This window comes from Enterobacter sp. YSU, from assembly GCF_016082135.1.
GTDB classification, from domain to species: domain Bacteria; phylum Pseudomonadota; class Gammaproteobacteria; order Enterobacterales; family Enterobacteriaceae; genus Enterobacter; species Enterobacter hormaechei_C.
In genome coordinates, this window is the sequence record NZ_CP059487.1 from 666,988 (window position 1) to 717,958 (window position 50,971).

The following is a 50,971-nucleotide window of genomic DNA, read 5'->3' on the forward strand; positions in this document are numbered from 1 at the left end:
GCCATCTGCACGCTGCCATGTTTCTGTGGTAGCATTCCACCATACAGGAAGTCCTAGGTTGGTATCGTAATACTGCTGCCCTGCTTTTGGAGATGATGGCCTTTGCGATGTTCCACCACCGCTAACAATTACAGTATCGGGAACTCCTTGACATGCCAGAACCCTGTATTTACTTTGATCTCCGCCAATATTAACCTCGCTATTTCCATCAAAAACAGAAGACAACACCGCAATCCCTCCGCTAGTGTCCTCAATGTTAATACCTCGTTTTTGAGTTGGGCCGTCATTAGCAATTCCTCCCTCGCCAAAAAGACATCCAGCGAATGCAACATATTGCGTATCACCACCAATTCTAATCCCACCTTCTCCATTATTTGTAAACCTGGTGTTAGTGAATGATGATTTTTTACACGCATTCATGTATACACCGAAGTCTTTACTGTAATGGAATTCTGTATTTACACAGTTTACCGAGAAACAATCTTTAAGCGTTAGCCCATGCCCCTCAAAGGCACCCATATGGCCATTTACAATAAAAACAAAAAGGTTGCAATTGTTGAGTTCTGTAACGCCTTCAATTGTTACGTCAGTTAGTTCGCACGTTCCATGACTTGGCTTTGCCCAATCGTCATATCCCAATAACAGGCATGGAGTAGATGTCGGATTTGCGCAATAGGTATTTCGCATTTGAAATCCTACAGAGTTACGAACTTCAACACGGGAAGAGTAAGCAATAAAACTGTCTGAGATAACCAATGCGTCAGCCCAATCAACACCATTTGGTTGAGTCCTGTTTGAATAGAACATTGAACCTATTCCACGAATTTTCCTAAAGGTGACATATCTGTAGTCTATAAGCTCAAATGTTAATCGGTAGAATGTGCATCCGAATATCTCCATTTGCTGCTGTTGATGGCAACGTATGGCTATAGGGTACTCTCCATCTGAAGCTGATGGGCATGAAAAGGTGAGGTTTTCTATTCTCGCACCATTAATAATGTAAGTAGATGGCTGGTCAGGATCTCCAAAGTAGAACATCTCATCACCGGCAGAAACAGGTTGTATTTCTACACCGATATTTTCTCCAAAGAGCAATGGCTTTTTGATATATACATTTTTTACTTTGTAAATACAGCCAGAACCATTACCTGACACATCAGGGATAAACACTTTCTTACCGGTAGCTGAGGCTTTTTTAAAGGCTACTGAATCATCTGTTACGCCATCGCCTTTTGCGCCAAAGTCCAGCACACTAACGAAATCTCCAAGTTTATCTTCTACCGTTCTTGGCACACTGCCATCCACAGGATACTGATATCCAATGAGCGAAGATCCGGTTGGTTTTGCTAAGTCTCCTCGCAGTACTGATTCTCCAACAGGAATCCATGCACCAACACCAGTCCCACCTGTAGAGTCAGGATTGGAAGCGGCTGGAACTTCTTTTGGCAATACTCCTGACCAGTAATACCAGGATTTCGTTTCTTCATCCCAGATAAAATCAGAGCGTGACGCTAACGACCCGCCAGAGCTAAATGTATAAGACCCGTCAATAAATCCTGATAACTTGTTATTTACTTCCTCTACAGACGGAACATCTAAATTTGCTCGTGCCTGTGCAAAATCCTCTAGTTCTGAAAGGTTGTTCTTTGCACGCAACAGATGTGTAATAGCAAGCTTCTGGTCGGTACTGTTCTGATTGACCAAGAGCTGCGCTGTATCAAGTGTATCGGTCGCGGTTGGCAACTCAGTAAGTTTTACTTTTTGTTCGGCCATTATGCAGTCCTGTACCATCCAGCTAATTTAATATATTGGTTTGTAGTATCTATTGGGGTTGCAGAACCGGTTGAACCTGTGTCACCCGATATTCGGTGAGAATGCGCACCTATTGATATTGAATGCGCATGATTATCTGATGATGTTGTAGTTGACTGTGAAGAAATAATGTCATCGCTACTCCTATCCTGAGCGCCACCTGTTAATGTTCCAACGCTTTTAAGCCCAACCGTGTGTGAATGAGAATATGTGCTGGTTGTTTTGCTCCCATAATCGAAAGAATCTGAGTTGACATCAATCGGATGTGTATGTGGTGCAAGATTGGATGCTGTAATCGTAATGCTGTCGCTACCCCCTATTTGCAAGGTGTCGCTTCCTGAGTTATTGGCAAGCCTGATTGTCCTTCCTGCGCCTGGTATTCTGGCCCATGTAGTTCCTGGCCATATGACATTTGGATTTGTTGTATTAGTAAAAAAATGAGCGCTTCCGATTGGATATACACCATCAACAATTGCTTTGAGCAGAGTTGAAACGGTAAGAGACCTGTCATTTCCTGACTGATTTACATGCAACAAATCAGTCAACGCTGCCGAAGCGGCTGCTGGCAAATCTGTTAAATATTTTAGAGTGATATCTGCCATTAAGCCCCCTCAAGCACTGTCACGCGTGCTTTCAGGTCAGCTATTTGCGCGTATAAGTCGTTAAGTAGTGTATTGAGGTGATTGGCTGCGAGCTTGCTACCTGCTGAGATTGATCCATCTGGCATGCGAACGGGAGGCACAAACCCGCTGGCAAGAATTTCATCTGGAATTGGTTCTTTGTTTTTCTGACCGTCCGCATAAGTGACGTCAGTATCTGCAAATGATGTTATAGCCATTTAATTTCTCACTTAGGCATAGCGCCACAGAGCATCGTCCCGGTGACGCCATAGTCACGGGAGAAAATAAGAAGATAATCGTCGTCAGCGACGCCGAGATATGAGCCGTTTACTTCGAGTACACCTGACACGGACCCAGCCGCGTCAAGATATGAGCCAGCAATGAATACAGACCCACGGTTAAGTCCAAGCGCCGTGTCGGTGTCTACCTGCATTGCTGTGTTATCGCCGACCTGTAACGCTTGGCCTGAATTGGTGTCTATTCCCGCCAGGGAGAAACCGTTGAGCCCATAATCATGTGTTGAATATGCTCTGACACCCGCCACAGATGCGCGGTCGACGATGGTGTTGATGTTTGTGGGGACATAAGGTCCGGTTGCGTGAACGCTGAATGCGGCAGGATAGAGCTCAACCAGTTCGACATCAGTACTTGAAGTAGTGGTTGCCGTTACGACCATGACGTTATCTGGTGTTCCGCTGAACGCAGTCGCCAGTTTCGCCTGCATGATTTCCCGGCGATAATCATCGTCAGACATTCCATCACGACCGACATCAACGTACTGTCCGAATCTGTCCAGCTCTATGCCGTGGGCGTTGTATATGCTTTGCGTCAGGTAGATGTATTTGGCGCGCGCTTCAATTTCAGGATGAAGTACGCCAACAGCAGCAAAGAGATCTGGAACCTGTCCTCCTTTTTTAAGCCAGTCAGTAGGCCTTTGTCGTATCAGCGCAAGGAAATCGATATCAATCCATTCATCAGACACCTGTGACCTCCACATTGGCAGCGGAGAACGAAGCAAATGAGTTTTCAGCAACGGAAATGTTACTTTCTGCAAACGTAGTTCCGTCAGTGCTGACGGTGATGGTCATTTTCCCGATGCCGGTGGTATTTGCGTATATATAGCCATAAATGCGCTGGGTAATAACGTCATCACCAAGTCCAAGGGTGGCACCGTAAGCCACAACACCTTGCTTTATAGCGTCCACAACAGCAGCTGGTAACGGCTCCTCAGTATCCAGAAGAACAACGTCAACTTTGACATAAATATCCACTTCTGTAGGTCTTGAGAAGTTCACGATATGTGGTCTCTCGTACCGGTCATACACAGTGATCGCAATTGAGCCGTATGTCGCTATACCTGCACCTTTGTACTTCCAGATTGCGTCAGCAATGTCCTGCTCAAGACCGCCAGAAACGATAGTGTGGATGGCTTTTGGAGGAATGCTGTCGACTGTCGTCATGGTGTCGTTTTCAATGACTTTGGCTAAGGTTACGCCGCTGACTTCCGTAATCAGGCGAGTCTCAATTGCTGGGATGGTTGCCGCACCGCCAGATGATGCCCTGCTCTGGTATAAACGTTGGCGGTAATCTGTGTCTGATTCGCGATCTGAACCGGTGGCCCCCTGAACGAGGTTATTAACTCCTGTCCATCCGGTGATCGCACTTACAGGATTGTTTAATCCACCAACAGGAACGACAATCGGACCTGCTTCAGTAGCCTCAAAGATTGCCGGTGAACCAATTAACTGCCACGCCAGCCCAGCGCTAAGCGACACTGCGTAACCTTCAATAAGGTTTTCAGAGGTGAGTCTGATTACTGAGCCGTTTGCTGTGGCTGAATACTGGCTTGTTGAGTCCACTACTGCGGCAAGGCCTGTAGCAATGGTGTTTACCGTGTCTCCTGCAACTTTCGTGTAGGTATGATCAACGCCAGCAATCCGTACCGTGTAACTGGTTTGTGTGTTGTTAGATACCCTCACCTCTCCATCCAGAAGCGTCGAGCGTGAGATGGTATAATCTGCCGTCAGTCTGAATTGGTAATTACCGAAAGAAGCTAAAGAACCAGAAGGAACAAGTCGTGATTCAGAGCCATAAATAACGGCGTTCACTTTTGTCGTGGTTTTGCCATGCCGGGTAATCCCACCCATCCAGTCGCCAAGAGCATCAAGAGCGAATCCCTCAGCAGAAGCAAGAAACCGGCTAGCCCACAACTCCTCTTCAGTTTCGAAGTGAATTGCGTTTTGCTCAGCTTCAATTCCGATCCACTGTCCGGTGGTCGAATCAGCCTCTCTGTTAATCGGCCCGACGACCGTTTCCATTGCATCACCGATTTCCTGAACCATCTCCGGTAATGTCGGCTTGTCAAAGCCTGTCGCAGTAATGTAATCAGCCATATGCACCTTATTTCAGGCATAAAAAAGCCCCGCACATTGGCGAGGCATATTGAAGGGATTATTTATCAGGGGTACTGCACCAACCCGTACTCAGTGTTGGCTGTAAACTCTATGCTCAGCTTTCGCTCTGCCCGGTCAAAGTTGTAGGTAAACTCAACTATGCCGGTAACACCTTCTACAGCGAGGATTTCTGTACGGATGGCTGATAGCGCACCATTAAGTGTTACCTGCTTACCGAGAATATCTTGTAAGTACGGCGTTCCGAATTGACTATCAAGGAACCACTCTCCGCGCCACAGGTTAAGCCTGAATTCTACCTGCTGCCTGACGCGCTCAGCTCCATCTACGTACTGAAGAAGGCCGTTAGTGAACACGACTTTGTTATCTGTAAGTCTGAAATCAATCATTAGTTCTCCGGGCCTCCTGTAGTGCCACCGCTATCACCCTGGTGACGGTGAGTGCCTATTCTGATGCCATTGATAACCACATCACCAATCACCTGCATCGTGCCGGTTATGGTAGCTACCGATGTTTCACCGCCCGAGCCAGTCATGCCGCCCTGGTAAGTGAACAACTGCTCAACGGTCATGCTTCCTTTAACGGTATGCAACGGTGTTGTTTCTTCCACCCCACCTGGAGCATTAATGGTCATTTTCCCGTTGGCATCGATAGCAATGAAGGCATCGCCAAAATACATTCTCACGTCATCGTTGCCAGGGACTGCATCACTATAACCAGCACCAGGGATAACGTATGAGTCGATGATGTCGAATCGCCTTGTGTCGTCGCTGCCATCGGTTGCCTGCTGGCAGACCACCAAAAGGCATTTATCACCAGCCTGGACGGGGCCTTTCAATCCGGCCTGACCGTTTGCAAACTGCGGCCACACCATACGCAAATCGGTCAGTACCGGATAGGCATTGGTATCGCCATCTGCGTATATTTTCTCGCCATCTGGCTTTACCGTTACCTTGCCGCCTGAGTAACTAACCACAGTGCATGGAAGTGCTGTGTTTACCGTGTCCATTTCGGAGCTTACAAGCCGCCTAAGCGCTTCTACTACATCACTGTTATCAGCCATCAGATAAACCTCAATAGCGCTTCCACGCTCCATTCCTGCCCGTGCGTATCTCCGGTGTAATGTGCTTCTTCAACACGGAAGAATTCCCCATCAATTCCGCGAGATTTAAGCTGAACATAAGCACCAGGATAAATGGCAGGATTGAGCAGTGATTTCACCCGGTAGCCCTGCACCTCAAGAGTGACCCGGTCTTTTAGCTTAGCCGTTGGGTCTTCTACATCCACAACCGTCCTGACGATCCCTTTCTGACCGTATTTGATGCCCTGCTTGGCTGCCGTCTTCTCGGTCATGGTTTTTGCTTCACGGCGGGGATATCCGATCATGCCAGTGTCTTTCGACAGCACGACAGCCGTGTCTGCATAGACGCCACCCTTTTTGATAATCTGTATTTCGCTATCCTGAGCGCTCCACTCCAGCCCAAGATAATTACAGACCCTGTCCATAGCATCACGCACCCTACCGTTATAGGCATACCCGCCGACGTACTGCTTATCCTGAACCTTGCTGATGCTCTTCTTGATTGGCAGTCCGAAGTTCTTCGCCACCCCATCCAGTACGGTCATTGCTGACGTATTTGGAGGGAAGGAAACGCTTATCTTGGCGTCGCGTAAAGGTATGACGCTGTCCCTTAACTCCATCTCCGTGATGATGTCAGGACCGTCCTGATACGTCAGGCTACGGCATGTGGTGCCAGTGAAGATGGTGATAGCGCCGATATCATTGACGTAACCAGCCTTGATGATGACCACGTTATTTACTGTCTCCATCAAAGTGATAGTTGTGGGCGCGGCGTTGTAGATTTTGAGTGATGCTTCGTTGGCGGTTTTGCTGGCTGTTTTGGTGATATCGAACTCAAATCGCAGGTCTTTAATGCTTACTGCCTCACCCTGAGGCTGACCTACGATGATTTCACCCGTTCGCAGAAACAAACTCATCTATTTCTTCCTCAGTGGCATACACCAACAGGTGATCGCCTCCAATCGAATCGATATCAGGGCGTACCTTTTCACCATACGTACGGATGAAGTAGATATCTCCTGAGAAGTTATCGAAACTGAAGTTCTTTAAAAGCGGGTAATTCTGTACAAGCTTAACTCCGGTTATGATCGGCAATGACTCACGGTCATAGATACCAAGCGACCAGAAGCCAAAGCGTTCATTCCATCGCAGGCGAAGCGTAACCGGTGTATCGTCGAAAACAGCCTGCAATGTCTGGTCAGTAAATCCAGCCTGAAAATTTAGTGGGGTCATGGGGTGACATTACCTATGATGTTGCCGAGATATTCCTGAAGTTTACCGCCCGAGCCAGATAACCCATCCAAAGCCTGACTCAGGATTGAACCCGTATTCTTGCCAACGTTTTTGGTTGGCGTAGCCCGGTTAGCCGTAGCTGGGTCTGCTGAGTTTGATGTTCCGGCTTTAGCAGTAGCGCCATTACTGGTCGTATCCGTTTTCCTGACGCCTACACCAGGAGGAACCTCTGTCGTAGCCGTGCTCACGATAAGTGCCTGCACTGCATCTATCGTAAAATTGACCGCATCACCATCATCCACCCTTCTGGGAATGTTAATTCCCTGAATGAGCATATTCTCATAGGTGTAATTTTTGGTGTATATGGTTACCAGTTCGTTTGAAATATAGAGCGAGTCAAGCAGCTTGATCGCTGTGTTAACCCTGTCTTCCCCGTCGAAGCCGCTATCCAGAGCGTTTGCTGCCTGAGTTAACACCCCTGTCACTGGTGCATTACTTATCATGCCTGCAACGGTAATCTTTTTCGGCTGACGGATGATGTGATCTGATATTGGCGACCCGTTTTCTACGGGATTCATTGTCACATCGCGTGTCCACTCATGGGTCTCCTGGTCCAGCGTGTCAAACTCAAGATTGCCGACGCCAGGGTCATTAAGCCTGAAGGTGCTATCGCCTGACGAGTTCCAGAGGAAGCCAAGCACATCAGTTGCCATGCTAACCTCCAGTGTTGAAGTTTAATGTGTTACCCAGCGCATTCCATCCGTAGTCACTGAATGCTGATTTGGCGCTATCCTGAAGGAATTTAACCTGCTCGTCAGACGTTCCGGCAGGCACTGAGATATTGCCGATGTTGACGTCTATCTTAGGACCAGACGCTGCTGATGGCGGTGGCAATGCAAGAGATTGATAGCTGGGGAGTAGAGTATTTCCACCTTTTGCGTCCTGGTTGAAGCCTCGCACGCCAGCAAGCGTATCTGACCACATTCTGGGGATATCAAATGCACCGTTTGTTTGTGCATTTCCCCATGACGCCCACTTGCCTAAATCTTCAACAAGCCATCCTGCCTTTTCCTTCAGCCATGGTGCAAATTTTGTAGTCCCAATCTTATCTCCAAAATCCTGAACCTTGTCCTGACTGGAGTTAAAGAAGTTGGCGAGACTGTTGAGAACATTCAGCGCCCATACAGCCATATCTTTCATGTCGGTAAGCGCGACTTTTAGAGAGTTAATCGAATCGGTGTACTCAGATACAGGCCCGATCATGTCTCCAAGAAGCGACTTGTTGCCATTAAGCCAGGAGTTAACGTCCTCACCAACAAGAAACAGAGCTGCAAGTGCAGCTATCACCAAAAATACAGGGCTTGTGAGTGCGGTAAATGCTGCGGATAAGAGATAAACAGAACCTACAAGGCCTGCTGCGCCAAGAGCTACTCCAAGCAGTTTTACGGCATTCTCTGCGCCACCAAGAGCATCGATAACTGAGTCCAGTGCATACTCGATTTTATCAGCCATCCAAAGGAACTTATTTGCCACCCATGTCACCGCTCCGCTGCTGCGGTTAAGTCTGTTGATAAACATCGACCATCTGTTGTTTACCAGTACGAGCGCCTGACCAATGGTCATTGGCATTTGTTTAAACTGGTCGACGAATTGCGGGAGGACTTTAATCAACCCTTCAGCAAGCATTTTACCCGTTACCTTGCCGGTGGAGATGAAAGCCTTAAGGTTGTTGTTAGCCCCTGGGATGGCTTTACCGAGCGCCCTGAAAAGGTCAGGAGCTACATCGATAAGCGTATTCATCTCTTCCATCTGGACAGCTGGAGATCCAATTGCCTGACCAAGCTGGAAGAAAGCCTGCCCCTGCGCAACGGCTGTTGAGCCAGAAGCGGCAAGCGCTATGGATACTGCATCGGTGAGCTGTAAAACCTGCTCCTGGTCTTTATAGAAGTCCTGAGTGGCGTTACCAGCCTTAATGTAAAATGATGCGTACTCTTCAATGCCCTGCCTTGCTGCACTTGCCCTTTGAGCCACAGTGTCGAATGCTTCTGCGCCGGTAGTGATAGTCTGTGGCAGCATTCCAATTCGAGCCTCCAGAGACTGCATCTCGTCAGCAGTTTTGGCAATGTTTGAGATGGTTACAGCACCGAATACCGTAGCAAGAACACCGCCAAGCGCATTGAATGACTGAATGGTTTTATCGACCCTTCCGTCTACCCTGTCCAGCCCTCGACCCACACTATCTGAGCCAGTGAGCCCAAGGCGGATCAGAAATTCTCGAATAACCATTTACTTCTCCATTGGCGTGTTCAGATAGTCGGTCATCTCTATGAGGGCGTTAAGCTTGAGCAGGTCTTCGCATGTGATTAATCCTGACTTCACCTCTGCAACCGTACACATATTTCTCATTATTGGACGCCACACCCATAGCTCTGTTTCAACGTCTTCCCTTAGCTTTCCTGGGTCGCGCTTTTCGCCAGTGACTGAACCCGATTTGCCAGCTCTTCTGGGCTTAACCCAAACAGGGTGAGAACTTTCGTAAAAAAAGGGGTGAAATTGAGCTTCAGTACTTCCCAGCACAGCTCGAAGAAGTCGAACAGCGTGTCTACGGTGAACACAAGGTTCATTGCGTTAGGGCTGTCAATTTTCTTCTCGTCAGTAACGCTGAATGTTGATGAGTCGCGCAGGATAGGGATGATTACTTCCTCCAACGTTTTCTCATCGATGCCGGCCAGTAATTGAATGGCGTTTGCATCACCGCCTGAAGCCAGGCCTTTATCAAGCAGCGTTTTTAGTTTTACTAAGTGCTTTGCCGCAGCGAAGGCGTTCATTTTGGCGGCTTTAAACTCTTTGTCACCGATATGGAAGGTAGCGAATTCCTGAGACATATGGACCTCAAAAAAAACCGCCCGAAGGCGGCATTGTTAAACGTTGTTACCACCGAGGGAGAATTTCAGGTCAGCACACTCAAAGGTGTAAATGCGTTCACCAACCTCGTTAGTTGAGAAGGCCACGTCGCCAAGCTGATAAAGCCACGCCTGGCCTGCTGCGATAACAGTGCGACCAGAGAAGTCAGTTACTGATACCGGATACACTGCCTTGCCGTCCTGCGTTAATGAATCAAGGTTCATCAGTGCAGATAGTTCGTCGTTTGCCGCGGATGTCTGCAAAAGATGAAGCTCGATCTGCCCGCGCTTATCCGTTACGCGCGCGCGACCTACTGAGCCATCGAGACCTGCGCGTGATTCATAGAAGTTGGCGTTCTTACGAGCAGTAATTGAGTCTCCATCACTGAAGCCGGTTAATAGAAGCGGGCCGATAGTGACAAATACTTCTGAGCCGTCATAAGAGCCAGTTAATTCAGCAGCCATAATTAGCCCTCGTAGCTATAGGTGAGTGAGCCTTTGATTTCGACCACCTGGATTGCGCCAGCCAGAAGCGCCACAAACTCGATATAGAGAGTTCGGGTAGCTTTGATATCAGCAGAAACGTCGGCTGCATTTGGATAAGTGATACGGAACCCAGGGATTGTGTTGCCTTCGCTGTCACGCTCATCAGGAGCGATTCCACCTGCCTGCTGCCCCTGAATAAGTGAACCGTTCAGGTTGTTGACGATGAGGGCAATACCGCCGTTGGTGTAAGGCACCTTCTTCTGGCGGATCACCAGAGAAGCCATATTCTTCTGAATGGTGTCTACAAGCCAGTCACGGAATCGCACAACATCAATCCATTCGCCAGATGCAACCTTGCCTTTGTTTATCAGGTAGGTATTTTCGGCGTACTGCTCGTAAGCATTGGCGTTCTTCTGGAAGATGTAGCTCTGCTCTGTGTCGCTGAACTTGCTAGGCGTGATGGATGCCAGTGTTTTAAGCGCCCACGTTTCGCCACCGGGCGCGATGGTGAAGCATCGACCCATCCATGCCATTTCAGGATACTCAGTCGCTGCTGCCTTGTGAGCAATCAGAGCTGTACGCAGATATTGCAGGTCCTGCAACTGAGATGCGATATCGTCATTAGCAGATGTCCAGATATCAGCAGTATTGCTGCACGCGAAGAACAGTTTGGTCTGCGTCTCAGCCCATGCCGCCGCATCCTGAATTAGTGCGTCACCACGCTCTACCAGAGCAAAGCCGTACCAGCCCGGGTCTTCCTGCTGAATGGCGTTAAGGTCCGCTTCTAATCCGTCTGCTGAGCCTGCGGTTGCGATTGACAGGTTGGTCACTGGCTTAACGATGGTTGCTGTCTCAGGAACTTTCACTACCAGGTGCAGCCCTTCAGCATCAGCGGTGCTGGTAAACAACGCATCAACTACAGATTGTGCCGCCAGCGCTGTTTTCAGACCGGTATATACGTCAGAAGCATCATCGCCGCTCGCTGCGGTGTACGTTACGGTGGTGCCATTCACGCTGAATGCGAAAATGTTGCCCATTGTGATCGTCGCGTTGGTTACTGTCAGATCAACAGAAACGGCGTTTCGGCGACCTACCCATGCCTGATTTGGGCGCGGGGTCTGACTAAATACTGCTGAGAGCGCTTTGAGCGTCTGCGGGTCAAGTCCGTCCTGCTGTGCCGCACTGTAGCTTGAATATTTCCGGATTCGCTCACTGAATGCCGTTGTAGGCGAAACTGCAAGTGGAATGCCGAATGACGCCTTCGCGATACTCGCTGTGTCCAGCGAAATAGTCACGTTGGCAATTTGACTTAATGAGGCCATTAAACCACCTTTAACTCGTTTAAAATTGCAAATTCGCCGTGTAAAGCTATAGCGAAGAGGTTATAAACCCACGCAGCTATTGCGGCATCCTGATAACTACCTAGTGATTTGTATTTTCCATCCACGCCAATTCGAGCTTCATACTGTTTGTTTGGGCGGTCATTTCGTTTGTAAACGCCTTTGAAATCAGTGGTCTTTTTGCTTGCGCTTATAGCTCTGTGTCGCGTGTTTTCTTCACGGCTTGCAGGCCTCAAATTGCACCATCTGTTATCTGTTATCACGCCATTCACATGGTCAACCTGATCAGGAGGCCAACTTCCAGTCATGTACAGGAAAGCGAGGCGATGAGCCAAATAGAGCTTCCGCTTAACCGTCATGGTAAGGTAGCCATTAGTGTCTGCGCATAGGCTTACCTGGTCTCCACTTCGAATGCCATTACCGGCGTCTGAGCAGTGCTTCCATTGGCCTGTTTCCGGATCGTAGGTGCGCAAACTCCTCAGCTCTTCAGCGCTGATTGACTCAAGTGCCATTGATGAAACTCCGTGTTGATTAGTCGGATGTGACGGCGATAGTGAGGTGTGTTTCTATTCCGCCGATGTCGCCTGTCGCATCAACGGTTTCTATGAGCCCTACGTTATCCGTGTACTTGCCGGTGTAGCGGAATGTAAGGTCTACATTCGCCATCGCTTCGAAGTTTGCTTCATCTCGCAGACCTGTAAGGTCGTTAACCTGGGCGCTGTTTGCGATAACGAATTTTTCTCTGCGCATCAGGTAGCGTGATGTGGTTTTACGGATGTTATTAATCAGATCGTCGCAATGCTCTCGTGCGCTTCCGCCGTACACATTAACCATCACCGTTCCTTCTCTAACGCCGTGTGACGGCATTACACCCTCATCATCTACTTCGCCATGCTCATCCCTGCCAATGGTCGTACGCGTTGATACACGAAGCGTGGCATAAGGCAGAGGAAGCCGGGAGTTATTCTGATTGGCGTAAGCGAGAGGTACGGGTAATAGCTGGGACAAAACACGGTAAGCGGCAGACTCTACAGCATCAGGAACGAAGGTTGATACTGTGGTTTCAGCCATCGCGTTTCCTTACCACATAATATTTATAGTGGGGTATGATTCCGTTTTGCCATGGTTCACGGTGCTTAACTTCGTAGTTAAAGCCATCAATAACGACAAGTGAAGGCTGAGCCATGGGGAAATCATCAGTAATCTGAAGCTTTGTGTCGCTGTACAGCCGGCGATAATCAGTTAACCTCCTCCCTCCTTCCAGACTCTCAATCTCCTGCGTATCTTTAATACTTTGCACGCTGAAGTAAGCGGTTGACTCCGTCATTACCCCATCAACAATGACGCCGTTAACCAAAGCCGAAGGCGATGGAGTATATACCTGATAAGGCCTGCGAAACGGATTGCTCATTGTGACCTTCCGTAATCATGAATGGCGAAGGTGACTGAATTAAGCATTACGCCAGTGTCTATAAGCGGCTTTGATGAACCCTTCAGAGCTATCGTCACCGGAGAGTTTGGAGTCCAGGTGCCACCAGAAATACTCTTCTTGACCCCATCCACCATAAATACGCCAGCCGCATTCAGAAACTGAGAAAAGGTAGCTCTACCGAGCAGAATTTGCGTTACTCCATTTGTAGCGAACCTTTCCAGCCGAGAGACCGATGCGTCGAAGTATGTGCGCATGAATGGGCGTGCTGGAATTGTTCTAGTGCCGAATTCGTTCCATGCCGCGTATTCAGCGACAAGAACTCCATCATTAACCTCGCCCTTCTGAATGCCTACAACTACCTCTTTGCTTCCGGTTGCCTTGATCTCCCGCCTGAACCTTTCCCATTGCCGCTTGTTGTCTGTGATTTTTACGGACACAAGCATCCCCCCACGACTCCGCGAGTCATAATAGAAAATCCTGCCCCCCTCTTCTTGCGGAGAAGTTGCAGCAGGTTTCCGTATGTAGTCCCGCTGAGGTAATCGGTATCACTTGATACGTTTCCATAAGTGATTGCCAGATCACCCTCCTTGCGTGAGAGGATGCGACCAGATGATGTGGAACCGTTATCAGAGTAACCGCCAGGCGATGCCATGATATGGGCAGCCATTAGAGCCAGAGCCACGTTATATGCGTCTCCGTACTCGTCTTCGCAAACAAAAAGTGATGCCAGGTCGATGTAACCCTGAACAACCTCATCAGGAACAGCCGCAAATTCAGGCGCTAGCTTGCGGAAGATTTCCAGAGGCGTAAGACCTTCAAATGCGGCAATGTTCATTACTTCTTGTCCTTCTCTTTTTTCTCTACCTGACTGGCGGTTACGGCTTCATCTTTATTAGCGAGTCGCAGCTCACCTTTGGTGATGGATGCCTGCACCGTTTTATTGTCCTTCCAGGAATCATCTACTTCGGCAGTCTGACCCGGAGCCAGTTTCTGGCCTGCGATGTAATACAGTCGTGCTGATGCGTTAGTAATTTTCATTGGTAATCCTTAAGAAAAGAGGCCGAAGCCTCTTAAATGCCTTTGATGAGATGCATGGTCAGCGGCAGGTAAACCTGAACGCCGGTAGCGCGGCTGTGGCATGGAATCTTGAACGCCAGGTTGTTAGCCTGCGGCGGCAACTGCTCAAACGGCTGCGGGATTTCCATGGAGGCGTTGTCAGCACTACGCTCCATCACCAGCGCTGCTTTAGTGCCGGTGCCGTCGATGTCTTCCAGCTCGTTAACACGAACCCACTGCATGCCCGGATACTGGGTATTGAAGTAGGTCATGTAAGATGTGTTGGTGTTAGGCATCGGCTTGGACAGTACTTTAAAGGCGCTTGGCGGCAGTGCGATAACGTTCGCCGCGTGCAGGCCTTTGGTCACCGTTTCGATAGCGGATACCGCATCTTCCAGTTCGCCTGAAGCGATTGCGCCAGTTGTCCAGCCAGCAGAGGTGGTTACCGGGATGTTTGGGTGATCGAGCACGCCGACAATCTGATAATCGGTATCGCCATAGAAAGCCAGGTCATTAACTTTGACGTCATGAGCGCGGCGGGCAGCGTTGGCCAGTCGAGTAGGAAGGTTTTTCCCGGTCGCCTGAGAAGCGCGAATTTCCATCAGGCTGTACTCGTAGAAGTTGCCCAGACTGAATACCTTGCCAGTTTCTTCTCGGTAGTTAACGCCCACGTTTGGCAGGTCATCTGCATAATCTGCGATGATCCGCGCCATGCCCACTGCATCCCATACGCCGTACGTGAAGGTCTTGGCGTACGATGGGATTTCAGATGTGACCGGGAACAGCGTGGTCGCGGTCAGTGCGGGATATTCTTTTTCGTAAACCTTGGACTTAACGTAGTCCAGCTCACGAGCCAGGAAGATGGATTCACCTTCATCCAGTCGAATTCCGTTGGCCGCCGCCCCATGTTCAATAGCGGTAAGATCCGCTTCGTCGTAATTCATATTTTCCATTGTTATTCCTTATGCCTCAGAAGAGGCTGGCTCTGAGGTCTGGTTGCGGATTTGTACTTCAGCCAGATTCACAGCGGAACCAGTGTTGTCGGTGAATGTGGTGAATTTGCCGGTAAGCACCCAGCCCAAGGCGGGAGAGCCGCCGGTGGCCGCCACTTTGCCAGCGTCATCGCCGGAGGTAATCACGTTTACCAGCGCACCCATAGTTGGTGCGGCTGTCAGAGTGGTTACTGCCCAGATTCGACCCCAAGTCATCACGTTAACCGCATCACCTGCTTCGTATTGACCCTTAACGCAGCCATAGTGACTGAAGCGGCAAATGCCCATCAGGTTGGCGGCGTCACCAGCTGCAGAAACCTGCTTAACAACGCGCTTATCATTGGCATTAGATACCCGTGCAACGACGTAGCCAGGCTTGATTGCGCCCTGAGCGGCGTTGCAGCCATCGGTGATCTGGTGGGTGGAGTCTGAACGCATACCCGGCATTGCGATCTGCATGTCGTTGTCGTAGGAAGTTTGAACAGGCATTATGCTGTCTCCTTTTTGCCGCTCATGCGGTCGAGCATTTTCTGGCGAGCTGCTTTAGCGGCTGGCCCGTTTTCACCGTCATTGCGCGATTCGGCCTTGTCTTGGTTGACGATCTTACGCTGCTGCTCCATTGGCGCCGCCTCGATAGCCATATCGAAAGCAACATTGACATAGGTGTCATCTTTACCGTCGAGCTTCATCGCAGGCTTCAGCTTGGCAATTACGGCCTTTTTGACTGCAATGTCATCCATGCCGTCATGCTTGATGCCGTGTTTATCTGCCTTCGCCTCGAGGTCGGCGCGAGCCTTGATGGTGGCGGCGGCGTCTTCTCGAGCCTGCTTCAGCTTATCTTCGAAGCCAGCCGCGTCAGCTTTCAGAGTGTCGCGTTCGGCGGTGATCGTTGAAATAGTGGTTTGCGCTTCGGACAGCTTGGTATTAGCGTCCTCTGCATCCTGTTTAAGGGCGTTGAACGCCACGACGACTTCAGGTGAAGCGTCGTACTCAAGCCCGTTGTCGAGTCGCAATTTCTGCATTGTTTTACCTTCTGGTTGGTTGTCGTCATCGTCTAAAGTGATTTCTTCGTCACCGTCGAGATTCAGGGTTGCTACATCACCAGCCCGAGCTTTCGATACAAGGGCAAGATGATTGATGCGGATGTTTCGTTGAACGGCGTCATACGGCTGCCCATTCCACTCTCCCGGCGTCTCGTCGAGGTCAAGCCGGTAACCGAGGGATAGTTGCTTTGTTTTGCCGCTAGTAGCCGATGTGATTGCGCTTTCGTCGTAGACCATGACAGGAACTTTGACGTTGTCGCCGTCCTGTCTGCCCGGCTCAAGCATGGTGCCAACCATGTGTTTTTTGGCGTTTCGGGAGTTAACCGCGCCAGGGTGGCCGATGGTGATCGGCTTGCCCTTAAAGCTTGCCAAAGAGTCAGCGTTGAATACCTCTTCTGGCGGGCGTAGTTCGCGTCGTACCGAGCCGTCTGGATTTCGGTATAACTGGATGCCAATGCGGCCAACTACCGGAACATCCTCCAGATATCCATCCTCATTTACGGACGCACGAAGCTCTCCCACATCGAAGCGAGATACTGTTTTCATGTTTTGCCTTATTGTTTCTTATTGGCTTTTATGGCTCAACGCGCAAACAAGCCAACGAATTGTTTTACAAGCAGCATGTAGGGGATGAACATCGCAATAAATACTGCGAGGGGCAGAACGGCCCCAGCCATGAGCACCCCTAAAATGATCTTGAGCCTTTCAATTTTGTTCATCTCTGCCCTCTCCGATGTCACTTATGATGCATAGAGTGCGAGTGGCTTCCGGGCTGGCAAATGATAAAATCCGCCTCACTATCCCATAACCGACTGCTAGGCGTTGCCATCTTTAGGAGGTTGCAGATATTAACCATTTGGCTTTCAGTTACTTTATATGCCCCGCCTGCGACACCCTGGTAAACGCCGAATCCGACATATTTGACATCGCTGACCTGTGCACCAGTAGCTATAATTTCCTGGATGATCTCGCGCAATCTCTCTACGTTTTCCACTATCACTCTCCAATATCAAAAACAGAACCAGCCCAGTCAGGCTCTGCATAGCATCGGCAGCGGATTGGCTGCCCGGGGTGACCATCGGGTGGCGGGTTATTCCACTTGTACGATTTGCCTTCACGCGCTCTGTGCTCTGGCCTTTCGCGCTCATCAAGAACACCTCGCCACTTGTATCCAGATATCCCGGCATCGGCCTGTCGCTGCTTTGTTAGTGCGGCGTTGGCTTTCCCGATCTGGTCTACAGCAATCAACTTTGCTCTTCGCTCAGTGACACCGTAGCGCTCCTGAATCTGCTTCTTGATAGTGTCGGCACTGGAGCCATTCATTACGCCACGCTGAATGATGCCTTCCATGTCAGATAGCTCATCAGCAGGGATGGACTTAATCAGCCTGACGTTTTCAGCGACCCAAAGTTCTTGCATTTCACGAAGCCACGCCTCAGCTCGATAAGCATCGACACCCAGCACGCCAGATGAAACAGGAATAGTGGTTTGTCCGGCGATGACTGCTTGAGATGGCGGGAGGTCTACGCCCGTTCCGCCCTTAACGATTAGGCGCCATTGTTTATCGTTGAACTGACTGGTAAGCGAGAAGAATGACGGCAGGCGCTCGATTACCGGCTGGAATATCCTGTTACCTGCATTGCGCAGATAGGGCAGAATGGCCGCCATGTCGTCCTGCCATCCATCGAAGCGGATATCACCGTATGTTGAGTTGATTTCTCTGTTGAACTGCCTGGTGGCTTTCACAAGCGCGCTGGTGTAGTCACGCTCTACTCCGTAGGGATGAAGCCATACTCTAGCCATCATTCATCTCCGGGTAGACGTAGCCTCCGCGTTTTTGCAGGGTAGCGATGCCTTCATCGTTACTTACCCATCCAAGCTGTGAATAACGCTCATCAGCCTGTGACCACAAGTTCGCAGTTTCTGCCTGCTCTTTCTCGGTAGGGACAGATAGTGGATTGAACTTGATTGTCCATGTTGGGTCGCTAGTGAGGAGACTAACCGCCTTTTCAACTGCAGGTCTCGCCTCGTCTTTCTGCTTGCGCCCAATTAGCTGCTTCCATGACTCAGGAACGGTGGTTTTATCCGCGCCCTGACCTGTCGGTGTCTTAGTGAAAAGGATTTGCTCGTCAATGCCTGTAAGCGCAGAGATACGCAGCTGCTTACGGTCTTGAACGTCAACTACGCCTTCAAGCGAGCCGTTAAGCAACTCGTACTTCTCAGTTTTGGCATCAACCCCGATCGTGTTCCCGTTACTGCGTGTCATGTCCACCATGTTAAGGCGGGCTTGCACCGTTTCTCGCCCTTCCCCATCCTTACAGAGCTCAGCCAGATCATCGGCAGACCAAACACCCTGCTGCTTACGCTCAAGAAGGCTTGTAGCATGTGCATGACTCATGCCGTAGTCAGTCAGTGCCTGATAGATGCCTTGCAAGCAAGAAGCGCCCCAGCCCTGATTCTGATGTCGAATTTGGTTCGGCAACCGCTCGCCGTCGAAGATGTGGCACCGGCTAGCGTGTACGTAATATGGGGTGCCAGAGATAGGGTTAATCTGGTACTGAATGATTTCCCCATAGGTCACGCTATCTGGGTTTAGATCGCGCAAGAACGGCTGTACCTGGTAACGGTCATACACCCGAACAAACTCAAGCTCACCGTCACCTAGCTCTGATGTTAGTTCTCCGCCGTCATTGACACCGAACAGCATCAGAGAGCCGCCATATAAGCGAGCCCATGCCACTGCGTCAGTAAACTGCTGAGTCAGGTTTAGCTCATCCCACCGAGACATGATTTCTGGCTCGTTGTTTGCACCTTCCACCGTAAATCCGGCACGGAACATCTCATCGGCCACGACATCGACAATGCGCCGGCCTAATCCGTCTCCAAGATAGATGCTATCAAGAACCCCGCGCGTCAGCAGGTGTGCCGTGCGGATGCGGCTATACGCCGATCTGTCGCCACCGGTGCCAATGTTCATGAACACATTCTGATAGCTGTCCATGCGTGTTTGCTTGTCGATTTTCTTCTGCTGTCTATTGTTACGTTTAGCCATTGCCTCACCTTAACTGGCAAGAGCCTTTAGCCTCGCCAGAGCGTTAGAAGTTGGCGCAAAGGCCATAATCAAGGAGTCGGCCATGTTCGGCGAGGGTATGCCGCGCTTTTTCATGTCCTTTTTACTCTCAACTTTCACCCTGCCGTTGCCGTCGTAATCGATACGGGGGCGTGACAATTCAGCCTTGAGGTATTCAAGGTTTTTTATTTCAGAAGAGAGGCTTATTAATTGGTCGTCTGGAAATGTTTCGCCATGCTCTATAGCTCTCCAGGTGTTATAGAATCTCTGCCTTACCAGCCACCACGCCTGCGCCTTTAGGTTGGAGAACATGTCTTTGTTCGTTTTCCCTGGCATGTATTCGCGATCTGGCTCAAATACAGCAGCCGCAGCGTTGAAACCTTCAACCTGGCTTTTGGCAATCCGGTTTAGCTGAGCCTTTACGCCGGCGCCGACACCGATTGAATCGTAAATAACCTTGTCAGCGTTGATGCTGTCTGCGTACTGGTTAACCCTGTTAGCAGACTCGATGACATCGCCACGGCTCCATTCCTGCACATCTTTTACTACTGCTCCGTGAGCCATTGTGATCGCGTTGCTATCTTCGCCTTCGTCTGCAACGTCAAAGCCAATTCTCTTAGCGCCTGATGCCGTGAAGTTGAGTTTGATGTGTGCGTCTACTGCAGCTGCGATCCATGAAGGCTTGATAATCGCTAGGTCGCTATCTGCTACTGGATGACCTTCCCAGATATGCTGGTAGAGGTCGAAGTCTTTGCGCTTGCACTCTTCCATTTCCAGGCGCAGAACGTCAGGGAAGTGAGGGTTATCGTTCCAGTTAACGGTTAGCAGGCAAATGTCATCGGGTGGGTTGATAACGAATCGTTGGTGCGTGTCGTCGAGGATGTTCTTCGGGTTGTAGCTTACCCATATCTCACTACCGGGCTTACGGATGGTAGGTATCAGCACATCCCAACTGGCCTTGGTCACTGCCTCGGCCTCTTCTATCCAACAGATGTCAATGCCTTCCAGTGACTTCACTTTCGTGATGTTGTTCTTTATGCCGTAGAACATAAACAGGCTGTTGGTGGCAATGTGCCGGATGTAGACCTTCTGAATCTCGAATTCGTGGTTGTAGCCTTCGCGTTCGATAGTGTCGGCTATCAGTTGGATAACGGAGTCAGCAATACTGGCCTGAAACTCACGAGCGCACAGGAAACGATATGAACCTCTGCGCGCTATCTCAACAAGCAGGCGTGCGATTGACCATGACTTGCCGCTGCCTCGACCGCCCTTTGCCACCTTGTAGCGATGAGGTTTAATGAACGGCTTGAATACAGGGTTAAGTTTCGTCATCTTCAAAAAGTTCCGACAATGGCTTTGTGGCCGTAATCGTTAGCTTCGACTCTTTCGGAGGTTCCCATCCCTGCAACTCTGCGAGTTGCTTGATGGCAGCTTTCGGATCGTGAAGCTTGATTGATATTCCACGCTTACCCGCCGTGAGCTCTGAGATCGCTGATAACGAGCCAGCGCTCTGCAATGCTGAATCTTTAAACTTCCAGCCAGCCTGGATGATTGGCTTGCCGTTATCTTCTGTGCCGAGCTCTACCTCGCTAAATTCAACCATCTCATGCAAAGATGCCCTTCCCATCACTGAAAGCCGTTCCAGGGCTTCCTGTCGCGTCATAACCGCGTTTGTGATGGCTTCCTTGTTCATCTCATCGATAAATGCCTTTACCTTAGGATTGGTTAGGATTTCACTCGCACATGCACTGGCGGTTTCATCTTTCTTGGCCTTACCACCGGCTTGTTTGTACGCATCAATTTGGCTAAGCCCCTTTACGATGCCTAACGCAAACTTCTGCTGTAGTTTTGTCAGATCATCGAATAGGGCTTTCTGGTATTCAGTTAGCTCCATGTCGATTCCTTGTGGTTGTCATTATCGAAGCCCCTCAGTGAAGAGCTTCTGTAATGCCGCTATTTGCCGACGCAATTCTGCGTTGGCTACCCTGCTTTCGCTTCCATAAGCGTGACCATGTCAGGGTCCATCTGACTGACGATCCGCTCACGAGCGCAATTGAGAAGCTTCTTGCGACCACCGACGCCCCACTTATTCATTGCCCGGGCACATGCGCTGACCTCTTTGGTCTCATTTGCGATCAGCAGGTCAAGCCTGTTGAGGCGAGACATATTGGTGATGCCGTTAAGTACCGCTTCCCGGAATGTTTCATAAACGCGAATTTCAAATTCAGGCCTGATCCATGCCGCATAGCGAATAGCTAACAACTCAGCAGCCCAGACGCCTTGGTTAACACCACCATTCACAATGTTAAGTGATTGATTTTCTTCCAGACGACATTTTTGTCCTCTGGAGTCCAGTGCAGAAACAAAGCGCTTTACCGCTGCACTTCGTATGAATTTATTCGGCCTTTGTGATTCTGTCGCCTCACCATTGGCAACGGCTGCCGCATGCAGATCGTTCAGGTTATATCTCCCTGCGGAGTCAACCCGGACAGAAATGCCGTAGACATTCACGGTTTGTTTTGTCATGTCGGTAATTACCTTTTAGTGATGAACCTTGTCTCACAGGAAATCCGGCCCTCAGAGGCTCCGACAGCCAGCCGGCATCCTCAAGGGTCATCCTGAAAGGTTCTGAGTGGTGAAGTGCGCGTGAGATGCGCGGTGAAATTCGGATACAAAAAAGCCCCGCGGATGCGAGGCTGTTATTTGAGGCACTGCTCTTTGATGTAGTCCTGCATGCCGCGAATCATTTTGTCAGCGGTTGCGATTCCGTCCCGGTGATCGAAATAATTCCGCCGAGCGTCTGGAGTAAGTTCGGGGGCTCCTGCATCATCCACGCCGGAGGTGGAGGTGGCTTTGGGCACTCCAGGGCAGGTTGCGGCGATGCGCAGCCGTTTAGCGCCAGAATCGACATCCCGACGCAAATCGTTAATGGTTTTTTTCGCATCGGACAATTCCTTCGTATATTTGGCATCCAGTGCAGCGACATCACGCTGGCGGGTCTGCATGTCTTTGATAGTGGCGTTAGCCAGGCGGAGACTTTTGGTGGCTTTGTCGCGCTGGTCTTTATAGGTGATGGCGTTGTCGCGATAGTGATTAACACGCCATGCCAGCAGCACAATAACCAACATAGCGACAATCGGAAGCCAGAACTTCTTTAGCAAAGAAACAATGACGGCGTTCATAATGCAGTCTCGTTTACCTTCCCACCTGCGGCTTTGAACTTCGCTATCAGCGCATCAGCCTTATGTTCGAACTGACCGTAACCAGCGCCCGGCAGCGATGCCCATATATTGCTGCAGCGGTCGATGGCTTGACGGATATCACCGCGATCAATCATCGGTAACGCCCCGCGCTCTTTAATCTGCTGGAGAGCAACAGCGTCCTGGTTAGATGGAGAAAAATCATTCAGTCCAAGTTGCTTGCGATACGCATCCCAGTAACGCGCCAGTAGTTGATAGCGCCCCGCAGCAGTTGATTTAAGTCTCGGATTCAGCGTAATCAATTTGCGCGGATGATCGCCGTAATCAGTAAACAGCGACCCACCAACAATTACATCGTAACCGTGGTTTTTGGTCGGTTGCCGTCCGTTGTCCGTACCTTCTGACCATGCCAACATGTCCAGAAACGCTTTACGCTGAGGATTAATTGTTTGCATTCTTCATCCCCGTCAGACGCTCCCAGAAGTACGTCAGTGCCACGGAGCCCATCGCCCCGCTGATGACAGACGTAACCAGAATCATGTAAAGACTCAGCCCGCTTTCAACGCTGATCAGTCCACCAATCAGGCCGGTAAAGCCGGACACTGCAATTTGCGCCAGCGCGTTGATCCAGCTCCAGGTAGCTTTGTTCTGCTTAACGTCAATAAGGTATCGGACCAGGCCGCCCCAGCATGACAGAGCAAGGACAATCAGCCATGACACTCCGGCAATGCTTTCTTTATCTTGCATACGTTTAGCCATATCACCTCCGAAAAAACGGGGTGCTGTTTGTATAGTGGGGAAAGGCCGTCAGACACGATAGCTACGTGGCATCTGGAATTGATTGTCTGCGGCCTGAATAAAAAACCTGGCGACAAGCCAGGAAGATGAGGGTAAGGCAATGTTGGCTCTCTGGCCGTAAATACCCTGGCTGGGTTTGGCTCGCCTGGCTGGATTCGAACCAGCGACCAACCGCTTAGAAGGCGGTTGCTCTTTCCTCTGAGCTACAGGCAAATAAAAAGCCACCGGCGTTAACCAGTGGCTTGATGTTTATATGCGGTTCTATGGCTGAGCCTCCGACTTGACGCATCCCAAGTCCTCATAACGGCTTATCTCAGCTAGCCTACACGTCTTTCCGTAGTGTCAGCAGACCTCTCAGCCTGCGATGGTTGGAGTTCCAGACGAACCGTCGAAGTTACCAACTAGGCGGTATCAATGGTAAGCACCGCCTCTGTTATCTCACCACTCCGCTCTTTCGCCTTTGACGTCCGAGCATACCTGAAAATATACACTTCTATTTCGCCAAATCAAGTTATTTAAGAAATATTTTTCATTTAAGCAGCAATTAGAGAAATCTCATTCTCCATTTCGCGCTTCATTGCATAGAAAAATTCTGCTTCGAATACTTTTTCACACCAGACAACCCGGCGGCGGCAAGCCTGGATATCTAATCCGGTGATCAGGTGCATCTTCCTGGCGATATCTTGCGTGCAGTTGCGTTCGCAGTATCGTTTAATGGCGTAATCGCGGACTGGGCTTTCACGGTGGAATAACTTGACCATCACCTTTTCAACGAACGCTGCATCATCTGATTCTTTGGCGAGAGCGATGATGTTGCTGGCAGAGGATTGAGGGATGACCAGTTCGCGAGCTTTCTTATAGAGTTCCTCACCTCTCAGCGCCCCACCCTCGTCGCTATAAAGCCAGTTGACCATTCTCTCGATGTGTCCACCCATATCAGGATTCCATTGAGTCCGGATCATCAGGCGGCCAATAACGTTAACAGCGCCAGCTGGTGAGTCATCGCCGCGATTAATTCTGCCCCACACTGACATCATGTACTGCACCCAGGCTCGTTGCTTGGTTGTGATGGTCTTCTTAGGATGCTTCCAGACACGCCGGAAATGGGCGTCATCGACAAAGTTAACCATGGTGTAAATTGGTGTGAGCTTTCTCATTACGCGGCTTCCTTCTGTGGCTGGTTGGTTTTGGCCTGGCTGTGCTTTGCTACTGGCGGCATCTTGGCGCGCTTAACGCTTTCTGCCTGGTATTGGAGGAAGTCGGCGTGGTTCATGCGGCCTCCTGTCGGCGGCCCCGGAGTTTTTCCAGCGCGCGGGCTTTACGGGTGAAGATGGATTTGATGCGCTGCAGGTATGGGATATCGAAGCGGCGCGGCTCGTTATCAGACTCAAGGCGCTCGACACGTTCCAGGCCAATGCGATCAATCAGCCGGATTCGATACTCGACAGCATTTCCGCTCAACTGCCGGTTGCACCGTGTACAGGCCGAGTGGACGTTAAACACGTTGAATTTGAGATGTGAGGCGGCACCACGTGATCGGTAATGGCTGGCGTCGATGGCGCTCCCGGTCAGGTAGTTGCTCTTGCCGATCAGGGGATTTCCACAGCTAACGCACTCTTTCCCCTCGTCGCGGATCCTGATGTAGCGGTTGAAAGCAGACTGGGCCTCTTTATCCCACTGGGACTTAGTCTTGAAGGACTCGCGCATCTTCTGGCGGCGTTCACGCCCTTCCTTCTCTGCCTCTTTCTGCTCCTTGATCCGTTTAGCCTCGGCTTTCACCTTCTCTTTAGCTCGCAACTCCATAGCGTAGATAGCGCCGTGAGCCGGGCAGCACCAACGGATATTGGCGTATTGCGGGATGAACCACTCGTTGCATACCTTGCACTTACGGCGGGTTGGTTTACGCATGGTCACCGCCCTGAACCTGCACCAGTGTTAGATTTCCGCAGAAAACGGCACCGGTATCGATGTACATTTGGTTGGCGTATTTGAGAGGCTGACGCGCTGGGGTGTGGCCGAAAATAAACAGGTCGGCACCGGTAATCTCCGAAACAATGCCGTCCTGCGCATCGCTGATTCGCTCACGATTCCAGATAACCATTTCCTCTGGAACTGGCTTGTTGAATTCATACTCGTTGTGAGGGTAGTCGGCGTGGCAGATGACCACCTTCCGGTCGCCGGTTACCAGTTCGATGATCAGCGGAAGGTCAGCCGCTTTGTGAGCCAGCGCCTTAGCCAGAATCTCTTTGTCGTAGTCCAGATAGAAGAACCAGCCGCCGCCATTTGCCACCCAGTGATTAACGTTGCCATGCGCTGACAGGCCATCAATCATCATCTGCTCATGGTTGCCACGAACTGCCCGGAACCATGGCTGAGTAATCAGATCCAGGCACTCCACGTTTTCGGTGCCGCGGTCGATGAGGTCGCCAACGGAGATAAGCAGATCCTGCGCCGGGTCGAAGTCCACGTTGCCAAGCTGGGTCATGAGGTTGGTGTAGCAGCCATGCAGATCGCCGACTACCCAGATATTGCGCCAGTCAGCGCCGTTGATGCGTTGATAAATGCTCATGCGGATTTCCTTCTGGCGCGCAGGCGTAACCAGCGCACGTCATAGAGATGGGCGGAATAATTGAATGTCGGGATGTCCGAAGGCTTAGCGACCGGCTTGCGCTTACTGCGTGCCGGCACCTTGAAGATGTGATTGCTCATTACGCGAGCGAGAGGGCTAGCCACTGGCACCTCCAAAGCGAGAGGCCCATTCCATTGCTAAGCGGGATTCATCGCCCCAACGGACGTTACGCTCAGCACCAAAGGCATGGATTAGCTCGATGAGGTCGCGCATCTGGCCGACGGTCATTTTGCTGGTTGACTGGCCCAGCACCACGAAGCCATCACCGGTGAGGTTCGGCACGACTTCCTGCTTAACCAGTGCGGCGGTGAAAATATGCTTCCAGTTCTCAGAGGAGAGCTTGCGGCCATGCCATTCAACCTGGTTGCTGATGTCGCCCAAAATTGCCCAAAGCTTGGAATTCTGGTCGATGGAGCGGGTCATCTCTTTTATCTCGATGACGACCGGTCGCTTCTCGTTGAGCTGCAGCTGGTTAATCGCGCTGATGGCATTGGCGCGGATGTTGGTGTTTCGGAGGAGGAATTGCTGTTTCATACGGCCTCCCCACAGGAAACCGCAGAATGCAAGAAATCGCAGGTGCATTTCTGCATCTGTGACAAGGTGAGGAGTTCAGATTGTGGTCGCATTTAAGTCCCCTTAAATGCGCAGAAGTCACCAACGGGTGTTCAGGCCATCAGCAAAGAAAGTATGGACGGTTGATTCAACAAAATCAACTCAAGAGAAAGGCCTCCGAAGAGGCCCTGGGCGGGTCGATATGTGAATCCCCATATCGCTTGTATGGTAGCTATGTCAACTCAGGAAGTTTGAAGCCAGCCATGTCTTCTGCCCGGATGGGAGGTGACAGGCAGTCAGCAAAGACCAGTGAACCATCGAGCAAGATAACGAAACTCCACCCTCTGAACAGGCTGGCGCTACACCAGTCGGCCTTAAGCGGCACATCTGGCATCCTGTCCGGGAAGGTTGGGTAATGCTCTGCAAGCCACTCCATGGCGTCGCAGCGGTTGATGGTGTAATTGTCGTACATCATGCCTCCTGCTGCGGTGATGCTGCTATCATCCGGCGATACACATCGTAAGTTCCGAATTGTTCATCACCAGCCTCAAGCATTTCATGGGTGGGTTCTTCTGGCACCAGCACCCAACCATCCGGAGTCACCGGAGAGTTGCCAGCCTCATACGCAACGCGCAACCAGTGGAAAAACACCTCCGTCATCACGCATCCACATTCGACGTCAATGGTGCCTGTCTGCTGCGAAAGCCACTGCTCGAATGGCAACTTGTAAGCCGTCGTTACAGGTTCGGCACCCTGAAGCATGGCGGCGCGGCAGGCGTTCCAGCCTGCACTGTATCCAATTCTCGGCTCCTGCTTCCCATTTAGAATCATTCTTCCGCGAGCATCTCGTATGTAAGCATCAGGCACAGATACCGGCGCTGGCGGGGCGGTGTAGAGTGGAATCTCTGTAATTTCGTACTCGTTGATATCTTCCTGAGACCAGTTGCCAAATCTTGTATGTAGGCTGAACCGAGCATCAGCGTGAAGATTGTCTTTGTACATGTACGCCACAGGCTCCACTTCGAGCGATGCCAGTGCTATACGCGCCAGCGCAGAAGCCTCACCACATTGAACGTGGTCAGTTTCGATAATTTGCTGTAACTGCTCTTTGGTGAATTCTTTGGTAATAGTGCTCATGGGCGAATCTCCGTTCTTCCACCAAGTAAGCGGATTGCCACCCTTTCCCGCAGAGTAAGCGGCCGATGATGTCCGCGAGCATTAACAATTTCAGGCTTTCCATGCGGCGGATAATTAACCCTGACAGACTGACCATCCAGCGCATGAGAAGCTTCAAGCAGTGTTGACTTTAAGTGCGCAGGGCACTCTTTCTGCACCTTCTCGCCGTCAGAAATTACACCTGCAATGCCCTGAAGCATACTCGCTAAATTGCTGAGATAATTTTTCACGTTTACTCTCCTTTACCGGCTGCGGCTGTAAGTTTATCTTCGGTCTCTTTGAGCCTCTCAAGGCGAATAACCATGCCATGAATAACAACTGGAACCTGGTCATCAACGAGGTCGCAAGGTACTTTCAGAGCGCGTTTCCACTCGCGCATTAGGGCGTTGCGCTGTTCTGCAACAGCAACAATGGCTTCAAGTCGATTGATTCTGTTGTCTTTGGCTTCCAGCTCATCCAGCAGCGCCAGAAGTTCATCCCAGCGCATGATCGGTGCGTAAGTATCTCCAGACCCATGCTTAAGCTTTAAGTCAGCAATAATTTGACTTACTGAATAAGCGCGTTTGTCGATGTTGCTCATTGGGCTGCTCCTTCTGCTTTCTTCTCGTCAACGCTCCAGGCTGTAGCCAGCGCGCCAGTCACCTGCATAAACGAGTGCTTTACTTTAACCGAGAAGGTTTCTCCTGTTGCCGATACCGTTTCGATGGTGGTCAGCTCGCCGCCGCTTTCGAAATCAGGGTAGAACTGCGTTACCAAGTTACTTTCGACAATCACCGATCCGTCTGGCGTGTGCATTTTAAGTTTCATGACTGCACTCCTTTGCGAAATTGACGTGCCACCTCGGCGCATACATTCGGCGCATCAGAGAAATCATCGTCATCCGATGTAACCAACTGCCGCACGCACTCTTCGGCACCCTGCGCCCTCACTTCAGCCAGGAAAGCGTCGGTGGCTGTGGTTTTCTTCATGACATACACGCTGTCCTCGCCAGCCTCATGACCGCAGATGTAACCGTGCAGCACTGGTTGATAGGTTTCCCGTCCAAACAAACCAAGACGCTCGCCAAGCTCCTGAATATCTGCACCATCCAGTGATGCACCATCAGCCGCAGCACGAAAGCAGGTTTTTACAAAATCTTTCAGCCCCGCATTCTCCGCAGCCATCTTCTCAAGCTTCATCTGCAGATTCTCGATAGTCGCATCAGCAGCACGGAACTCGCGCTGAGACACTGCAAGCTTCTGCTCAAGTTCTGTAATGCGTTTGGCAACCTCCGACAGGCAATATTGGAGAGCAGCCACCCGCGGCGAGTTCTCTTCCATCTGCTGCATTAATTCAGCCATTTTTTCCACTGCGTTAATGTTTGTCATACCCCTACCCTCCCCCAAACCATCAATACTCGCTTCATAGCCGCGCTGTTGCGGCACTCCTGAAATATCCCATTGGTACAGCTTCGTGCCGTACCGGCCTGCTCTTCTGGTGTCGCAAGGCGATATGTCACTGTTCGCCAGACCTTGCTCACGCGCACAATCTTGCGGGCCCGCTCCAGATCGATAGCGTTCTTCGTGATGCAGTTGATGGTCATGCCGCACTCTGTGGCCACATCCTTCGCGGTGAAGGTCCGGTGCGTTTCGAGATAACGCAGAATTGCCTGTTTGCCTTTCATGCTGCCCCCTTAGAACGGTATGAATCCCAGGTGAATGAGAGAGTGCATCCGCCGCCGTCGCTCATGCGATCAAGAACGCGCTCGCCGATGAATGCAGCCAGTTCTTCCCGGGTCTGGTTGCTTATCAGAATGGTCGGCTTCATACGCTCATAACGGGTGTTGATGATTTCGAACATGATCAACTTCTCGGCGTCGCTTCCGAACTGCACGCCGACCTCGTCGATAATCAGCAGATCGGGTTTCGTGAAGTAACGGATCACTTCGTCTTCAGTACGGCTTGACCCCTTCGACCAGGTTGACTTGTACTCCCTGGCAATTTTCAGCGCGGTGGTGAACACAGCTGAGCTTTGGTGCTCGGTGATTGCATGCCGGGCGATAGCCAATGCGAGGTGGTTCTTGCCGGTTCCAGGCTTGCCGCACATCACCAGGCCGCCACCCTTCTGCAAACGCTCAGGCCAGCGGCTGGCGTATGCCTGACAGACCTTCAGGGCGCGTTTCGCTTCTTCGTTCACCGGTTCATAATTCTCCAGTGAACAGGATTCAAACCTGGCCGGGATGCTCAGTCCATCCAGCAGGCGATCGATGTTTCTTTTGCGGGCTGCTTCGTTGATGCTAATTCTTTCCGCCTGCAAGCGGCCTAACTCCTCTTTGAGGCATTCAGGGCAGCAGCTTGGGCGCGGGGGAATTTTCACGACAGAGTTTAAGAAATGCCTGGTCCTGCATTCAAAGGGGCCATGCGTTTCGCAGTTCTCGGTGCTGATAGTTAGCTCGATATCTTCATGCTGAACTGGCGGCTGGCTCAGCTCAGTAATGCGTTTCTCAAGTTGATTGATTTTTTCATCCAGCGTCATGATCAGTCCCTCGCCCATGCAGGAATTTCAGTCTGGCCATAGTCTTTGCCAGCAAAGTTCTCAGATACGCGAGACTGCGCGCGAGGCGTCTGCTTGGCGATCTTTGGCTCAAACAAACCCTGCCAGCCATTCGCGATGCTCTGGTTGATGATTTCTTCAGGCTGGTATCCGCTGCACTTGCAACGCTCAAGCAGGTTGATGGCCTGGGTTACCGTCTGCTGAGACTTAATCGGTTTCTTCAGGTCGCGACGATAATCGACCCATGACTTCCAGACTGAAACTGACAGCCATTCAGGAAGGTCAACACCAGCCGGATCGAACGAAGCCGGTTTGGGGGATTTAGGGGGTTTATTAATATTGTCTTTATTGTCTTTTGTAATAGTGTCTTTTGTGTGTCCCCATTTTGGTGACAGGGTTGTCACTGTTTTGGTGACACTTTTTGTCACCACCGTAGGGACACTGTCACTACCATGGTGACAGTCACTACTATGGTGACATTTTGGCGCAGGCTTAGTGCCCGGAATTACCCATTCACTCAGGTTTTTGTTGGGCCCGATCAGCATGCCGTCGGACACTAAAACATTCATCGCAATGAGTTCGTTTTTGGCAGCGTTAACCTTCTGGCGAGGTAGTCTGGTCAGCTCAGAAAGTTGTGAGTCTGCTATGCGGTCCATCTTCTTGTTGAACCCATAGGTTTTGCGGCAAACAGCATGAGCTACCTTGGCCTGATTTTTGGTCAGGTTCGCGCCGATAAGCTCCTCATACAACTCGTTTGCCAGACGGGTGTACCCATCGTCTGTATCGGCCACGCGTTGCTCCTGTATTCCCGAAACTACAGCGGGAAAGTTGAGAATTTCTGCGGTGTTTGACATACTTACTCCCGTTACTTGGCGTAACACAGTGTGATAAGGGCCTTTGAAGTTACCGCTTCAAGGGCTTTTTCTTTTCTTGTGCCTCTCATATAACCCCCAGCATCGATGTAACCATCGTCATCAGCGGTCCTACCTGCTCCGGCATGAGGCGGAACAGCGACGCTATACCCTCGCTTACCTCTTTCAGCTTCTGATGCTCTGGAGCGTCCAGCAGCACGGCCTGTTTAGCCTCAGCGAGTTCTTTCTCGGCTTCAGCCAGACGAGACATTTTGCAATCGGCACCGATAAGGCGAGTGCGATACTCAACAGGCAGCACGGCCATGATTGCGGGCGTCAGCTGGCGCACGTTCTCGCGGTACTGCTCGGAGTCGAAGCGATTATCCAGGAAGCGAAACAGTTTCTGGCGCGCCCGGCTGATGTCTTCCGGAAAGCTGATGGCGGTACCGCCCTGCTCCCGGTATTCGTTGATGATCAGCGCCGAAACGACGTCCTGATTGTCCAGCGCCGACGACCATGCCCGGACCGCATCGCGGATCTTTTCGTGGCCTGGCGCCGCTTTAGCTTGAGCGCGGTTTATCATCGCTCCCGTGTGTATTCCGGTATTGTGTTGATACGCAAGTGAATGCATTTGCTATTCCTGATGTTCCTGTTTCTTACTGTGAGGAAATTCGCGGTACTCGACCGCCTTAACCTCGCCAGTAGGAAGCTTGTTGATGAAAATCTGACGGCCGACCCTGATCGCTTTGCTAATTGCCGTTTGATGGACGCCAATGGCATCAGCTGCTTTTACCTGGCCAACTTCGTCGACATACTCGGCGAGTGAAATTTTCATGTTTAGCGTTGCTCCTTACCGTTAATACAAAAACAATACCACAAGTATTAGATAAATCAATACCGCCGGTATTTTAAAAATATGAGCTTTGGTATTAATATCTGATAATGGAAAAGAAAAAGATCCTCACCCCCGCTCAAGTGGCTGATTCAAAGCGTTTAAAAGCCCTTTACGAAGCGAAGAAAAAAGAACTGGGTATTACTCAGCAATCCATTGCGGACGCGCTGGACATATCCCAGGGTGCCGTTGGCCATTATCTCAATGGAAGGAACGCTTTAAATACAGCGGTAGCATCGGTCTTTGCGAGGCTTCTTGGGATTAGTGTCTCTGATTTCAGCCCGTCACTTGCGAAGGATATCTCTGATATGAGCTCGGTGGCGTCGGAAAATACTTCTTTCGCAGGGCATTATTCACCTGGCTCAAAATATCCGGTGATTAGCAAAGTTCAGGCGGGCGCCTGGTGTGAAGCGGTTGAGCCGTACACCCTTAAAGATATCGACCTTTGGCTTGAATCAGATGCTCACATTCAGGGGGAGGCGTTCTGGCTGCAGGTTGATGGTGACTCAATGACAGCACCGGCGGGTCTTAGCATCCCAGAAGGAACCTTTGTCCTCTTCGATACTGGGCGCGAGGCAATCAACGGCAGTCTGGTAATAGCAAAGCTATCCGATTCGAACGAGGCAACATTTAAGAAGTTAGTGATCGACGGTGCGCAGAAGTACCTGAAGGGTTTAAATCCACAGTGGCCATTGGTAGCGGTGAATGGTAACTGTCGAATTATCGGTGTTGCTGTAGAGACGAAGATGCGGCTGGTGTGATAGGAAAGGTGTTCTGGTCGGCGCATAGTTGGTGATCGGTATTGTATCTGGCATCTAAAACGCCATTACGGCTCGAAAGCATCACTAGTGCCAGAACTACTAATCAGTGATAAAAACAAACTTTGACTGACATTTTTTATCAATATTTCAATCCCTAAGTGACGGAGCAAAAAGATGACAGCTGAAATTGCAGTATATAATCGTTCTGGCATAGCATTAGCCGCAGACTCCGCTGTAACTACTACAAATGGCTTCTCCGAGAAAATATATAATAACGCAGATAAACTATTTGAATTATCAAAGCATCATCCCGTCGCACTAATGATATATAATAATGCGGGTATATGCGGCGCCCCATGGGAATTGATGATTAAAGCTTACAGGAAAAGCCTTAATGACAAGTCTTTTGACTTTATTAGCGAGTATGCTGCCGATTTCTTTAGTTTCGTTCAGAGCAACCAGAATATTGTCACCTTTGATATGCAGGGGAAATATTTCTTTAGCTTGTTTTCAGATGCCATCCTACCCAAACTGTTAAAGGATGTGCAGGATGAGGACGTTGCTGGCTTCATTAAAATAAATAATGCCGCCCCATCTTTTGATGAATATCACAATTTCATCGAGCAACGGTGCCGAAGAAAATTTTCTGAGATAAACGAGAACCCATTTTTTGATTCATTTACGCAGGAAGATTTCGAATTAGCATTTAATGAGCTATCTCCAATAACATATCAATTATGCGCCTTAAGAATACAACCAAATATTGATACTCCTGAAACCCCATACCCTGAATCATTAAAAGAAGCGCTAGCATTGCTTCTTTCATCTTATATGTGTAAAGAAAATGATTTGCAGACTTATTCTGGGATTGTTTTTGCTGGCTATGGGGACGAGGAATTCTATCCTGCAATAGAGTCACATCATATCTACGGTGTTTATAATGGAAAAATTATGAAACCAAGCACCAAGGATAAAGACAACAGTGGCTCTTCAATTGGAATATTCCCTTTCGCACAAGAGGATGAGGTGCACACCTTTATGCAAGGCTGCAGCCAAGGAATTATAAAGTGTGTAGAAGATTCAGTATTTGGCTCTCTTCAGAAATTAAAAATGGAAGTGACTGGATTGATATCGGCACAGCATCCGTCAATCCCTAGATATGAGATTGAAGCAGCCTTCGATGCAACCATTGCAACGACTCAAGGTGATACTCTCGAAGCACTTCAAAACCATATGACGTTAAATCATGTGCAAAAAGTGCTTTCAGTGCTGGGTTCTCTAGCCAAGGTTGATTTAGGGTATATGGCTGAATCACTTGTAAACCTTACCGCCTTTAAGCGTAAAGTCTCAAATGATAGCGACAGTGTTGGCGGACCTATTGACGTTGCTGTATTATCTAAGGGTGATGGCTTCGTTTGGATGAAACGCAAGCATTATTTTGATAAAGAACTGAATTATCAATTTTTTAAGAGAAAATGATGGGGGGAAGCGTGAGCTTACAACAGGTAGTTGATAACGCCTACAAGGCACTTGCAGCAGCTAAGTTCCCGATTGGTAGTGGTAGCAGCTCTCAACAAGCTGCATTAGCTACCAAAAAGAAATAATCTAACCCGGCCACCGCGCCGGGTTTTTATTGCCCACCCATAAAGCCATCCCCCATTCTGCCGATAACTATCCAGCCTGAAGCTGATAACAATAACTATCGCAACACTACCTGCCCGCCCGTGCGGGCTTTTTTATTGCCCCTTCCTCACCAACTCCGCAGCATCCCTGTTAACTCCCTTGCCGATCACGTTTCCTGTTTCCTTCCGGTACTGCTTCAGCTTGTCGATGATGTTTTGCTGGGTCATGGGTAAATCAGCCAGTGACAATTCCATCACCGCCCGCCCCATCGCCTGAATTTTCATGCTTATACGCTCTTCATCCAGAACCATGCACATCCCTCCTGCTGTTTTTTTAAGCGTAGCACTGGTATTTACAAAAATAAAATCACATCAAATTCATACTCTTAGTATTAATCAAAGATTTATTAATACTGGCGGTATTGCTATATATTAATACCGCTAGTATTGTTAACCCATCGAAACGAAACATCGACAGCTGAGCGAAGTTAGCCAGCGGCGGACAGCAAGTCGCCTGCTCATTAAGAATTCAGTCAAGCAGCAAATCACCCGGAGCGCTCCTGGCAAATTGAAATGGCGCCCAATGGGATTGAGGCAGGTGTGTAACGCGTGGCGGGTATAGCACACGAAGAGGACTCCGCACCGGAATGGTTTGCTGCTCAGTTCCCGAACATCGGGGAATCTTTACCAGCAGCTCTTTACGAGGGGCTGACGGTAAACAAAGAGAGGTGAATATGGGAAGCGAGTTAACGTTTCAGGATCGCACTGTCGTGCCATTTGATAACGGTGACGGGAAAATCTGGTTCACGACAGACGCGCTGGCCGACCTTCTTGGATATGCAAACGCCAATAAGGTTTCCAACATCTACAACCGCCACAAAGATGAGTTCACGGATAGTATGACTACCGTGACCAAAGTGAGGAAGGATGGAATAAACAATAGCTTACGTGAAGTTGAGATGCGTATTTTCTCTCCCAGAGGTGCGCACCTTATCGGCATGGTCTCCCGTACCAAGGTCGCCAAAGACCTGCGTATCTGGATGCTCGACCTGGTAGAAAAAGAATCTGGCATTCAGATTGCCCCATTGAATGTCTCAGGACTTGCCAAACTTACCGGTCAGCAGATTCACGATCAGATCGCTTCATTCGACGAGTTGTCTTTCAAACATCGCGGACAAAAAGGCAGCGGATTGCTCGCCCAGCGTAAGAAAGACAAAAAACGCGTTAAGGAAGCGACTCTCCTCGCGCTTCAGTTAACGCAGTTCAGCATCCCAGATCTTGGTGAATTCTCAGAAGGGCTACCGGTATGAGCCCGCAGGAGTTCATTCACAAAAATATCACTTCCGAGCTGATAAGGCTGGGTTACGACGAGAACGCCGCGATGACCGGAGCTGACATGGCGGTGGATCATTACCGTCGCTGCTCTCAGGCCAGCCGTAAGGGGAGAATATTCGACGACTGCCTTTATATCGCTAAGCAGTGGGCTGGAAAGCACAAGTCCAAACAAAAATAAGCCGCCTAACAAGCGGCTTTTTTCATACCTCACCGTTCTCGATGAGTGCGGTTAGTTATGACAACCGGCGGCCATCCACCGCCCATTAGCGCAGAAGTCTTTTAACGTTCAGCGGCCCGGCTTAAGGGCGGAGATGATTATGTCAAAACATTGTGAAAATTGCGGATGCGCAATCCGATCCGGATATTGCACAAACTGCCAGGAAGAAGCGTATATCGCGTTCGTTCAGGCCCCTGAGATGGAATTTAGTGAAGAGTTCTTGCGTGAAGCATTCCGTCAGGACTCCGAGGCAAATCGCCGGGAGGCATCATGACAGTCACCCATAACGGCAAGCAGTACACCGCCAAAAAGCTCAACGATAACGAGTGGCAGCTGACGTCGGTGTCGGCACCGCGGGAAAAACTGGTGCTGAACCGCTGGCAGATGCATATCGCTGGCCTCCTGGAACAGGTTGAGGTGAAGGTATGATCAATCACTACGGCACCACCCCGCTCATACGCCAGTGCGTCACTCCTGGCATGATGGCAATGCATGAAGGCCGCACTTATCGCGTCTCAGCAGTCATTCAGGAGCGCAAATGGGTGTACCTGCACACCGATGCAGAAATCATACGTCTCAGTGACTGCGTGATTGACGTCCTTCTGGACGGTCACGGCAACCCTATCCAGCACTAACGACCCTATTCAACCTATCGGCCTGGCATAACGCGGGCGGGATCTGCACATCAAAATTTCAGGAGAAACCATGAGCGAAGTAACGGACTTAACTGTCATCGAAATCAATCCGGAGCAGGCGCCAGTGCTGTACGTAGCGGGCGGCCTTGACGCGTACCTTGAGCAAATCCGCCAGGCTGTAAACGAAGTGCCGGACCTGTCCACGAAGAAAGGCCGTGACCGTGTTGCCTCTCTGGCAGCGCAGGTGTCCCGCAGCAAGACGGCAATCGAAAAGCCAGGCCGTGAGTACCTGAAGCGCCTTAAAGAGGCTGTGCGTCCGGCTGAGGCCGAAATTAAGCGATTTGTTGATGCCTGTGACGAGCTGCGAGATGAGACCCGCCGCCCACTCACCGAATGGGAAGCTGAGCAGGAACGAATCCGGGTCGAAGAAGCCTGGAACTCTATGCACGAAGAAGCATTGGTGATGAACAAGATGTTCGATGACCAGCTCGCCGCGCAGATCGAAGCAGACCACGAAATGGCTCTGCTGATGAACGACAAGTTTGACCGTGACCGAGAAGAGCAGCGCCGCCAGGCGGAACAGGCTCAGCGTGAACGTGACGAGCGGCTGAAGCAGGAAGCGGCAGAGCAAGCCCGCCGCGATGCCGAAGCGAAACACAAAGCTGAGATTGAAGCCGCAGCACGCCGTGAAGCTGAAGAGAAAGCACGTGCAGAGCTGGCGGAACGCCAGCGCATTGAAGCGGAACAGCGTGCGGCACGCGAGAAGCAGGAAGCAGAAGCCCGGGCGGAAAGAGAAAAAGCTGCGGCAGTGGAAGCTGAGCGCCTCAAAGCAAAACAGGCAGAAGAGAAACGCCTGGCAGAAGAGAAGCGAATCGCCGATGAGCAGGCAAAGCGTGAAGCCGATGTGAAGCACCGCAAGACGGTCGGCACCAACATCGTTAACGCGCTAACCAGCCACACCAGCATCACGCGAGAACAGGCTATCGAAGTGCTTACCGTTCTGAAAGATGACCTGATCCCCTGCGCGAAAATTCATTACTGAGGTGAATCATGAATATTACATGCGAGTGCGTAGACATGCGCACATCCGTCGGCCCCCACAACACCATCAAAGTTGAGATGGAAGGCGTTGTCCTGGCCGGCACCGTTAAAACCCGTGACGTACTCCCCCAACTCGACGGCGCAGAAGTCATCGAATGGCTGGCTGAGCAGGGTTACATCATCACTCATCAGGAGCGCGCAGCATGACGGCCGCAGAACGGTGGGATGAAGAGTCATTCCTGCGCCTTATGCACGACGAGATACCGGAAAAGCCGGAGAACGACAACGAGCCAGTCAACCTGGCCGCCGAGCGGCAGAACCCGATCATTAGTTGGGATGAATTTGCGGGGAACTACACATGACAGATAAAAAAGTATACGCCGCCATTAGCGGCGTTGCTTCAGCGCTTGCTGAGAAGGGTATCAGCAAAGAAAGGAAGCAAGGGAGTCAGGTCAATTACGCGTTTCGTGGTATCGACGACATTTACAACGCGCTGGCCCCGGAGTTGGTAAAAAACAAACTCCTGATCCTACCCCGATACACCGAACGCACCAGCGTCGAGCGAACCAGCAAAAATGGCGGTGCGCTGTTCTACATCACGGTTCGTGGCGACTTCGATTTCGTCAGCACCGAGGACGGCAGCATCCACACCGTCACCACCTATGGTGAAGCGATGGATAGCGGCGACAAGGCCACAAACAAGGCCATGTCGATAGCATACAAATACGCGGCGTTTCAGGCGTTTTGCATCCCAACTGAGGAAACTGCAATCGACGCGGATGCCGAAACCCATCAGGTGCAACCGGCAGATGCCGAAACCCATCAGGTGCAACCGGCAGATGCCGATCAAATTCTCGCTGAATTTACTCAGTACGCCAGTACTGAAAAAGACAGCAAAAAATTGCAGGCGCAATACGCGACAACATGGTCACGTCTGAATGGTTTTGCTGATCACCAGGCTAAATGCAAAGACGTCACCGGCATTCGACTAAAAGAACTTAAACAGGCGGCTTAAATGGCTATTAACACAATCACAGTTTCAGGAAATGTCGGTAGAGACGCGGTACTGCGCGTCACGCCAAACGGGAAACACATCGCCTCGTTTTCACTCCCGGCAAAATCTGGGTTTGGCGAGAATGAGAAGACATCATGGCTGAATTGCAAGATGTTCGGGGCAATGGCCGAGAAGCTCTCTGGCGCGATTGTTAAGGGAGCAAAGGTTGCTGTTACTGGCGAGTTTGTAATTGAGGAGTGGACTAAGCAGGACGGTTCGCAGGCGCAGATACCGACAATCCTGGTACGGGATATTGATCTCCCACCACGCGGCACGCCAGGAAATGATAATTCCCGTCAACAGGCATCATCGCATCCACAACACCAACGGCAACAACGCTCACCGGCACCACAACATCAACCAAGCGAACCACCAATGGACTTCGACGACGACATACCCTTTTGAACCATCTCCCGGTCAGGAGAAACCAATGAACAAATTTACCCCCGAATATCGAAAACATCTTCTCCGGCCAATCCCTGACCGGAAACTTAGCCCGCAAGAATGCGCCGATCGCAAAGAGCTTTACCAGATCATCCGTGAGGAGCGTGAGAACGATACATCACCGGCAAAGCCATCGACTTACAGGCCATGTGATCCATATCTGAATGACAACCGCAAAGGTCTTGGCGGTGCTTCAAGGAGTGACTAATGACTCACGCTCACGACGACATCAGGGTTGGCACACTGTGCCTTCCCTTCATTGGTAACGGCTGGCTAATGCCATGGGGTGAAGTGGTCAGCAATCCATTAAGGCGCAGCGGCTCGCTGAGGAATATCGGGAAAGGCAGGAGGTGGCATGAAATACGGAAGCGTGTGCAGCGGCATCGAAGCTGCCAGTAAAGCGTGGGAACCTATCGGCTGGAAACCTGCCTGGTTCTCTGAAATCGAACCATTCCCATCCGCAGTCCTCGCCCATCACTGGCCGGAAGTAACTAACCTCGGCGACATGACCAAAATCGCCGATGCTGTGCGCGCTGGTGATGTCGAAGCGCCTGATGTTCTGGTCGGCGGTACGCCTTGCCAGGCATTCAGCATCGCAGGCTTGCGTGAAGGCCTGTCTGACGACCGCGGGCAATTAACTCTCTCTTACGTGGAATTAGCCAATGCAATCGACGCAAAGCGCCGCGAACGCGGTGAGCCAGAAGCAATCATCGTCTGGGAAAACGTCCCCGGCGTGCTCAGTAGCAAAGACAATGCCTTCGGGTGCTTTCTGGCAGGACTTGCCGGAGAAAGCAGTGAGTTGCAGCCAGCAGGGGGAAAATGGACGCACGCAGGTTGTGTGTCTGGACCAGAAAGGGTTATTGCCTGGCGTGTCCTTGATGCTCAATTTTTCGGAGTGGCCCAACGACGCCGCCGTGTGTTCGTTGTCGCAAGTGCTCGAAAAGGATTCGATCCCGCAGCGGTACTTTTTGAGCTCGACAGCGTGCGCCGGGATTCTGCGCCGAGCAGAACATCGAAAACGGAAACTACCGATATTGTTGGAAATTGCGCTGAAAACGGCAGCCACTGGGATAACCCAGCAAACCCTCACCCAACCCTCAACCAGTCACACAACATCGGAGGAATAGGCCAGAGCAATCAGGAACTGTTCAGCCAGCGAGGATGCGGGATTATAGCGCAGTCGGTTAATGGCGACATTTCCCACACCCTGAAAGCAGAAGGCTTTGACGGAAGCGAGGACGGAACGGGGCGCGGAACGCCGATTATCGCTATGGCTCACGGGCAGGGCGGTGCCGAGATTAAAACGGACAATTCCGCGCCTACGCTCACTTGCAACCACGAAGCGCCTATCGCTGCTTACGGCATTCCTGGCAACTGGATAGGCCGCGCACCGGAGAACGGAGGCAACGCAACTGAGCCAATGGTTGATATCGCGCCATGCCTCACCGTCGCTGACCGTCATGGCGTTGCCTATGGCTTCCAGCCGCGCATTGCCCGAAATGGTCGCGGCGACATGGGCGATGTCTGCCATGCGCTAACTGCGGAGGCTGGAGAGACAGGGAAGGGGGATTCAGCGCCGCATGTGGCAATCGCTTTCAGTAAAAACAAAAACACTCAAGGGGGAGAGTATGGCTGGATGGATGGCAGAGCACCGCAAGGCGAGAATGATTTGCCCTCCGGGTCCGTGCGAAGTTTGCGGAGCGATGAATGCCGAGGTGCATCACAAGAACGAGAACTGGAAGGATCACAGGCTGGAGAATCTACAGCGACTATGCCGGAGTTGCCATATAAAGGCTCACCGCTCAGGGAAGAAGTGCATGATGTGCGACAGGCCGCACAAGGGGCTAGGGTATTGCGAGATGCATTACCAACGCTTCAGGAAGTGGGGAGATCCAACTGTTGTGAAGGACAACCAGCATACGAATTTGCGCAGGGACTCGGAGAGCAGAACTATAACCAAGTGCATGGTAGAAGGTTGCGAGGGAAATCATCACTCGAAGGGATATTGTGCCAGACATGCGCAACAAAATCGGCGAGGTACGCTAGGGAGCACGAGCAGCACCAAGCAGGAAGCAATGCAAAAAGCATGGTCAACGCGCCGTTTGCGGTCAGAAGATTGACGCCGGTGGAATGCGAGCGCCTTCAGGGCTTTCCTGATAATCACACTCTGATCGGCTGGCGCGGAAAGGATGCTGATGAATGCCCGGACGGGCCACGCTATAAAGCCATCGGCAATAGCATGGCAGTACCGGTTATGCGCTGGATCGGAGAGCGCATCGCCGCAGCGCTGCCCGCCGAGAAGCTGAACGGTGATTATGGTGGAAGTAAGACACCACTAGACCAGCGCGACCTATGGCGCACTCCACCAGCCCTCTTCGCTGCTCTTGACGCTGAGTTTTGCTTCCAACTGGATGCCGCTGCGGCGCCGCATAACGCGCTGTGCCGGAAGTTCATCACAGCCGAGCAGAACACGCTGGAAACGCCGTGGGCTGATTACCTGAATATTCCAGGCTACGTCTGGCTGAACCCGCCATACAGCGACATCACGCCCTTCGTTAAGAAGGCTGCCGTCGAGAGTTCCAATCAGATCGGCACGGTCATGCTGGTACCGGCAGACACATCGGTTGGCTGGTTTAAGGAGGCTATCCAGACCGCCAGCGAGGTTCGCTTCATCACCGCTGGGCGGCTGGCATTTATCAACCCGGTCACCGGTAAGCCAGTATCGGGAAATAACAAAGGGTCGATGCTCATCATCTGGCGACCGTACCCGCGTACACACTGCCACTTCGCAACGGTGGACCGGGACGAGCTGATGGCTTTCGGGACGAAACTTCTCGCCCGCAGGGAGGCAGCATGACGCCAGCAAATGAAAACGCCATCCGCGCCGCCTGCCGCCGGTGCACCGAAGAAATCCAGCAGGCCATGCGCAAGAAGCCAAAGCCTAACTGGAACGAAACGGTGCCTCCCATCATCAACAAGCATCACAAGAAAATTGAAGCTCTGGGAGTTAGCCTCCTGGAGTTCGTCGTCAAAACTGGCCGCCTGAACGGGCGGTTTGGAGCCGAACAATGAATATGAAAACTGAAAAAATCGTGATGATGGACAGCGATGAAGCGGCCAGCATCCAGACCGTAACTGGTTGGGTAGACCGTCAAGGTCGTTTCTGGGGCGGTGACGAGCACCAGGCGCGTTGGTGCGGCGCTACTCATCGCAAGTGTAAAAACAAACCTGATGAGCATCCTATTCATAGCACTCATGGCTATTGCGAAGAATGCCACCGCGAAAGCCGCCAAACTAAATTCGCTACCTTTGAGCGCGCAGTATGGGCTGGAGAGCCGCTCGTTATCTTTGATGATGACCATTACTTTTTCGACGCCGAATCGCTGGCCGACTATTGCTATGAGCACTCCCTGCTGCCGAGCGAGTTGCAGTTAATGATCTGCGAACCTAATTACCCGCCGGAGTTCGACCTGGAACAGCACTGCGAAGAGATCATGCCTGATGGCGATGACTATTACTGTTTGCCGCAAGCTGTGCGCGATGCTGCTGAGGCGCTGAATAAGGCGCTGAAAGAAAGTGCTCCAGTATCGTGGAGCGCCAGCAACCGTGTGGCGATCGTCTCTGACGACATGCTCACCGACGAGCAGAAGGCCGAAATAATGGCGGAGCGCGCCGCATGAACAGAGCCTCACCCGTTGACTTGAGGACGAGCCTCGAAATAGCCAACAACCTCGCGCGCATCGGGATTCGCTTTGTGCCGATCCCGGTGGCGACAGATGAAGAGTTCCAGGCGCTGGCCGCCGAGCTATCACGAAAGCTTGAGCAGATGGCAGTCGAAGCTGAGAAGAATGAAGGCGGTGCAGCATGAAGGCATTAATCACTATGGAGCTTAAGGCTCCTTTTTTATTGCTGGCATTCACATTCAACCGACTTAACCGACAGTTCCGGGAGCACCCATGAAACGAACATCCATAGCATTAGCTGTCATGGCCGGCACTCTGGCTTCGATTAAACCGTGCAGCATCGCAGAAATTCCCCCTTCTCTATGTACCGGAAATAGCTACCCGGTTAGCGGCGGGAAGACTGGCATTGCAGCGGCGCGTCGAGCCGCCAAGAAACGCAGGAGAGCACGAAATGGCTGACATCATCGACACCGCAGCAGAGATTGAAGAGCTTCAGCGTAACGCTGCCCTTTCCGCTCACCGCATCGACCGCAACGCTGTATCAGCTGAGCGTTGTGAAGAATGCGACGAACCAATTCCCGAGCCGCGACGCGCTGCCGTTCCCGGCTGCCAGACGTGCGCCAGTTGCCAGGCTGATTTGGAACTTATCCGTAAGCAAAGGGGCTCCTGATGGATTACACCAAACTCAGTGATGGTCAAATCAGCGTGCTTCTCGCAAACCTTCTTAAGCCGAAATATGAAGCAGAAATAAGTCCTCATCACTCAGGAGGTGCTCAGCTTAGCTGGGATTGGTGTGGAACCAAAGCAACCACTGGCTTCTTCCCTTTGCACAAAGCGGAAGAGCTTTTCCCGGTAATGAAGAAACATCGGATCAGGCTCGTTCCATCAGGAAAGACTGTGTGGATGGCATCACACGAATTAGGTTTTACCGCCACTCACCGTAATCCACTTCGCGCCGTGGCAATTGTCTACCTCCTTTTGCAGGAGTCATCCAATGTTCCAGCTAATTCAACGGGGTCAGATTTACGCTGACCAGCACGGTTGGCCCGTCATCATCCACAGCTGCACTTCTCAGATAGTCCGCTACTGGCGACAGGGCCGGATAAACACCGCTTCAATCGACCGCTTTAATAACGATTTCGAACACCTCGATCACCGTGAGGCGACGCAGATACGCGCCGAACTGGAGACGAGCGAGCACATTAAATCGCTGCGTGCCCGGCGCGCGGCATAAGGAGAGATTATGGGAAAGGTGACGTTTGTATTTGAGTATGAAGATGGCAAAGAGCCGTCAGTTAATGCTGGCATGTCGTTTATGGGTGGGAAGATTGTAGCGGCTGCTTTTCGTGACGCTCTTGAAGAGCCTGAGATATGCGACGAGATGGAACCTGATCCTGACTACCTTGAGAAAATACGCAGTCAGTTATGACGCAACTGATAGCCAGTTATGAGCTGGCTATTGGGTGCGAAAGCACCGCCTCACATCCCTTGATGTTATTGCCGCCTACGGGCGGCGTCTTTTTTGCCTGGAGGAAACCAATGGAAGAGGAAATCTTCACACGTGAAGAGGCTGCGTCGTACCTGAAGGTCGACAAAGGAACCATCACGCAGTGGATCCGCAGCGGTCGACTTCCGGCCGCAAAGATAAATCCAGAAAAACCCAAGAGCCCGTATCGCATTTGTAAGTCTGACTGCATTGCAGCGCTGAAGTCTGTCCGACACAATAGCGCTGTGAATGCGGTTGGTATGCAGGAGGAAAAAGCATGTCAATCAAACTACGCGGTGGCACGTGGCACTGCGACTTCGTCGCGCCAGATGGATCACGAGTTAGACGTTCTCTTGAAACCTCAGACAAGAGAGAAGCGCAGGAACTTCACGATCGTCTGAAGTCGGAAGCGTGGCGGGTAAAACAACTTGGGGAGTCGCCTAAGAAGTTATTCAAGGAGGCCTGCATAAGATGGCTCAGGGAGAAAGAGGATAAGAAGAGCCTGGATGATGACAAAAGCATCATTAAGTTCTGGTTACTGCATTTCAGAGAGACTGTTCTCGCTGACATCACAACAGACAAAATAATGGAGGCGGTAGACGGAATGGAAAACCGCCGCCATCGCCTGAACTGGGAAATGACCAGAGACAGGTGTTTGAGACTCTCTAAACCAGTACCAGATTATATTCCAAAGCTCGCAACGAAGGGAACAAGGACGAGGCATCTGGCTATACTCAGGGCCATTCTGAATATGGCGGTGCAGTGGGGGTGGCTGGATAAAGCGCCGAAGATATCCACGCCCAGGGTGAAGAATGGCCGCATCCGCTGGCTGACGGAAGAAGAGTCGAAGCGTCTTTTTGCAGAGATAGCCCCTCACTTCTTCCCGGTCGTTATGTTTGCGGTCACCACCGGCCTTCGTCGATCGAACGTTACCGATCTGGAATGGTCACAGGTCGACCTCGATAAGCGGATGGCATGGATGCACCCTGACGAAACTAAAGCCGGCAACGCCATCGGCGTTCCACTGAACGAAACAGCGATAGGGATACTGAGGAAGCAGCAAGGTCTCCATAAGCGCTGGGTGTTCGTTCATACGACTCCAGGGTACAGAAGCGACGGAACCAAAACGGCAGCTGTCAGAAAAATGCGGACAGATAGTAATAAGGCATGGAAGGGAGCACTAAAGCGGGCAGGCATTAGCAATTTCCGCTTCCATGACCTCAGGCATACATGGGCAAGCTGGCTTGTTCAGTCTGGTGTTTCACTTCTGGCGCTGAAGGAAATGGGTGGATGGGAGACGCTGGAAATGGTTCAACGATACGCACATTTGTCTGCCGGACATCTTACTGAGCACGCGAGCAAAATTGATGCGATTATTGGTCGCAATGTCACAAATACGGCACAAGAGGAGAATGTGGTTTACTTGAATGTAAGATAAGTGATTGAAATAATTGGTGCCGATAATAGGAGTCGAACCTACGACCTTCGCATTACGAATGCGCTGCTCTACCAACTGAGCTATATCGGCCCTGAAAGGCCGGTTACGAGCGTAACCACGGGGCAAAAGAGTAGATCTAACCGGGTGATGCGTCAATGCCCTTTTGAATCAAACGGCTATTTTTGCATCACCCGCGATTATTTACCCACGAATCGTATCATCACCGTAGCCGATCCACTTGTAGGTGGTCAGCGCTTCCAGCCCCATCGGACCGCGGGCATGCAGCTTCTGAGTGCTCACAGCCACCTCCGCGCCCAGACCAAACTGGCCGCCATCGGTGAAGCGCGTCGAGGCATTCACATAAACCGCAGACGAATCCACTTCATTCACAAACCGATCGGCATTGCGCAGGGTGCGCGTCAGGATCGCGTCAGAATGCTGGGTTCCGTGTTCACGAATGTGCGCAATAGCGTCATCGAGATCCGCAACCACCTTCACGTTCAGATCCAGCGACAAATACTCATCGTCGTACTGCTCCGCGTTAACCGGAACGACCTTCGCCGGACCGTCTTTCAGCAGGGCGAGAGACTTCTCGTCCGCATGCAGCGTGACGCCACTTTCCGCCATCTGCTTGCTCAGCGCTGGCAGGAAGGTACTGGCGATGCCCTGATGCACCAGCAGCGTTTCCACCGTATTACAGGTGCTTGGACGCTGTGTTTTAGCGTTGACGATAATCTTCAGCGCAGGTTCTACCTCCGCGGTGTCATCCACTACGATATGGCATACGCCAATACCACCGGTGATCACCGGAACGGTAGATTGCTCACGGCACAGCTTGTGCAAGCCCGCGCCGCCGCGTGGGATCAGCATGTCGATGTATTTGTCCATGCGCAGCATCTCGTTGACCAGCGCACGGTCGGGGCTTTCAATCGCCTGCACGGCACCCGCCGGTAAACCACACTCCTCCAGCGCCTGCTGAATGACGTTTACCATCGCGGCGTTGGTGCGCCAGGTCTCCTTCCCGCCACGCAGGATCGCGGCGTTACTGGTCTTCAGGCACAGGGAGGCGACATCCACCGTCACGTTTGGACGCGCTTCGTAAATCACCCCAATGACGCCAAGCGGCACGCGGCGACGCTCAAGGCGTAATCCGCTGTCGAGCACCCCACCGTCAATCACCTGCCCTACCGGGTCGGCGAGGTTGCACACCTGACGGACGTCGTCAGCAATACCTTTCAGACGCGCCGGGGTCAGCGCCAGACGATCGAGCATCGCTTCACTCAAGCCGTTGCGACGCGCTTCCAGCAGATCCTGCTCGTTGGCGAGCAAAATTTCCTGCGACTGAGATTCCAGATAATCAGCGATTTTTTCCAGCACGCGATTTTTCTCGCGGCTGGAAAGGAGCGCCAGTTTATAAGAGGCGGCTTTCGCGGCTGCGCCCATTTGTTCCAGCATGTTCTGGCTCCTTAACGAATAATCATGTCGTCACGATGCACGGCAACCGGGCCATATTCATAGCCCAGGATGGCGTCGATCTGCTGGGAATGGTGACCAGCAATCCGACGCAGCGCGTCGCTGTTATAACGACTTACGCCATGAGCGATGTCGCGACCTTCAATGTTACGGATTCGGATCACTTCACCACGCGAGAAGTTGCCTGTCACGCTTTTAATTCCTTTTGGAAGTAACGAGCTTCCTCTTTCCAGAATAGCGGCGGTCGCGCCTTCATCCACGGTCAGTTCGCCAGCCGGGGGCGCGCCAAAGATCCAGCGCTTTCGGTTTTCCAGCGGGGATGCCTGAGCGTGGAATCGTGTGCCCACAGAGATGCCTTCCATCACATCACCGATCACGCCCGGACGGCTGCCCGCGGCGATGATGGTGTCGATACCGGCCCGACACGCCACGTCCGCGGCCTGGAGCTTGGTGCCCATGCCGCCTGTCCCCAGACCAGAAACGCTGTCACCCGCAATGGCGCGCAGCGCATCGTCAATGCCGTGAACGTCTTTAATTAGTTCTGCCTGTGGATTAGAACGCGGGTCAGCGGTAAACAGCCCCTGCTGATCGGTCAGAAGCAGTAGCTTATCGGCCCCTGCCAGGATCGCCGCCAGCGCAGAGAGGTTATCGTTGTCGCCCACTTTGATTTCAGCGGTGGCAACAGCGTCGTTTTCGTTAATGACCGGAACGATATGGTTATCCAGCAGTGCACGCAGCGTATCGCGGGCGTTCAGGAAACGTTCTCTGTCTTCCATATCCGCACGCGTCAGCAGCATCTGCCCGACGTGAATGCCGTAGATGGAGAACAGTTGTTCCCAGAGCTGTATGAGTCGGCTTTGTCCCACGGCGGCCAGCAGCTGTTTGGAGGCGATCGTCGCGGGGAGTTCGGGGTAGCCCAGGTGTTCACGCCCGGCGGCAATCGCCCCGGAAGTCACAATCACAATACGATGCCCTGCGGCATGCAACTGAGCGCACTGACGTACAAGCTCAACGATATGGGCACGATTCAGGCGGCGCGATCCGCCTGTTAACACACTGGTACCGAGTTTTACCACCAGCGTCTGGCTGTCACTCATGATTCTCTGCCGTTCAACAATAAGGGAAAATGATGTCAGTCAGACGTTTTAACAGGTGTCAGCTCCGTTGCCAACTGCCTTAGCGCATGACCCGTCACTTTGTTGCGCGGGATCAGGAAGCGTAGCGGCAGATTTTGACAATTTTATTACCGAAAAATTAAAACATACTTTTTTAGACATATTCTTACTTTGTCATAAAACTTTCACCCACGAACGATAAAACCCTTCCTGTTTTTCACGGGGTAATAAGTCGAATCTTATTGCTCAGCGAATATTAGCGCGTTTTTATAAAATCAGGATTGAAAATGAAAAAGAGCACTCTGGCATTAGTGGTAATGGGCGTAGTTGCTTCCGCATCTGTTCAGGCAGCAGAAGTTTATAATAAAAACGGGAATAAACTGGACGTGTACGGCAAAGTAAAAGCAATGCACTACATCAGTGATGATGACGCTAAGGATGGTGACCAGACTTACGTTCGTTTCGGCTTTAAGGGTGAAACGCAGATTAACGATCAGCTGACCGGCTACGGACGTTGGGAAGCTGAGTTCGCAGGTAACAAAGCTGAGAGCGACTCTTCTCAAAAAACACGTCTGGCATTTGCCGGGCTGAAACTGAAAGACTTCGGCTCACTGGATTACGGCCGTAACCTGGGCGCGCTGTATGACGTCGCCGCATACACCGATATGTTCCCGGAGTTCGGCGGTGACGGCCTGGCGCAGACCGATAACTTCATGACGAAACGCGCCTCCGGTCTGGCCACATACCGTAATACCGATTTCTTTGGCCTGGTTGACGGCCTGAACATGACCCTGCAATACCAGGGCAAAAATCAAAACCGCGACGTGAAGAAGCAAAACGGTGACGGCTTCGGTACCTCCCTGAGCTATGACTTCGGCGGCAGCGATTTTTCTGTGATTGGTGCCTATGCCAGCTCCGATCGCACTAACGATCAAAACCTTCAGGCACGCGGCGAAGGTAAAAAAGCAGAAGGCTGGGCAACCGGTTTGAAATATGATGCCAACGATATTTATCTGGCCACTATCTATTCCGAAACCCGCAATATGGCCCCTATTTCCGGTGGCTTTGCAAATAAAGCGCAAAACTTCGAAGTGGTCGCACAATATCAATTTGACTTTGGTCTGCGTCCATCTCTGGGCTACGTGCAGTCTAAAGGCAAAGATATCGAAGGTATCGGCGATGAAGATATCGTGAAATACATCGACGTAGGTGCGACATATTATTTCAACAAAAATATGTCTGCGTTTGTTGATTATAAGATCAACCAGATCGATGACGATAATAAACTGGGCGTAAGCAGCGATGATATCGTTGCGCTGGGCATGACCTACCAGTTCTGATGTTGTGGTAATAAAAAAACCGGCGCTGAGCCGGTTTTTTTGTGCCCGGTGACGCTGTGCTTACCGGGCGTACGGGATAGTACATTTTTCATGCCGGGTAAGGCGTAGCCGCCACCCGGCGCTGTGACATCATCAGGCTCTCAGTTTCACCGCTTCGCTGGAAAAATCGTCCGCAGGCTCCAGCTTCAGATCCAGCGTTGCCAGCAGGTCGCGAGCTTTGCCGTGAAATTCTTTTAGCGTATGCTCCAGACGATCGATCACTTCCTGATCTTTGATGCTCGTCGCCTGCCAGTGCCCGTCTTTATTAAACAGGCCAAACTGATAGCTATAGGTAAAACGGTTTTCCTGTGCTTCCATTTCCATCCACCAGCCCCAGAACTCACGTTTTTCGGGTGCAGGCTTCACGTTGACGCAAACAGCCAGGCAGTCGAAAAAAAAGCGATTCTCTTCACACTGCTCTTCTCGAATATACGGGCCAAGAGCCATGAACTTCTTAATCAGTCTACTTTTCGGGTGTCCACTCGGTAACGTCATTGCGATCTCCTTTTGTGAAGCACTGTTTTACCAAACCAACGAAATTTAGCAAACTATTAACACAATCTCTGCGTGATCCAGCGTGTGATCTCTTTCAGCGCTTTGTCAAAATTCTGGTACACCGGGCTGAAGGGTACCTCCAGCAATTTACCATCAGAAGATGACGACGTGATTAAGCGTGACTCCTCTTCCGGGCTAAACGGATCGTTCTTCCAGAAACCGGACATCATCGGGGTTGGGCAGCGGCGGCCGAGTAAGCCCTGCGTTTTTAATGAATAACGATTAAGTTCAATGCGCAACGCTTCGTCTGAAGCATCATGCATGCCAAGTCGGCTCGCCAGCACGTCCAGATACATCTCAGGAATGCTACCCTGACGCGCAGGATCGCTTAACAGAGCATGCACCACCGGGCCAAGACAGGCGACGGCCTTCAGGCGTGAAGATTCAAGGTAGGCAAGCCGTACCGCGACGTTAGCGCCAAAGCGGAAGCCAAACGCGCCAACCCGGGTGTGGTCAACCCAAGGGATATTCTCCAGCGCTTTTAAAGCATGCTGGTGCAGCAGGCTGGAGTCTTGCGTAAGTTTCCATTTGGATGAAAAACCAATGGAAGGCATATCAAGCGTCAGCATGGCGATTCCGTTTGGGGCAAAGTAGCGCTCATACAGGCTGTAATAGTCAATTTGT

78 protein-coding genes and 2 tRNA genes (2 of these 80 running past the window's edge) are annotated in these 50,971 nt (G+C 51.2%); 24 read left to right on the forward strand and 56 right to left on the reverse strand.

What is annotated here, in order from left to right; genetic code table 11:
• The 50 genes from H2Z33_RS03165 to H2Z33_RS03405 all read right to left on the reverse strand — a co-directional run.
• On the reverse strand, positions 1-1,773 hold the 5' portion of the coding sequence (locus tag H2Z33_RS03165; RefSeq protein WP_162269974.1) for a right-handed parallel beta-helix repeat-containing protein. Its footprint begins 12 nt before the window's first position; the window shows 1,773 of its 1,785 coding nt (coding positions 1-1,773); the start codon lies at positions 1,771-1,773; the stop codon falls past the left edge of the window.
• On the reverse strand, positions 1,773-2,414 hold the full coding sequence (locus tag H2Z33_RS03170; RefSeq protein ID WP_074173857.1) for a phage baseplate protein: 642 nt from the start codon (positions 2,412-2,414) through the stop codon (positions 1,773-1,775). The genes H2Z33_RS03165 and H2Z33_RS03170 overlap by 1 nt, the downstream gene beginning before the upstream one ends.
• On the reverse strand, positions 2,414-2,650 hold the full coding sequence (locus tag H2Z33_RS03175; RefSeq protein WP_045259851.1) for a hypothetical protein: 237 nt from the start codon (positions 2,648-2,650) through the stop codon (positions 2,414-2,416). The genes H2Z33_RS03170 and H2Z33_RS03175 overlap by 1 nt, the downstream gene beginning before the upstream one ends.
• Positions 2,651-2,658: 8 nt before the next feature.
• On the reverse strand, positions 2,659-3,414 hold the full coding sequence (locus tag H2Z33_RS03180; RefSeq protein WP_232350971.1) for a hypothetical protein: 756 nt from the start codon (positions 3,412-3,414) through the stop codon (positions 2,659-2,661).
• Positions 3,407-4,825: a baseplate J/gp47 family protein gene (locus tag H2Z33_RS03185; protein WP_063867305.1), complete on the reverse strand. Its 1,419-nt coding sequence runs from the start codon at positions 4,823-4,825 to the stop codon at positions 3,407-3,409. Before H2Z33_RS03185 ends, H2Z33_RS03180 begins: the two co-directional genes overlap by 8 nt.
• A gap of 65 nt (positions 4,826-4,890) precedes the next feature.
• Positions 4,891-5,232: a hypothetical protein gene (locus tag H2Z33_RS03190; RefSeq protein WP_063867303.1), complete on the reverse strand. Its 342-nt coding sequence runs from the start codon at positions 5,230-5,232 to the stop codon at positions 4,891-4,893.
• Entirely contained in the window at positions 5,232-5,906 is a 675-nt protein-coding gene (locus H2Z33_RS03195) for a Gp138 family membrane-puncturing spike protein (RefSeq protein ID WP_063867301.1), read from the reverse strand. The genes H2Z33_RS03190 and H2Z33_RS03195 overlap by 1 nt, the downstream gene beginning before the upstream one ends.
• Positions 5,906-6,841 (reverse strand): phage protein, encoded by a 936-nt coding sequence (locus H2Z33_RS03200; RefSeq protein WP_006809746.1) that lies wholly within the window; start codon positions 6,839-6,841, stop codon positions 5,906-5,908. Before H2Z33_RS03200 ends, H2Z33_RS03195 begins: the two co-directional genes overlap by 1 nt.
• Entirely contained in the window at positions 6,816-7,157 is a 342-nt protein-coding gene (locus tag H2Z33_RS03205) for a phage baseplate plug protein (protein WP_047722018.1), read from the reverse strand. Before H2Z33_RS03205 ends, H2Z33_RS03200 begins: the two co-directional genes overlap by 26 nt.
• Positions 7,154-7,870, reverse strand: a complete 717-nt coding sequence (locus H2Z33_RS03210) for a phage baseplate protein (RefSeq protein WP_063867297.1) — start codon at positions 7,868-7,870, stop codon at positions 7,154-7,156. Before H2Z33_RS03210 ends, H2Z33_RS03205 begins: the two co-directional genes overlap by 4 nt.
• A gap of 1 nt (position 7,871) precedes the next feature.
• Entirely contained in the window at positions 7,872-9,443 is a 1,572-nt protein-coding gene (locus tag H2Z33_RS03215; RefSeq protein WP_063867295.1) for a tape measure protein, read from the reverse strand.
• Between the two features lie 161 nt (positions 9,444-9,604).
• A complete protein-coding gene (locus H2Z33_RS03220; protein WP_006809751.1) occupies positions 9,605-10,042 on the reverse strand; it encodes a phage tail assembly chaperone in 438 nt (145 codons plus the stop codon).
• Positions 10,043-10,078: 36 nt separating this feature from the next.
• Complete coding sequence (locus H2Z33_RS03225) at positions 10,079-10,525, reverse strand: phage structural protein (RefSeq protein ID WP_006809752.1); 447 nt, start codon at positions 10,523-10,525, stop codon at positions 10,079-10,081.
• Between the two features lie 2 nt (positions 10,526-10,527).
• The gene (locus H2Z33_RS03230; protein WP_063867294.1) at positions 10,528-11,868 is read right to left on the reverse strand and encodes a DUF3383 family protein; all 1,341 of its coding nucleotides are present in this window, start codon (positions 11,866-11,868) and stop codon (positions 10,528-10,530) included.
• On the reverse strand, positions 11,868-12,398 hold the full coding sequence (locus H2Z33_RS03235) for an HNH endonuclease (protein WP_063867293.1): 531 nt from the start codon (positions 12,396-12,398) through the stop codon (positions 11,868-11,870). Before H2Z33_RS03235 ends, H2Z33_RS03230 begins: the two co-directional genes overlap by 1 nt.
• 19 nt (positions 12,399-12,417) lie before the next feature.
• Positions 12,418-12,957 (reverse strand): LIC_12616 family protein, encoded by a 540-nt coding sequence (locus H2Z33_RS03240; protein WP_063867292.1) that lies wholly within the window; start codon positions 12,955-12,957, stop codon positions 12,418-12,420.
• Complete coding sequence (locus tag H2Z33_RS03245; RefSeq protein WP_063867286.1) at positions 12,950-13,297, reverse strand: hypothetical protein; 348 nt, start codon at positions 13,295-13,297, stop codon at positions 12,950-12,952. Before H2Z33_RS03245 ends, H2Z33_RS03240 begins: the two co-directional genes overlap by 8 nt.
• On the reverse strand, positions 13,294-13,761 hold the full coding sequence (locus H2Z33_RS03250; protein WP_063867283.1) for a hypothetical protein: 468 nt from the start codon (positions 13,759-13,761) through the stop codon (positions 13,294-13,296). Before H2Z33_RS03250 ends, H2Z33_RS03245 begins: the two co-directional genes overlap by 4 nt.
• Entirely contained in the window at positions 13,746-14,153 is a 408-nt protein-coding gene (locus H2Z33_RS03255) for a DUF4054 domain-containing protein (protein ID WP_063867281.1), read from the reverse strand. Before H2Z33_RS03255 ends, H2Z33_RS03250 begins: the two co-directional genes overlap by 16 nt.
• Entirely contained in the window at positions 14,153-14,356 is a 204-nt protein-coding gene (locus H2Z33_RS03260) for a hypothetical protein (RefSeq protein WP_063867279.1), read from the reverse strand. The genes H2Z33_RS03255 and H2Z33_RS03260 overlap by 1 nt, the downstream gene beginning before the upstream one ends.
• 32 nt (positions 14,357-14,388) lie before the next feature.
• Complete coding sequence (locus H2Z33_RS03265; RefSeq protein WP_063867277.1) at positions 14,389-15,327, reverse strand: DUF2184 domain-containing protein; 939 nt, start codon at positions 15,325-15,327, stop codon at positions 14,389-14,391.
• A gap of 9 nt (positions 15,328-15,336) precedes the next feature.
• Positions 15,337-15,855 carry a hypothetical protein gene (locus H2Z33_RS03270; protein ID WP_063867275.1) on the reverse strand — a complete coding sequence of 173 codons (519 nt, stop codon included), beginning with the start codon at positions 15,853-15,855 and terminating at the stop codon, positions 15,337-15,339.
• The gene (locus tag H2Z33_RS03275; RefSeq protein WP_063867272.1) at positions 15,855-16,955 is read right to left on the reverse strand and encodes a DUF2213 domain-containing protein; all 1,101 of its coding nucleotides are present in this window, start codon (positions 16,953-16,955) and stop codon (positions 15,855-15,857) included. The genes H2Z33_RS03270 and H2Z33_RS03275 overlap by 1 nt, the downstream gene beginning before the upstream one ends.
• A gap of 35 nt (positions 16,956-16,990) precedes the next feature.
• Positions 16,991-17,128, reverse strand: coding sequence for a hypothetical protein (locus H2Z33_RS03280; protein WP_154819054.1), 138 nt, complete (start codon positions 17,126-17,128; stop codon positions 16,991-16,993).
• 277 nt (positions 17,129-17,405) lie between these two features.
• Positions 17,406-18,215 carry a phage minor head protein gene (locus H2Z33_RS03285; protein ID WP_063867266.1) on the reverse strand — a complete coding sequence of 270 codons (810 nt, stop codon included), beginning with the start codon at positions 18,213-18,215 and terminating at the stop codon, positions 17,406-17,408.
• The gene (locus tag H2Z33_RS03290) at positions 18,205-19,461 is read right to left on the reverse strand and encodes a DUF1073 domain-containing protein (RefSeq protein ID WP_063867264.1); all 1,257 of its coding nucleotides are present in this window, start codon (positions 19,459-19,461) and stop codon (positions 18,205-18,207) included. The genes H2Z33_RS03285 and H2Z33_RS03290 overlap by 11 nt, the downstream gene beginning before the upstream one ends.
• A 9-nt stretch (positions 19,462-19,470) precedes the next feature.
• Positions 19,471-20,811 (reverse strand): PBSX family phage terminase large subunit, encoded by a 1,341-nt coding sequence (locus tag H2Z33_RS03295; protein WP_063867262.1) that lies wholly within the window; start codon positions 20,809-20,811, stop codon positions 19,471-19,473.
• A complete protein-coding gene (locus tag H2Z33_RS03300) occupies positions 20,798-21,373 on the reverse strand; it encodes a terminase small subunit (RefSeq protein WP_063867260.1) in 576 nt (191 codons plus the stop codon). Before H2Z33_RS03300 ends, H2Z33_RS03295 begins: the two co-directional genes overlap by 14 nt.
• 86 nt (positions 21,374-21,459) lie before the next feature.
• Complete coding sequence (locus H2Z33_RS03305) at positions 21,460-22,005, reverse strand: KilA-N domain-containing protein (RefSeq protein ID WP_047642427.1); 546 nt, start codon at positions 22,003-22,005, stop codon at positions 21,460-21,462.
• Positions 22,006-22,178: 173 nt separating this feature from the next.
• Entirely contained in the window at positions 22,179-22,661 is a 483-nt protein-coding gene (locus H2Z33_RS03310) for a lysis protein (protein WP_063867258.1), read from the reverse strand.
• Positions 22,658-23,134 carry a glycoside hydrolase family protein gene (locus H2Z33_RS03315; RefSeq protein WP_063134448.1) on the reverse strand — a complete coding sequence of 159 codons (477 nt, stop codon included), beginning with the start codon at positions 23,132-23,134 and terminating at the stop codon, positions 22,658-22,660. The genes H2Z33_RS03310 and H2Z33_RS03315 overlap by 4 nt, the downstream gene beginning before the upstream one ends.
• Positions 23,121-23,426, reverse strand: a complete 306-nt coding sequence (locus H2Z33_RS03320; RefSeq protein ID WP_198091825.1) for a phage holin family protein — start codon at positions 23,424-23,426, stop codon at positions 23,121-23,123. Before H2Z33_RS03320 ends, H2Z33_RS03315 begins: the two co-directional genes overlap by 14 nt.
• 188 nt (positions 23,427-23,614) lie before the next feature.
• A tRNA-Arg gene (locus tag H2Z33_RS03325) sits at positions 23,615-23,690 on the reverse strand.
• 320 nt (positions 23,691-24,010) lie between these two features.
• Entirely contained in the window at positions 24,011-24,634 is a 624-nt protein-coding gene (locus tag H2Z33_RS03330) for a hypothetical protein (RefSeq protein ID WP_063134449.1), read from the reverse strand.
• On the reverse strand, positions 24,634-24,750 hold the full coding sequence (locus H2Z33_RS23360) for a hypothetical protein (protein ID WP_139153669.1): 117 nt from the start codon (positions 24,748-24,750) through the stop codon (positions 24,634-24,636). Before H2Z33_RS23360 ends, H2Z33_RS03330 begins: the two co-directional genes overlap by 1 nt.
• Positions 24,747-25,385, reverse strand: coding sequence for a recombination protein NinG (locus H2Z33_RS03335; protein WP_063134450.1), 639 nt, complete (start codon positions 25,383-25,385; stop codon positions 24,747-24,749). The genes H2Z33_RS23360 and H2Z33_RS03335 overlap by 4 nt, the downstream gene beginning before the upstream one ends.
• Positions 25,378-26,046 carry a metallophosphoesterase gene (locus H2Z33_RS03340; RefSeq protein WP_032621561.1) on the reverse strand — a complete coding sequence of 223 codons (669 nt, stop codon included), beginning with the start codon at positions 26,044-26,046 and terminating at the stop codon, positions 25,378-25,380. The genes H2Z33_RS03335 and H2Z33_RS03340 overlap by 8 nt, the downstream gene beginning before the upstream one ends.
• Complete coding sequence (locus H2Z33_RS03345) at positions 26,043-26,210, reverse strand: NinE family protein (protein ID WP_032621563.1); 168 nt, start codon at positions 26,208-26,210, stop codon at positions 26,043-26,045. Before H2Z33_RS03345 ends, H2Z33_RS03340 begins: the two co-directional genes overlap by 4 nt.
• Positions 26,203-26,640: a recombination protein NinB gene (locus H2Z33_RS03350; protein WP_058689321.1), complete on the reverse strand. Its 438-nt coding sequence runs from the start codon at positions 26,638-26,640 to the stop codon at positions 26,203-26,205. The genes H2Z33_RS03345 and H2Z33_RS03350 overlap by 8 nt, the downstream gene beginning before the upstream one ends.
• A gap of 250 nt (positions 26,641-26,890) precedes the next feature.
• A complete protein-coding gene (locus H2Z33_RS03355; RefSeq protein WP_023157318.1) occupies positions 26,891-27,133 on the reverse strand; it encodes a hypothetical protein in 243 nt (80 codons plus the stop codon).
• Positions 27,130-27,795 carry a hypothetical protein gene (locus H2Z33_RS03360; RefSeq protein ID WP_063867256.1) on the reverse strand — a complete coding sequence of 222 codons (666 nt, stop codon included), beginning with the start codon at positions 27,793-27,795 and terminating at the stop codon, positions 27,130-27,132. Before H2Z33_RS03360 ends, H2Z33_RS03355 begins: the two co-directional genes overlap by 4 nt.
• Complete coding sequence (locus H2Z33_RS03365) at positions 27,792-28,064, reverse strand: hypothetical protein (protein ID WP_063867254.1); 273 nt, start codon at positions 28,062-28,064, stop codon at positions 27,792-27,794. The genes H2Z33_RS03360 and H2Z33_RS03365 overlap by 4 nt, the downstream gene beginning before the upstream one ends.
• Positions 28,065-28,066: 2 nt before the next feature.
• Positions 28,067-28,414: a hypothetical protein gene (locus H2Z33_RS03370; protein ID WP_063867252.1), complete on the reverse strand. Its 348-nt coding sequence runs from the start codon at positions 28,412-28,414 to the stop codon at positions 28,067-28,069.
• Positions 28,411-28,641, reverse strand: a complete 231-nt coding sequence (locus H2Z33_RS03375) for a hypothetical protein (protein WP_023299831.1) — start codon at positions 28,639-28,641, stop codon at positions 28,411-28,413. Before H2Z33_RS03375 ends, H2Z33_RS03370 begins: the two co-directional genes overlap by 4 nt.
• On the reverse strand, positions 28,638-29,201 hold the full coding sequence (locus H2Z33_RS03380; protein ID WP_063867250.1) for a hypothetical protein: 564 nt from the start codon (positions 29,199-29,201) through the stop codon (positions 28,638-28,640). The genes H2Z33_RS03375 and H2Z33_RS03380 overlap by 4 nt, the downstream gene beginning before the upstream one ends.
• Complete coding sequence (locus H2Z33_RS03385) at positions 29,198-29,497, reverse strand: hypothetical protein (RefSeq protein WP_023330689.1); 300 nt, start codon at positions 29,495-29,497, stop codon at positions 29,198-29,200. The genes H2Z33_RS03380 and H2Z33_RS03385 overlap by 4 nt, the downstream gene beginning before the upstream one ends.
• The gene (locus H2Z33_RS03390; RefSeq protein ID WP_063135910.1) at positions 29,494-30,366 is read right to left on the reverse strand and encodes an ATP-binding protein; all 873 of its coding nucleotides are present in this window, start codon (positions 30,364-30,366) and stop codon (positions 29,494-29,496) included. The genes H2Z33_RS03385 and H2Z33_RS03390 overlap by 4 nt, the downstream gene beginning before the upstream one ends.
• Positions 30,351-31,220, reverse strand: coding sequence for a replication protein (locus tag H2Z33_RS03395; RefSeq protein ID WP_048218150.1), 870 nt, complete (start codon positions 31,218-31,220; stop codon positions 30,351-30,353). The genes H2Z33_RS03390 and H2Z33_RS03395 overlap by 16 nt, the downstream gene beginning before the upstream one ends.
• An 85-nt stretch (positions 31,221-31,305) precedes the next feature.
• On the reverse strand, positions 31,306-31,848 hold the full coding sequence (locus H2Z33_RS03400; RefSeq protein WP_063867247.1) for a toxin YdaT family protein: 543 nt from the start codon (positions 31,846-31,848) through the stop codon (positions 31,306-31,308).
• Between the two features lie 3 nt (positions 31,849-31,851).
• Entirely contained in the window at positions 31,852-32,052 is a 201-nt protein-coding gene (locus H2Z33_RS03405) for a Cro/CI family transcriptional regulator (protein WP_006176184.1), read from the reverse strand.
• A 107-nt stretch (positions 32,053-32,159) separates the two neighbouring features.
• On the opposite strand from H2Z33_RS03405, the gene H2Z33_RS03410 reads away from it, so the two are divergent.
• Both H2Z33_RS03410 and H2Z33_RS03415 read left to right on the forward strand, forming a co-directional pair.
• Positions 32,160-32,870: a LexA family protein gene (locus H2Z33_RS03410; RefSeq protein ID WP_023303585.1), complete on the forward strand. Its 711-nt coding sequence runs from the start codon at positions 32,160-32,162 to the stop codon at positions 32,868-32,870.
• 174 nt (positions 32,871-33,044) lie between these two features.
• Entirely contained in the window at positions 33,045-34,349 is a 1,305-nt protein-coding gene (locus H2Z33_RS03415) for a hypothetical protein (protein WP_059291141.1), read from the forward strand.
• A 257-nt stretch (positions 34,350-34,606) separates the two neighbouring features.
• Here H2Z33_RS03415 and H2Z33_RS03420 read toward each other — a convergent pair whose 3' ends face one another.
• A complete protein-coding gene (locus H2Z33_RS03420; protein ID WP_023306033.1) occupies positions 34,607-34,804 on the reverse strand; it encodes a hypothetical protein in 198 nt (65 codons plus the stop codon).
• A 422-nt stretch (positions 34,805-35,226) separates the two neighbouring features.
• Here H2Z33_RS03420 and H2Z33_RS03425 point away from each other — a divergent pair, with 422 nt between their 5' ends.
• The 21 genes from H2Z33_RS03425 to H2Z33_RS03535 all read left to right on the forward strand — a co-directional run bounded on the left by H2Z33_RS03425 (position 35,227) and on the right by H2Z33_RS03535 (position 45,825).
• Positions 35,227-35,802 carry a Bro-N domain-containing protein gene (locus H2Z33_RS03425; protein WP_045911080.1) on the forward strand — a complete coding sequence of 192 codons (576 nt, stop codon included), beginning with the start codon at positions 35,227-35,229 and terminating at the stop codon, positions 35,800-35,802.
• Positions 35,799-36,005 carry a hypothetical protein gene (locus H2Z33_RS03430; protein WP_045911081.1) on the forward strand — a complete coding sequence of 69 codons (207 nt, stop codon included), beginning with the start codon at positions 35,799-35,801 and terminating at the stop codon, positions 36,003-36,005. The genes H2Z33_RS03425 and H2Z33_RS03430 overlap by 4 nt, the downstream gene beginning before the upstream one ends.
• A gap of 309 nt (positions 36,006-36,314) precedes the next feature.
• On the forward strand, positions 36,315-36,473 hold the full coding sequence (locus H2Z33_RS03435; protein ID WP_023330205.1) for a hypothetical protein: 159 nt from the start codon (positions 36,315-36,317) through the stop codon (positions 36,471-36,473).
• A complete protein-coding gene (locus H2Z33_RS03440; RefSeq protein ID WP_006809788.1) occupies positions 36,470-36,679 on the forward strand; it encodes a cell division protein FtsZ in 210 nt (69 codons plus the stop codon). Before H2Z33_RS03435 ends, H2Z33_RS03440 begins: the two co-directional genes overlap by 4 nt.
• A gap of 70 nt (positions 36,680-36,749) precedes the next feature.
• The gene (locus tag H2Z33_RS03445; protein ID WP_063867362.1) at positions 36,750-37,721 is read left to right on the forward strand and encodes a hypothetical protein; all 972 of its coding nucleotides are present in this window, start codon (positions 36,750-36,752) and stop codon (positions 37,719-37,721) included.
• An 8-nt stretch (positions 37,722-37,729) separates the two neighbouring features.
• Entirely contained in the window at positions 37,730-37,927 is a 198-nt protein-coding gene (locus H2Z33_RS03450) for a hypothetical protein (protein WP_032667076.1), read from the forward strand.
• On the forward strand, positions 37,924-38,082 hold the full coding sequence (locus tag H2Z33_RS03455; protein ID WP_162269976.1) for a hypothetical protein: 159 nt from the start codon (positions 37,924-37,926) through the stop codon (positions 38,080-38,082). Before H2Z33_RS03450 ends, H2Z33_RS03455 begins: the two co-directional genes overlap by 4 nt.
• On the forward strand, positions 38,079-38,735 hold the full coding sequence (locus H2Z33_RS03460) for an ERF family protein (RefSeq protein ID WP_063867364.1): 657 nt from the start codon (positions 38,079-38,081) through the stop codon (positions 38,733-38,735). The genes H2Z33_RS03455 and H2Z33_RS03460 overlap by 4 nt, the downstream gene beginning before the upstream one ends.
• Entirely contained in the window at positions 38,736-39,179 is a 444-nt protein-coding gene (locus H2Z33_RS03465; protein WP_063867365.1) for a single-stranded DNA-binding protein, read from the forward strand.
• Between the two features lie 25 nt (positions 39,180-39,204).
• Positions 39,205-39,426, forward strand: a complete 222-nt coding sequence (locus H2Z33_RS03470; RefSeq protein WP_063867367.1) for a hypothetical protein — start codon at positions 39,205-39,207, stop codon at positions 39,424-39,426.
• Positions 39,426-39,617: a DUF1317 family protein gene (locus H2Z33_RS03475; RefSeq protein ID WP_400169802.1), complete on the forward strand. Its 192-nt coding sequence runs from the start codon at positions 39,426-39,428 to the stop codon at positions 39,615-39,617. Before H2Z33_RS03470 ends, H2Z33_RS03475 begins: the two co-directional genes overlap by 1 nt.
• Entirely contained in the window at positions 39,574-42,075 is a 2,502-nt protein-coding gene (locus H2Z33_RS23365; protein WP_063867018.1) for a phage N-6-adenine-methyltransferase, read from the forward strand. The genes H2Z33_RS03475 and H2Z33_RS23365 overlap by 44 nt, the downstream gene beginning before the upstream one ends.
• Positions 42,072-42,290, forward strand: a complete 219-nt coding sequence (locus H2Z33_RS03495) for a hypothetical protein (RefSeq protein WP_032680689.1) — start codon at positions 42,072-42,074, stop codon at positions 42,288-42,290. The genes H2Z33_RS23365 and H2Z33_RS03495 overlap by 4 nt, the downstream gene beginning before the upstream one ends.
• Complete coding sequence (locus tag H2Z33_RS03500) at positions 42,287-42,898, forward strand: hypothetical protein (protein WP_063867020.1); 612 nt, start codon at positions 42,287-42,289, stop codon at positions 42,896-42,898. The genes H2Z33_RS03495 and H2Z33_RS03500 overlap by 4 nt, the downstream gene beginning before the upstream one ends.
• Positions 42,895-43,086, forward strand: a complete 192-nt coding sequence (locus tag H2Z33_RS03505; protein ID WP_063867021.1) for a DUF1382 family protein — start codon at positions 42,895-42,897, stop codon at positions 43,084-43,086. The genes H2Z33_RS03500 and H2Z33_RS03505 overlap by 4 nt, the downstream gene beginning before the upstream one ends.
• A gap of 266 nt (positions 43,087-43,352) precedes the next feature.
• Entirely contained in the window at positions 43,353-43,571 is a 219-nt protein-coding gene (locus tag H2Z33_RS03510) for a TraR/DksA family transcriptional regulator (protein ID WP_063867345.1), read from the forward strand.
• Complete coding sequence (locus tag H2Z33_RS03515; RefSeq protein WP_072202601.1) at positions 43,571-43,933, forward strand: hypothetical protein; 363 nt, start codon at positions 43,571-43,573, stop codon at positions 43,931-43,933. The genes H2Z33_RS03510 and H2Z33_RS03515 overlap by 1 nt, the downstream gene beginning before the upstream one ends.
• Positions 43,896-44,135 (forward strand): DUF4222 domain-containing protein, encoded by a 240-nt coding sequence (locus tag H2Z33_RS03520; protein ID WP_023306020.1) that lies wholly within the window; start codon positions 43,896-43,898, stop codon positions 44,133-44,135. The genes H2Z33_RS03515 and H2Z33_RS03520 overlap by 38 nt, the downstream gene beginning before the upstream one ends.
• A 9-nt stretch (positions 44,136-44,144) precedes the next feature.
• Positions 44,145-44,330 (forward strand): hypothetical protein, encoded by a 186-nt coding sequence (locus tag H2Z33_RS03525; RefSeq protein WP_023306019.1) that lies wholly within the window; start codon positions 44,145-44,147, stop codon positions 44,328-44,330.
• Between the two features lie 110 nt (positions 44,331-44,440).
• Complete coding sequence (locus H2Z33_RS03530) at positions 44,441-44,788, forward strand: helix-turn-helix domain-containing protein (RefSeq protein WP_072023904.1); 348 nt, start codon at positions 44,441-44,443, stop codon at positions 44,786-44,788.
• Positions 44,671-45,825, forward strand: coding sequence for a site-specific integrase (locus H2Z33_RS03535; protein WP_232350973.1), 1,155 nt, complete (start codon positions 44,671-44,673; stop codon positions 45,823-45,825). The genes H2Z33_RS03530 and H2Z33_RS03535 overlap by 118 nt, the downstream gene beginning before the upstream one ends.
• A gap of 14 nt (positions 45,826-45,839) precedes the next feature.
• On the opposite strand, the gene H2Z33_RS03540 is transcribed toward H2Z33_RS03535, so the two are convergent.
• The 3 genes from H2Z33_RS03540 to proB form a co-directional block, all read right to left on the reverse strand.
• Positions 45,840-45,915 (reverse strand) — tRNA-Thr (locus H2Z33_RS03540).
• A 111-nt stretch (positions 45,916-46,026) separates the two neighbouring features.
• Complete coding sequence (gene proA, locus H2Z33_RS03545) at positions 46,027-47,280, reverse strand: glutamate-5-semialdehyde dehydrogenase (protein WP_063135465.1); 1,254 nt, start codon at positions 47,278-47,280, stop codon at positions 46,027-46,029.
• 11 nt (positions 47,281-47,291) lie between these two features.
• On the reverse strand, positions 47,292-48,395 hold the full coding sequence (proB, locus tag H2Z33_RS03550) for a glutamate 5-kinase (RefSeq protein WP_032652660.1): 1,104 nt from the start codon (positions 48,393-48,395) through the stop codon (positions 47,292-47,294).
• 305 nt (positions 48,396-48,700) lie between these two features.
• Between proB and phoE the strand changes: the two genes are divergently transcribed.
• Positions 48,701-49,753, forward strand: coding sequence for a phosphoporin PhoE (phoE, locus tag H2Z33_RS03555; protein ID WP_048973781.1), 1,053 nt, complete (start codon positions 48,701-48,703; stop codon positions 49,751-49,753).
• A 132-nt stretch (positions 49,754-49,885) separates the two neighbouring features.
• Here the strand turns inward: phoE and crl are convergent, their stop codons facing one another.
• Positions 49,886-50,287, reverse strand: coding sequence for a sigma factor-binding protein Crl (crl, locus tag H2Z33_RS03560; RefSeq protein ID WP_006809999.1), 402 nt, complete (start codon positions 50,285-50,287; stop codon positions 49,886-49,888).
• Positions 50,288-50,343: 56 nt separating this feature from the next.
• On the reverse strand, positions 50,344-50,971 hold the 3' portion of the coding sequence (gene frsA / locus H2Z33_RS03565; protein ID WP_063135466.1) for an esterase FrsA. Its footprint extends 617 nt past the window's final position; the window shows 628 of its 1,245 coding nt (coding positions 618-1,245); the start codon falls outside the window, past its right edge; its stop codon occupies positions 50,344-50,346.

What these genes read in the sequence shown, in the direction of transcription:
- H2Z33_RS03170 (WP_074173857.1), bottom strand. Translation starts at nt 2,414, where the DNA reads ATGGCAGATATCACTCTAAAATATTTAACAGATTTGCCAGCAGCCGCT.
- H2Z33_RS03175 (WP_045259851.1), bottom strand. Translation starts at nt 2,650, where the DNA reads ATGGCTATAACATCATTTGCAGATACTGACGTCACTTATGCGGACGGT.
- H2Z33_RS03185 (WP_063867305.1), bottom strand. Translation starts at nt 4,825, where the DNA reads ATGGCTGATTACATTACTGCGACAGGCTTTGACAAGCCGACATTACCG.
- H2Z33_RS03190 (WP_063867303.1), bottom strand. Translation starts at nt 5,232, where the DNA reads ATGATTGATTTCAGACTTACAGATAACAAAGTCGTGTTCACTAACGGC.
- H2Z33_RS03195 (WP_063867301.1), bottom strand. Translation starts at nt 5,906, where the DNA reads ATGGCTGATAACAGTGATGTAGTAGAAGCGCTTAGGCGGCTTGTAAGC.
- H2Z33_RS03200 (WP_006809746.1), bottom strand. Translation starts at nt 6,841, where the DNA reads ATGAGTTTGTTTCTGCGAACGGGTGAAATCATCGTAGGTCAGCCTCAG.
- H2Z33_RS03205 (WP_047722018.1), bottom strand. Translation starts at nt 7,157, where the DNA reads ATGACCCCACTAAATTTTCAGGCTGGATTTACTGACCAGACATTGCAG.
- H2Z33_RS03210 (WP_063867297.1), bottom strand. Translation starts at nt 7,870, where the DNA reads ATGGCAACTGATGTGCTTGGCTTCCTCTGGAACTCGTCAGGCGATAGC.
- H2Z33_RS03215 (WP_063867295.1), bottom strand. Translation starts at nt 9,443, where the DNA reads ATGGTTATTCGAGAATTTCTGATCCGCCTTGGGCTCACTGGCTCAGAT.
- H2Z33_RS03220 (WP_006809751.1), bottom strand. Translation starts at nt 10,042, where the DNA reads ATGTCTCAGGAATTCGCTACCTTCCATATCGGTGACAAAGAGTTTAAA.
- H2Z33_RS03225 (WP_006809752.1), bottom strand. Translation starts at nt 10,525, where the DNA reads ATGGCTGCTGAATTAACTGGCTCTTATGACGGCTCAGAAGTATTTGTC.
- H2Z33_RS03230 (WP_063867294.1), bottom strand. Translation starts at nt 11,868, where the DNA reads ATGGCCTCATTAAGTCAAATTGCCAACGTGACTATTTCGCTGGACACA.
- H2Z33_RS03235 (WP_063867293.1), bottom strand. Translation starts at nt 12,398, where the DNA reads ATGGCACTTGAGTCAATCAGCGCTGAAGAGCTGAGGAGTTTGCGCACC.
- H2Z33_RS03240 (WP_063867292.1), bottom strand. Translation starts at nt 12,957, where the DNA reads ATGGCTGAAACCACAGTATCAACCTTCGTTCCTGATGCTGTAGAGTCT.
- H2Z33_RS03245 (WP_063867286.1), bottom strand. Translation starts at nt 13,297, where the DNA reads ATGAGCAATCCGTTTCGCAGGCCTTATCAGGTATATACTCCATCGCCT.
- H2Z33_RS03250 (WP_063867283.1), bottom strand. Translation starts at nt 13,761, where the DNA reads ATGCTTGTGTCCGTAAAAATCACAGACAACAAGCGGCAATGGGAAAGG.
- H2Z33_RS03255 (WP_063867281.1), bottom strand. Translation starts at nt 14,153, where the DNA reads ATGAACATTGCCGCATTTGAAGGTCTTACGCCTCTGGAAATCTTCCGC.
- H2Z33_RS03260 (WP_063867279.1), bottom strand. Translation starts at nt 14,356, where the DNA reads ATGAAAATTACTAACGCATCAGCACGACTGTATTACATCGCAGGCCAG.
- H2Z33_RS03265 (WP_063867277.1), bottom strand. Translation starts at nt 15,327, where the DNA reads ATGGAAAATATGAATTACGACGAAGCGGATCTTACCGCTATTGAACAT.
- H2Z33_RS03270 (WP_063867275.1), bottom strand. Translation starts at nt 15,855, where the DNA reads ATGCCTGTTCAAACTTCCTACGACAACGACATGCAGATCGCAATGCCG.
- H2Z33_RS03275 (WP_063867272.1), bottom strand. Translation starts at nt 16,955, where the DNA reads ATGAAAACAGTATCTCGCTTCGATGTGGGAGAGCTTCGTGCGTCCGTA.
- H2Z33_RS03280 (WP_154819054.1), bottom strand. Translation starts at nt 17,128, where the DNA reads ATGAACAAAATTGAAAGGCTCAAGATCATTTTAGGGGTGCTCATGGCT.
- H2Z33_RS03285 (WP_063867266.1), bottom strand. Translation starts at nt 18,215, where the DNA reads ATGATGGCTAGAGTATGGCTTCATCCCTACGGAGTAGAGCGTGACTAC.
- H2Z33_RS03290 (WP_063867264.1), bottom strand. Translation starts at nt 19,461, where the DNA reads ATGGCTAAACGTAACAATAGACAGCAGAAGAAAATCGACAAGCAAACA.
- H2Z33_RS03295 (WP_063867262.1), bottom strand. Translation starts at nt 20,811, where the DNA reads ATGACGAAACTTAACCCTGTATTCAAGCCGTTCATTAAACCTCATCGC.
- H2Z33_RS03300 (WP_063867260.1), bottom strand. Translation starts at nt 21,373, where the DNA reads ATGGAGCTAACTGAATACCAGAAAGCCCTATTCGATGATCTGACAAAA.
- H2Z33_RS03305 (WP_047642427.1), bottom strand. Translation starts at nt 22,005, where the DNA reads ATGACAAAACAAACCGTGAATGTCTACGGCATTTCTGTCCGGGTTGAC.
- H2Z33_RS03310 (WP_063867258.1), bottom strand. Translation starts at nt 22,661, where the DNA reads ATGAACGCCGTCATTGTTTCTTTGCTAAAGAAGTTCTGGCTTCCGATT.
- H2Z33_RS03315 (WP_063134448.1), bottom strand. Translation starts at nt 23,134, where the DNA reads ATGCAAACAATTAATCCTCAGCGTAAAGCGTTTCTGGACATGTTGGCA.
- H2Z33_RS03320 (WP_198091825.1), bottom strand. Translation starts at nt 23,426, where the DNA reads ATGCAAGATAAAGAAAGCATTGCCGGAGTGTCATGGCTGATTGTCCTT.
- H2Z33_RS03330 (WP_063134449.1), bottom strand. Translation starts at nt 24,634, where the DNA reads ATGAGAAAGCTCACACCAATTTACACCATGGTTAACTTTGTCGATGAC.
- H2Z33_RS23360 (WP_139153669.1), bottom strand. Translation starts at nt 24,750, where the DNA reads ATGAACCACGCCGACTTCCTCCAATACCAGGCAGAAAGCGTTAAGCGC.
- H2Z33_RS03335 (WP_063134450.1), bottom strand. Translation starts at nt 25,385, where the DNA reads ATGCGTAAACCAACCCGCCGTAAGTGCAAGGTATGCAACGAGTGGTTC.
- H2Z33_RS03340 (WP_032621561.1), bottom strand. Translation starts at nt 26,046, where the DNA reads ATGAGCATTTATCAACGCATCAACGGCGCTGACTGGCGCAATATCTGG.
- H2Z33_RS03350 (WP_058689321.1), bottom strand. Translation starts at nt 26,640, where the DNA reads ATGAAACAGCAATTCCTCCTCCGAAACACCAACATCCGCGCCAATGCC.
- H2Z33_RS03355 (WP_023157318.1), bottom strand. Translation starts at nt 27,133, where the DNA reads ATGATGTACGACAATTACACCATCAACCGCTGCGACGCCATGGAGTGG.
- H2Z33_RS03360 (WP_063867256.1), bottom strand. Translation starts at nt 27,795, where the DNA reads ATGAGCACTATTACCAAAGAATTCACCAAAGAGCAGTTACAGCAAATT.
- H2Z33_RS03370 (WP_063867252.1), bottom strand. Translation starts at nt 28,414, where the DNA reads ATGAGCAACATCGACAAACGCGCTTATTCAGTAAGTCAAATTATTGCT.
- H2Z33_RS03375 (WP_023299831.1), bottom strand. Translation starts at nt 28,641, where the DNA reads ATGAAACTTAAAATGCACACGCCAGACGGATCGGTGATTGTCGAAAGT.
- H2Z33_RS03380 (WP_063867250.1), bottom strand. Translation starts at nt 29,201, where the DNA reads ATGACAAACATTAACGCAGTGGAAAAAATGGCTGAATTAATGCAGCAG.
- H2Z33_RS03385 (WP_023330689.1), bottom strand. Translation starts at nt 29,497, where the DNA reads ATGAAAGGCAAACAGGCAATTCTGCGTTATCTCGAAACGCACCGGACC.
- H2Z33_RS03390 (WP_063135910.1), bottom strand. Translation starts at nt 30,366, where the DNA reads ATGGGCGAGGGACTGATCATGACGCTGGATGAAAAAATCAATCAACTT.
- H2Z33_RS03395 (WP_048218150.1), bottom strand. Translation starts at nt 31,220, where the DNA reads ATGTCAAACACCGCAGAAATTCTCAACTTTCCCGCTGTAGTTTCGGGA.
- H2Z33_RS03400 (WP_063867247.1), bottom strand. Translation starts at nt 31,848, where the DNA reads ATGCATTCACTTGCGTATCAACACAATACCGGAATACACACGGGAGCG.
- H2Z33_RS03405 (WP_006176184.1), bottom strand. Translation starts at nt 32,052, where the DNA reads ATGAAAATTTCACTCGCCGAGTATGTCGACGAAGTTGGCCAGGTAAAA.
- H2Z33_RS03410 (WP_023303585.1), top strand. Translation starts at nt 32,160, where the DNA reads ATGGAAAAGAAAAAGATCCTCACCCCCGCTCAAGTGGCTGATTCAAAG.
- H2Z33_RS03415 (WP_059291141.1), top strand. Translation starts at nt 33,045, where the DNA reads ATGACAGCTGAAATTGCAGTATATAATCGTTCTGGCATAGCATTAGCC.
- H2Z33_RS03420 (WP_023306033.1), bottom strand. Translation starts at nt 34,804, where the DNA reads ATGGTTCTGGATGAAGAGCGTATAAGCATGAAAATTCAGGCGATGGGG.
- H2Z33_RS03425 (WP_045911080.1), top strand. Translation starts at nt 35,227, where the DNA reads ATGGGAAGCGAGTTAACGTTTCAGGATCGCACTGTCGTGCCATTTGAT.
- H2Z33_RS03430 (WP_045911081.1), top strand. Translation starts at nt 35,799, where the DNA reads ATGAGCCCGCAGGAGTTCATTCACAAAAATATCACTTCCGAGCTGATA.
- H2Z33_RS03435 (WP_023330205.1), top strand. Translation starts at nt 36,315, where the DNA reads ATGACAGTCACCCATAACGGCAAGCAGTACACCGCCAAAAAGCTCAAC.
- H2Z33_RS03440 (WP_006809788.1), top strand. Translation starts at nt 36,470, where the DNA reads ATGATCAATCACTACGGCACCACCCCGCTCATACGCCAGTGCGTCACT.
- H2Z33_RS03445 (WP_063867362.1), top strand. Translation starts at nt 36,750, where the DNA reads ATGAGCGAAGTAACGGACTTAACTGTCATCGAAATCAATCCGGAGCAG.
- H2Z33_RS03450 (WP_032667076.1), top strand. Translation starts at nt 37,730, where the DNA reads ATGAATATTACATGCGAGTGCGTAGACATGCGCACATCCGTCGGCCCC.
- H2Z33_RS03455 (WP_162269976.1), top strand. Translation starts at nt 37,924, where the DNA reads ATGACGGCCGCAGAACGGTGGGATGAAGAGTCATTCCTGCGCCTTATG.
- H2Z33_RS03460 (WP_063867364.1), top strand. Translation starts at nt 38,079, where the DNA reads ATGACAGATAAAAAAGTATACGCCGCCATTAGCGGCGTTGCTTCAGCG.
- H2Z33_RS03465 (WP_063867365.1), top strand. Translation starts at nt 38,736, where the DNA reads ATGGCTATTAACACAATCACAGTTTCAGGAAATGTCGGTAGAGACGCG.
- H2Z33_RS03470 (WP_063867367.1), top strand. Translation starts at nt 39,205, where the DNA reads ATGAACAAATTTACCCCCGAATATCGAAAACATCTTCTCCGGCCAATC.
- H2Z33_RS03475 (WP_400169802.1), top strand. Translation starts at nt 39,426, where the DNA reads ATGACTCACGCTCACGACGACATCAGGGTTGGCACACTGTGCCTTCCC.
- H2Z33_RS23365 (WP_063867018.1), top strand. Translation starts at nt 39,574, where the DNA reads ATGAAATACGGAAGCGTGTGCAGCGGCATCGAAGCTGCCAGTAAAGCG.
- H2Z33_RS03495 (WP_032680689.1), top strand. Translation starts at nt 42,072, where the DNA reads ATGACGCCAGCAAATGAAAACGCCATCCGCGCCGCCTGCCGCCGGTGC.
- H2Z33_RS03500 (WP_063867020.1), top strand. Translation starts at nt 42,287, where the DNA reads ATGAATATGAAAACTGAAAAAATCGTGATGATGGACAGCGATGAAGCG.
- H2Z33_RS03505 (WP_063867021.1), top strand. Translation starts at nt 42,895, where the DNA reads ATGAACAGAGCCTCACCCGTTGACTTGAGGACGAGCCTCGAAATAGCC.
- H2Z33_RS03510 (WP_063867345.1), top strand. Translation starts at nt 43,353, where the DNA reads ATGGCTGACATCATCGACACCGCAGCAGAGATTGAAGAGCTTCAGCGT.
- H2Z33_RS03515 (WP_072202601.1), top strand. Translation starts at nt 43,571, where the DNA reads ATGGATTACACCAAACTCAGTGATGGTCAAATCAGCGTGCTTCTCGCA.
- H2Z33_RS03520 (WP_023306020.1), top strand. Translation starts at nt 43,896, where the DNA reads ATGTTCCAGCTAATTCAACGGGGTCAGATTTACGCTGACCAGCACGGT.
- H2Z33_RS03525 (WP_023306019.1), top strand. Translation starts at nt 44,145, where the DNA reads ATGGGAAAGGTGACGTTTGTATTTGAGTATGAAGATGGCAAAGAGCCG.
- H2Z33_RS03530 (WP_072023904.1), top strand. Translation starts at nt 44,441, where the DNA reads ATGGAAGAGGAAATCTTCACACGTGAAGAGGCTGCGTCGTACCTGAAG.
- proA (WP_063135465.1), bottom strand. Translation starts at nt 47,280, where the DNA reads ATGCTGGAACAAATGGGCGCAGCCGCGAAAGCCGCCTCTTATAAACTG.
- proB (WP_032652660.1), bottom strand. Translation starts at nt 48,395, where the DNA reads ATGAGTGACAGCCAGACGCTGGTGGTAAAACTCGGTACCAGTGTGTTA.
- phoE (WP_048973781.1), top strand. Translation starts at nt 48,701, where the DNA reads ATGAAAAAGAGCACTCTGGCATTAGTGGTAATGGGCGTAGTTGCTTCC.
- crl (WP_006809999.1), bottom strand. Translation starts at nt 50,287, where the DNA reads ATGACGTTACCGAGTGGACACCCGAAAAGTAGACTGATTAAGAAGTTC.